The following is a 55,580-nucleotide window of genomic DNA, read 5'->3' on the forward strand; positions in this document are numbered from 1 at the left end:
GCAAAGCCGCCGTTCAGGCTCGGCGACCGGTAGCTGGAGGTGACATGCCCGAGCATCGTCACCGGCGGTTCCTGGGACGGATCGTTGACGATCTGCCCGCCCTCCGGCAGCACCGTCCCGCTGTCCAGCGGCAGCAGGCCGACCAGGTGCTTGCGGTCGGGCCGCGCCGTGTCGGGCCGGCTGTAGGAGCGTTTGCCGATGAAGTCCTTGCGCTTGCTGACGGCCCAGCCCATGCCGACATCCTGGGGCGTCACCGTGCCGTCGGTTTCCTGCCCGACGATAATGAAGCCCTTTTCCGCGCGCAGGACGTGCATGGCTTCGGTGCCGTAGGGTGTTGCGCCGCCGCTGATCAGCGCCTGCCAGAGCGCAAGGCCGTAATGCGCCGGTACGTTGATCTCGTAAGAGGCCTCGCCGCTGAAACTGACCCGGAAGATACGGGCCGGCGCACCGAGTATGGCGCCGGTCCTGACCGCCATATGGGGAAACGCCTCGTCCGACCAGTCGATGTCGCTGTCCAGGCCCGTCACCAGGTTGCGCGCTTCCGGCCCCGCGACGGTCGCGGTCGCCCAGGCTTCCGTTACCGAGGTCGCAAACACCCGAAGATCCGGCCATTCGGTCTGCAGCCACAATTCGAGCCAGTTCAGCACTGTGGCGGCGTTGCCGGTCGTCGTGGTCATCACATAATGGTCGTCGGCGAGCCGCGCGGTCACGCCGTCGTCGAAGATCATGCCGTCTTCGTGGCACATCAGGCCGTAGCGGGCGCGGCCGACCTTCAGCGTCTCCCAGTCGTTGGTGTAGACGCGGTTCAGCAGCGTAACCACGTCCGGCCCCTTGAGGTCGATCTTGCCGAGCGTCGAAGCGTCCATGACGCCGACCGCGTTACGCACGGCCGAGACCTCGCGGTCGATCGCCTGTTCCAGCGATTCTCCGGCCCGCCGGTAGGCGTATGGCCGCTTCCACTGGCCGACATCCTCGAAGACCGCGCCGTTGGCTTCGTGCCAGTCGAACATCGGCGTCTCGCGCACCGGGTCGAACAGCGCGCCGCGGTCCCGCCCGGCGAGCGCGCCGAACGGGATCGGCGTGTAGGGCGGGCGGAAGGTCGTGGTGCCGACAGCGTCCGGCGACCGGCCGGTCTCCATGCCCATAAGCGCCAGGCCGGTCACGTTGGCGGTCTTGCCCTGGTCGGTGCCCATGCCGAGCGTGGTGTAGCGCTTGAGATGCTCGACCGAGCGGTAGTTCTCGCGCGCCGCAAGAGCGACGTCCTTTACCGTCACGTCGTTCTGCAAATCGACGAACGCCTTGCCCCTCCGGTCGCCGGGCTGGCGGGCGGTGACGGCCCAGAGGGGTTGGATCGGCGCGCCGGCCGCGCCGTCGTCGGTTTTCAGCACCGGCTTGCGGATGCGTTTCGTCCGGCCGGCTGCCCGGGCCGCATCCCGGCCTGCGGCATAGCCCTGTTCCAGGCACTCCGCGAGCGCGCCCGCGCCGGTTACCGCGCCAGCAGCCCGAACGCCGAGCGCACTCAGGTCGTCCGGTACGAAACAGGCGTGCGCCTCGTTCCAGACCGGCCGTGCCCCGCGATGAGAAGCCAGATGGAGGGCCGGATTCCAGCCGCCGGATACGCCGACCAGATCGGCGTCGACCGGACTTGGAGAGCCTGCGATTTCACCGTCCGCCCGAACCGGAGCGATCTTCGCGCCGCGAATGCGCCTGTCGCCCGCGACCGCCGCAATTGCGCATCCCGTTTCGAGGTCGATCCCGGCGCTGCGGACCGCCTCCGCCAGCGCGGCCGGAGGCGATTCGCGGGCGTCGGCCAGGGTCACGGCAATGCCGGCCTGCGCCAGCAAGAGGGCGGTGCGATACGCTGAATCGTTGTTGGTTCCCAGCAGGACCTGCCGCCCCGGGACCACGGCGTAGCGCCCGGCATAGTGCCGGACCGCGTTGCCCAGCATCACGCCCGGCGTGTCGATGTTGGCGAAGGCGTAGGGCCGTTCGTGGGCACCGGTCGCCAGCACGATCTGCCGGGCCCGGATGCGCCACAAGCGCAGCCGCGGCAGATGCGCCGGCGCGTCCGGCCCGAAATGGTCGCCGACGCTTTCGACGGCAGTCGCGAAATTGTCGTCATACAATCCGGCAACCGTTGTGCGCGTGAGAACCGTCACGTCCGGCGCCGCGCCGAGCGTCTCCATTGCGGTCGCGGTCCAGTCCATCGCCGGCGCACCGTCAATGCCGCGGTCGCCGGCCAACAGGTCACCGCCCGGCTCGGCCTGTTCGTCGGCGAGGATGACCCGGCTCCCCCGGCTCGCCGCCGCCAGCGCTGCCGAGAGGCCGGCCGGGCCGCCGCCGACGACAAGCACGTCGCAATGGGCGTTCATGCGCTCGTAGCGGTCCGGGTCCGGCCCCGCCGGGGCCCGGCCGAAACCGGCGGCGCGCCGGATGAAAGGCTCGAACAGTTTCCACCAGCGCCCGGCGCCGATGCCGGCGCCCATGAAGGTCTTGTAGTAGAAGCCCGACGGAAAGAGGGGCGAGAGCCAGTCGTTGACCCGCATCAGGTCGAAATCGACCGACGGCCAGGCGTTGACGCTCGAAGCGGTCAGGCCGCCGTAGAGCTCGATCTGGGTCGCGCGCAGGTTGGGCTGACTGCGCGCGCCGGACTCGAGTTGGACCAGCGCATTAGGCTCCTCCGCGCCCGCGGCGTGGATCCCCCGCGGACGATGGTATTTGAAGCTGCGGGCGAGTGGAAAGGCGCCATAGGCCAGCAGGGCCGAAGCCAGAGTATCGCCAGCGTAGCCGGTGAAACTTTCGCCGTTGAACGAAAAGCCGAGCGCCGCGGCCCGGTCGATCCGGCCGCCGGCGGACAAGCGGAATTGCGGCCCGCTCACCCGTCCGCCTCCGGCGCGACGCCGCCGAACACGCCGGTCTCGCCATGCTCATGACTCACCGTATGGCGCACCAGAGTGAACCAGCGGCCGCAGCCGTGGGTGTGCACCCACTGTTCCTTGAACCGGCCCTTCGTGTTGGTGCGCATGAAAACGTAGTCGGCCCATTCGGCGTCGCTCAGCTTTTCCGGCTCCGGCGGCCGGGCGATGTCCGCTTCGCCGCCGCAACTGAACTCGCTCTCGTCGCGCAGTCCGCAATAGGGACACCGGATCAGCAGCATGCGTCCCCTCTCCCTGCCTCTAATGCGCCACGGCCGCCGCGCCGTGCTCGTCGATCAGCGCGCCGGTGGTGAAGCGGTCGAGCGAGAAAGGCGCGGCGAGCGGATGCGGTTCGTCGCGCGCGATCGTGTGGGCGAAGGCCCAGCCGGAGCCGGGCGTCGCCTTGAAGCCGCCGGTGCCCCAGCCGCAGTTGAAGTAGAGCCCTTCAACCGGGGTTTTCGACAGGATCGGGCTGGCGTCGGGGCAGGTGTCGACGATGCCGCCCCAGCTGCGCATCAGGCGCAGCCGCGAGAAGACCGGGAACAGTTCGACCAGCGCGCCCATCTGGCCCTCGATGATCTGCCAGCTGCCGCGCTGGGCGTAGCTGTTGAAGCTGTCGATGCCGGCGCCGATCACCAGTTCGCCCTTGTCCGACTGGCTGACATAGACGTGCACGGCGTTCGACATCACGACGCAGTCCAGCACCGGCTTGATCGGCTCGCTGACCATCGCCTGGAGCGGATGGCTGTCGATCGGCAGGCGGAAACCGGCCATGTCTGCGAGTACGCTGGCGTGGCCGGCCACGACGACGCCGACCTTGCCGGCCTTGACGGGGCCGAGCGTGGTCTGGACGCCGGTCACCCGGCCGCCGTCCCGGTCGATGCCGGTGACTTCGCAATTCTGGATTATATCGACGCCGCGGTCGTCGGCCGCGCGCGCGAAGCCCCAGGCGACCGCGTCGTGGCGCGCGATGCCGCCGCGGCGCTGCAGGGAGGCGCCGAGGATCGGATAGCGGACGTCCTTCGATATGTTGATTGCCGGCACCAGCTTCTTGATCTCAGCCGGCGTCAGGATTTCCGAATCGACGCCGTTGCCGCGGATGGCGCGGACCCGGCGCGACATTTCCTTCAGGTCGTGCTCGTTATGCGCCAGGTTAAGGACGCCGCGTTGGCTGAGCATGATGTTGAAGTTCAGTTCGCGGCTCAGGCCCTCATAAAGCTGCAGCGCCTTTTCGTAGATCGCTGCGCTCTCGTCCCACAGATAGTTGGAGCGGATGATCGTGGTGTTGCGGCCGGTGTTGCCGCCACCGAGCCAGCCCTTTTCCAGCACCGCGACATTGGTGACGCCGTGCTCCGCCGCAAGATAGTAGGCGGTCGCCAGCCCGTGGCCGCCGCCGCCGACGATGACGACGTCGTACTCCGGCTTCGGCGCCGGGCTGCGCCAGGCCTGCGGCCAGTTGCGGTGGCCGGTCAGCGCATTCCGGGCCAGCGAAAAGATCGAATACCGCTGCATCGCTGCCCCTTATGGCAGGGTCCGAGAGGTCGTCAAGCGCGGGATGCGGCGGGATTGGCGCGGCTCGCAGTACGAAGCTGCCGAACCCAGTGATCTTCACGGCCTCGCCCCCGAGAATGTCTGCAAGACGCCGCCCGATTCCCGGGCCGACGCCGTGTTCAAGGCGTCCATCGGCGCCCTCGGGCTGCTGGAAAACCTCGTCGTCTGCGCCGACGAGCCGGGTGAGATTGGCGGTGAGCGCTATGCCGTGGTCGCCTGCGGAACCAAAGTAATCCACGACCCGTCTAGACGCTCTAAGGACCGAGCCTTCCGTCGGGCTATTGCGATCCGCCCCGAGACCGCAGACGACCACCGCTTCGGCTTTGCGGCCGGGAAACGGTCACATCCATGTCGGGGAAATTGAACGAACTGCCCGGAAAATTGATCCGTGTTGCTGCGTAAAGGTCTTCGATGAAGACCTTCATCGCCGGGGACACAAACCGCCTCGGATCCCACAGCACCGACATGTTGAAGCCGAGCAGGCGATCACCGTGGCAGATCGGGATCGCCCTGTCCTCAAGCGGACCGAGCAGAACCGTCGAAGGTACCACGGCGATCCCCTGGTCCGACTCGACCAGCGCCAGCAGGCAATGCGGGCTGTCACTCTCTATGAGAATCTGCGGGTTGATGTTGGCGACCTGACAAACGCCATCGAAAATACGCCGCGTCATGAATTGTGGTTTCAAAAGCAGTATCGTCTCCGACGCCAGTTCCCCGATGTCGACTCTCGAGCGTCCGGCGAAGCGACTCCCGGCCGGAACCACCGCCAGGAGACTTAGGGGCAGCAACGGCCTTCCTGCGAGCGCGGAGTTCGAAGGCAGTCCGGCGATCGCCAGTTCCAGATCGCCACTCTCCAGGCGCTGGCTCAGCCGCGCAGAGCCGTCTTCCACCAGCTTGATTTCGATGTCGGGCGACCGCCGGCGGAACGTCGCCAGAAACCGCGCGACCACGCTTTCCATCGTTTGCGGCGTCGCGCCGATCCGGAGCACTCCCCTGGAACCCTTCGCCAGCGCCTTCGCCCGCAGACTCAGAGCATCGACATCATTGAGGATTGCCTTGCTGCGGTCGAGGAGGTCCCGCCCCGCCGCCGTCAGTTCGATATGCCGCCCGATGCGATCGAACAGGCGCACCCCGAGTTCTTCTTCCATCAGAAGAACCTGCCTCGAGAGGGCGGACTGGCTGATACGCAGCCTATCTCCAGCGCGGGAGAAACTCATCTCCTCCGCGACCGCCGCAAAATAACGAAAGTGGGTGAGCTTCATGCCTCAATTTATATCGAAATTAGCTAGGTTTTGGAACTAAATTGCATTGGACAAATACATGAGCAGCTTCCCATAATCGACTGTCTGCCGTTGCGGCATCGATTCAAACAGGTGGGCAGCAGAGACATGGTTCCGGAACTTCACGAACAATGGAGGCCACTCGACTTTCCCGGCCTGCTAACCTCCAACGTCGCTTTCCTCAATACCGATTCCCAAAACAGCATATTGAATCCCGAAGGTTGTCTGACCCACGAACGGATCTGGGTTGACGCCAACGAGCAAGGCGGCCCGCTGTACAACACGCTGCGCCTGGCCGAAGCTGCCCGCAGCGTCGGCATGCCGTTCCTGTGGCTGCGATACGACCGTTTCATCGGCGAAATTGAGCCCGTGAACGAAATGGATCGCGTGCAATACCATTTCTGGAACAAGGATTATGTCGGCGACCGCGAGAAGAAGGACTGGGAAGCCGATCTCGTCCCCGAGGTGAAGGCGATCATGGAGCCTGGCGACATCACCCTGGTCTATCCGGGATGGAGTGTCTTCACGGGGACACCGGTGAACCGGTGGCTCAATCAATGGCACACGCGGACATTGTTGATCTCCGGCTACCACACCGACTGGTGCATCGAGATGGCCACCCGGCACGCCCGCGAACTGGGCTACATGCCGGTCGTCGTCGGCGATGCCTGCGGCAGCACCCGGCCGCTGCACGACCAGACCTTGGAGCAGATCAATAACTGTTACGCACCAGTGATGGCGACGGAGGCGGCGGTCGGTTTCATCGCTGAAGGATTGTCCAGGCGCGACCGCCACGCCGCGGAATAGGATGCGGCCCGGAGCCACCCCCGTAAGCCGTCCGCGGCCGCACGGGTGCCGGCTCCCCTAGGCGCACGCCGCGCAGTTTTCTCAGGGGGGTACGGCGATTTTCGCAGCAACCGGTAATCAACGCAAACCCTTCGCCTGCGCCGTGGAATTTGCGAACGAAGCGGTCTCGTTCCAGGCGGCTCGAGCGTGAACAGGGAAGCGGACAGCGATGCTGACCGGCGGTTCGACAGCGCACATGCCGAGGATGTCGTCGCCGACGAAGTCCGGGACACGAACCCTGTTCGCTACCGGTCGGAAGCGCCGATATTGCGGACCGAGTGCATCTCTCTTTCGTTCGGCGGGGTGCGGGCTCTGATCGATGTGGGATTCGACGTGCTGACAGGGGAGATCCTTTCGATCATCGGTCCCAATGGCGCCGGAAAGACGTCGATGGCCAACGTAATCAGCGGCCTGTACCGGCCGACATCCGGGCGCATTTTCTTCAAAGGTCAGGACCGAACTGCCTCCTCGCCGCAGGCGGTCGCGGCGTTGGGCATCGCACGTACATTTCAGAATCTCGCGCTCTTCCGCGGCCTGACGGTGATCGAGAACATCCTCGTCGGTCGCCATCTGCACATGCGCACCGGCCTGTTCGCCGGCGGGATCCACTGGGGCCCGGCGCGGCGCGAAGAGCTCGAAAATCGCCGCAGGGTCGAAGAGATTGTCGAGTTTCTGAACCTCACGGAATACCGGACTCGGACCGCCGATACGCTGCCCTACGGCCTTCAGAAGCGGGTCGAACTGGGGCGTTCGCTGGCCGCCGAGCCCGCAATGCTTATCCTGGACGAGCCCATGGCCGGCATGAACCGGCAGGAGAAGGAGGACATGGTGCGCGTCGTCGTCGACGCCAACGTGGACCTGAAGACGACCATCATCCTGATCGAGCACGACATGAGCGTGGTCATGGACATCTCCGATCGCGTGGTCGTGCTCGATCACGGCGAAAAGATCGCCGAGGGCGACGCGGAAACGGTCCGACAGGACGAGGCCGTGATCAGGGCGTATCTCGGACAGGACGCCTGATGAACGACCTTATCTACGGCATCGAACTCACGATCACCGGGCTGCTCATCGGCTCCATGTACTCGATGGTAGCCCTCGGATTCGTCCTCATCTTCAAGGCGTCCTCCGTGTTCAACTTTGCGCAGGGCGCGATGACGCTGTTCGCTGCGCTGACCCTTGTCGGCCTCATTCCCCTTTTCGGTTTCTGGATCGCCCTGCTGCTCACCGTCGCCGTGATGGGCGGCGTCGCGGTCTTCGCCGAGCGGGCAATTTTCCGCCCACTGGTCGGCGCCGAACCGCTGGTCATTTTCGTGGCGACGCTGGGGCTCGCCTTCATCCTGGAGGGATCGGCCCAGATATTCTGGGGCACCCAGCCCCATGGACTGAAGCTCGGCCTGCCCGTCGAGCCCCTGATGATCGGCGGCGTCTTCGTATCGATGCCGGATTTCATTTCCGCGCTGGCCGCCGCCTTCTTCGTGGTGCTGCTGGTCCTGTTCTTCCACAAGACCCGGATCGGGCTCGGACTGCGGGCGATCGCCGACGATCATGTGGCGGCCCAGTCGATGGGCATCCAGCTGCGCAAGGTCTGGACCATCGTCTGGGTCCTGGCCGGCATTGTGGCGCTGGCCGCCGGAATGCTCTGGGGCGCGCGGATCGGCGTCCACTTTGCGATGTCGCTGATCGCGCTGAAGGCGCTGCCGGTGCTCATCATCGGAGGGATCGAAAGCATTCCCGGCGCCATTGTCGCTGGCCTGATCGTCGGCGTAGCCGAGGCGCTGGGCGAAGGATTCATCGGCCCGCTCGTCGGCGGCGGCGTTCAGGACATCATGGCCTATCTCGTGGCGCTCTTGTTCCTGATGTTCCGGCCTTACGGCCTGTTCGGCGAAGAGATGATCGAGAGGGTGTGAATGGCCCTTTCGGATGCCCGAACGCCGTCGCCGCACGGCCTCGAAAGAGACATGCGCTACCTGCCGCGGTCCGCGGACCGGCTCGCCTTGTTCCTGCTTGTTGTCCTTTTCCTGTTTGTGCCGCCGTTTCTGGGCGATTACTGGCTCAAGGGAATCCTCGTTCCCATGCTGATTCTCTCGATCTCCGCCCTCGGCCTGAACGTCCTGACGGGGTATGCCGGGCTCATTTCGCTGGGTCAGGCGGCGTTCATGGCCATCGGCGCCTTCGCCGGCGTCATCGCTTACGGACGATACGGGATTCCCATCCCCCTCACATTGCTCATCGCCGGATTGACGGCGGCCATCGTCGGCGCCGTCGTCGGGACGCCGTCATTGCGCATCAAGGGCCTGTACCTGCTGGTCGCCACGCTGGCCGCCCAGTTCATCATCGTCTGGACGATCCAGCGCGTACCCTGGATCGGTGCGGGGTCGATGGTGACCATCGACACGCCGCCGGTCTTCATCGGCGCCTGGGAGATCGATACCGCCCTCGAACAATATTACTTCGCGCTCGCGGTCGCCGCGGTGCTGACGATCTTCGCCTGGAATCTGACCCGCAGCCGGATCGGAAGAGCCTGGATGGCCATCCGGGATCACGACGTGGCGGCGAAGGTGATGGGCATTTCCATGCTTCGCTACAAGCTGCTCGCTTTCATGGTGTCGGCGTTCTACGGCGGGATTGCGGGCGCCCTTGTCGTTTTTGCCTGGGTCGGAGCGGCAAATGTCCAGGAGTACGAGCTCGAGCTCTCGATCCAGATCCTGGGAATGATCATCATCGGCGGCCTGGGAAGCATCCTCGGATCCTACCTTGGCGCCGCCTTCATCGCGCTGCTGCCCATCGCGATCAGCATCGGGATGCACAACCTGTACGGAATTGTCGGCGGCGAGATCGTATCCGCTGCCGTGCTCGCGAACGCCGAGCATGTCGTATTCGGCGTTCTGATCGTCCTCTTCCTGATCTTCGAACCGTTGGGGCTGGCCCATATCTGGCGCCGGTTTTCGGCGCGATTCGAGATTCGGCTCGGGCCGGCGGTGCGCACATGAAGCGGCGAGACGTTCGCGAGCAAACTGAAGGATCGGCCGATCGGGCCGGTTCGACATTGTCCATCGCGCAACGGCATGGAAACAGGAGGTAGATATGTTTATGAAACGTGCATCCATACGCCTTTCCCCGGCACTCGCACCCGGAGTCCTGGCCGCGAGCATGCTGGCGACGGTATCGGCTTTACCGGCGCAGACCAGCATCGCCGCGGAGGGAGAGATCTATCATCCGATGCTGGTCACCCGGACCGGACCGTTCGCTTCCGCCGCAAGCGGCGTCAGTTCCGGCCAGCAGGACTATTTCGCCCTGGTCAACGCCAACGGCGGCATCGACGGCGTCAAGATCAAGTGGGAGGAGTGTGAGTTCGGCTACAAGACGCCCCGCGCGCTCGAATGCTACGAGCGGTTCCGTGGCAAATGGAAGATCGTCTACCCGAACAGCACCCCGGTGATATTCGCACTATCCAAGCGGCTCACGGAAGACAAGGTCCTCGGCATCAATCTTGCCGGCGGACGATCGGAATCGACGGACGGGAAGACATTTCCCTATCTCTCCCCCGTCATCCTGAACTTCTGGTCCCAGGCCGCATCGACCATCCGCTATATCGCGCAACAGGAGGGCGGCGAGGCCAAGCTCAAGGGCAAGAAGATTGCCTTCGTGCACTTGGATAACTCGTACGGCCGCCAGCCGTTCCCGATCTTCGACGCGCTCGCCAAGAAGTACGGGTTCGAATGGAAGTCGTGGCCACTGGCCTGGCCGGCCCTGGAGCAGAGCGCTGCCTGGGTCGACATCGCGCGCCGGTTCCGGGCCGACTGGGCCATTCAATGGAATTACGGCCAGTCCTGCAACGTGCCGATGACCGAGATGAAGAAGGTCGGATTTCCGATCGAAAAATTCGTCGGGACTCTCTGGTGCGGCTCCGAGGAGGACGTCACGCCCGCGGGCGATCTTGCCAAGGGCTACGTCTCGGCCAACTATCACGGTGTCGGCCTCGATTTCCCGGTGATCCAGGAAATCATCAAGAAGGTCCACGACAAGGGCAAGGGCAACATCGAACGGAAGCGTGTCGGTACCGTTGCCTATAATCGTGGGGTCCTGACCGGGATCATCATCGTCGAGGCCTTCCGCAACGCGATCAAGAGCGCCGGCATGCCGCTCGACGGCAAGAAGGTACGCGACGGTTTTCGCATGATCAAACTGGACGGGAAGAGGCTGAAGGAGCTCGGCGCCGAAGGATTGCTGCCGGAACTGGTGTTCTCCGCGACCTATCACGGCGGAATCGAGCCGCAGCTCTTCCAGCGCTGGGACGGCAAGAAATGGACCACGATTTCCGGGTGGGTCCCGCCCTACGAGGACGTGGTCCGGGCCGAAATCAAGCGGGCCGCCACCGAGTACAGGAAACAGACGAAGCAGTGATACCGTGGCGCCCGTACTGAGGATCGAGGACGTCGAGGTCTACTACGACGGCGTCATCCACGTCCTCAAGGGCGTGTCGCTCGAAATCCCCGAGAAGGGCATCGTCGCCCTTCTCGGGGCCAACGGCGCCGGCAAATCGACCACGTTGAAGGCGGTGTCGAACCTGTTGCGGGCGGAACGCGGAGAAGTCGCCCGCGGCGCGATCGAGTTTCTCGGCCGTTCCATCGTGAAGCTCGATCCGGCCGACATCGTGCGGCTCGGCATCGTCCAGGTCCTCGAGGGCCGGCGGCTGTTCGAGCATTTGACCGTCGAGGAGAACCTGCGCGCCGGAGCCTATGCGCAGGCCTGGGGCGAGAGCGTCAGGAACGGTCTCGAGCGGGTCTACGAGTATTTCCCGAATCTCGCGGAACGGCGCGAGCTGAAGGCCGGCTACCTGTCCGGCGGAGAACAGCAGATGACGGCGATCGGCCGGGCCCTGATGGGGCGTCCGAAGCTCATTCTCCTCGACGAGCCCTCGATGGGCCTGGCGCCGCTGCTGGTGAAGGAGATCTTCCAGATCGTTCATCGCCTCAACCGGGAGGAAGACGTCGCCATCCTCCTGGCCGAGCAGAATGCCCTCATGGCGCTCTCCATCGTGCAATACGCCTATGTGATGGAGGGCGGCCGGATCGTCTCCCAGGGTCCTGCCGAAGAGCTGGCACGCGACGACAGCGTTCGGCGGTTCTATCTCGGGATGGCCGATCACGAGGAATACCAGAGCTATCGAAAAATTCTCGAGGAGAAACGCGCCGCCGCAGGCGTGCGCAGTCCCCATGAACATCATTCCAGAGGAGGAAGCGATGATTCCTGAACAGAAGACCGGTTGGCGTTCGAAAATCCCGGAACCGCATCCGCAATGGGCAGATGTCGATTTCGCGGAAATCCTGGCCCTGCCGACGGCGTATCTGGCGATCGGATACTCCAACAGCATACTGAGCAGTTTCGGCGCGCAGGCCCACGAGCGGCTGTGGGAGCGAACCCGCCTGCCTGGCGGCGCGCTCGGCAACACCGTCAAGCTGATTCACGCCTGCCGCGACGCCGGGATGGATCTGTTCTTCACCCGCTACGAGATCTTCCGGCAGGGCTTCCCGCAATCGCCGATGGACAGGTCGCAGTACGACTACTGGGCCTCCGGAAAGGAGGACTGGACCGACCAACAGAGGGAACGGGACTGCGACGCGGTCGCGGAAATCAAGGAGCTGATGCGGCCGGAAGACGAGATCATCCACTACACGTCGCTCGGCAACGTGTTTCTCGGCACCATGCTGTCAAGCTACCTGAACATGCGGGGCGTCCGGACCGTCCTGCTGTCCGGCTTCCACCTGGACTGGTGCATCGAGCAGGCGGCCCGCAGCTGCCGCGACATGGGCTACATGCCCATCGTCATCGGCGACGCCTGCGGCTGCGGCCGGGAACAGGACGAGGCGCCGACTCTCGAGCGGCTCGACATGTTCTTCGCCCCGGTCATTTCGACGGACACGGCGGTCGATCTCATCCGCCAGGCCACTGAGCGGCGGCGAACGGCCTGACTGGAAATTCGGCGGGCTCCCGGATCGGGGAAGGACAAAGCTTCGGGGCCTGCCTTTCCGGAATGCGCCGGCGATTGCCGACGACTGCAGAACCCGAGATGGCAGCAAACGATCAATGACCAAGCCTCCTCTTTCCGGTCTCAAAGTTCTCGAACTTGGAGAACTCGTCGCCGGCCCCTTCATCGGCACGCTGCTGGGCGAGTTCGGCGCCGAGGTGATCAAGGTCGAGAGGCCCGGCCGCGGCGACATTCTCCGCCAGTTCGGGCCGACGGTCGATGGCGAGAGCCTGTATTGGAAGGCCAATGGCCGGAACAAGAAGTCCGTCGTGCTCGACCTCGAGAAGGCCTCGGCCCGGACCGTGCTCGGAGAGTTGATCGCGCGCTGCGATGTGCTCATCAACAGCCTCCGACCCGGTACCATGGAAAAATGGGGATTCACCGAGGAAATACTGAAGGAATCCTTCCCAAGCCTGGTGGTCGTCTACGTCAGCGCGTTCGGTCGTACAGGCCCCAAGGCGTCGGAAGGCGGCTACGATCCCATTGCTCAGGGATTCAGCGGCCTGAGCGAACTGACCGGCGACGCCGATGGACCGCCCATGCGGGCAGGCGGCTGCATTCCCGTCTGCGATTTCATGACAGGTGTCGCCGGAGCGCTCGGCGCCATTCTTTCGCTCTACGGCCGGGACAGGGCCCCCGACCGGCGCGGCCAGTCCGTGGATATCGCGCTCTACGACGTCGCATTCAGAATGACCGCGCCGCTCTTGAGCTACTTCGACCTTTCGCAGGAGGTCTGGAGCCGTAGCGGAAATCACAGTCTGGGCGGCGCGCCGACCGGACATTTTCTGACCGGCGACAATCGGTGGGTCTGCGTCTCGGTACAGAATGACGAGCAATTTCGGCGTCTGGCGCGGCTTGTGAATCGTTCCGACTGGCTCACCGATCTTCGGTACGCCGACAATGCATCGCGAACGAAACACCGGGAACTGATCTGCCGCGAGTTCGCCGACTGGGCCCGGTCGCAGACGCGCCAGGATCTCATTCAAGGCTTCGAGAGCCAGGGCCTGGTTGCCGGCCCCATCAATAATGTTGCCGATCTGGCGGCAGACCCCCATCTGGCTGCCCGCGGCTGCAGCTGGGAGCGGAATGACGAGCTCGGCGAATACAGGACGCCCGATGTCGTGCCGCGTCTTTCAGGTACGCCGGGCATCGTACGACGTCGAGCTCCGGCACTCGGCGCAGACACACTCGACGTCCTGAAGCAGGAACTTTCTTATTCGGATTCCGCCTGCGCCCGATTGTTGGGCGAAGGGGCGCTCGGAGAATAGCGCCGTGTCACGCGATGGAAGGACCTGACACAGGACCGTGGCACCGCTCAAACTGCTTCAAACCAACTGTCCGACTTCAGGGGGCCAATCCCATGGCCTGTAGATAGTGGGGAGAGGTACTCCGGACCCGACCCGTTATTAGATACGGCGCCGCGAAGCCGGGCGAGCGGCGGATTGCGGCTTGTCCGGCGAGCCGATTTATGTGACAATACATCTAAATTTCACATTTTTTCGTCCGGCGCGACGATGAGGGCCGGGCGCCGGAGATGGCGATGAAGTTCAGCTACTTTTCGAACGCCGACAACACCTACAGAAACAACACCCGGACAGTCGAAGAGCTGCTGCTTCAGATCGTCGACCAGGCGGTCTACGCCGAGGAGTTGGGCATGCATTCCGCCTGGATCGGCGAGCATCATTTCAACGAATTCGGCACCAACGCCTCGCCGGAAATCATGCTCGGCGTCGTCGCCGCCCGGACCGAACGGATCCGGCTGATGCCGGCGGTGACCGTGCTGCCGCTGCATCATCCGCTGCGCGTCGCCGAGAACTGGGCGACCGTGGACGTGATCAGCGGCGGGCGGGTCGATTTTGCCTGCGGCCGCGGCTTCGACAAGCACGAATACGACCGCTTCGGCATCGAATTCGAGCGCAATGCAGAGTTGCTGGCCGAAGGGCTCGACATCGTCCACCGGGCCTGGACCGAAGAAGGGCGCTGGTCCCATGACGGCGCGTTCTTCAGCTTCGAGGACGTCGAGATCGTCCCCAAGCCGGTCCAGAATCCGCTGCCGGTTTACGTCGCCTGCTTCTCCCGGCCGACGGTCGACATGACCTGCCGGCGCGGCTTCAACATGTCGATCGCGCCCTTCGCCGCCGGCATGTCGTTCGGCGGCGTCGACAAGATGATCGACTACTACCGGGAGAACTGCGCGGCCAACGGGCACGAACCGGGTGTCGTCAACTCGTCGATCTTCCTGCATTTCGGCGACACGCCGGAGGAGGAACGGGCGGCGCGGGAACGGCAGATCCGCTTCTTCCTGGAAAACGCCCTGCCGACGATGCGGACGGCCTCCAAGGCCAAGACCAAGTCCTACGATTACTGGCACGACATGGCCGACCGGGTCAGCCGGATGAAGCCGGAGGACCTCGTTTCGGGCATGGTCCTGCTCGGCAGCACCCAGGCGATCGCCGACTCGGTTGGCCGCTTCGCCGAGATGGGGATCGACGAGCTCGGCCTCTACGTCAACATCGGCCTCAAGGACCCGCAGCAGACCCGGGAGGAGATGCAGCGCTTCATGGAGGAGGTCGCGCCGCTGTTCCCGGAGGTCGGCGCGGGCGGGCGGATCGCCGCCGAATAGCCGTAGCGCGGGCGGCCGGAGCGCGACGGGTCCGGGGTCTCTTGCCATGACAACGGCGCGCCGTGCCAATCCGATGTTCGGGCCCAACGCCTTCAAGCTGGGCGTGTTCCGGATGAATGCCGAAGGCGGGCTGGCGATCACGCGCAAGGAAGGTCGCTGGCCGGCGGTCTGGGCCGACATCGCCGAGGCGAGCCGAGTGGCCGACGAGGCAGGCCTCGAATTCAACCTGCCGCTGGCGCGCTGGAAGGGTTACGGCGGGACCCACGACAACGCCGCCCGGTCCTACGAAACGCTAACCCAGGCGGCGGCGCTTGCGGCGATCACCGAACACGCCTGCATCTTTTGCACCGTCCATGTCGCCCTGGTTCATCCGGTCTTCGCGGCCAAGGCGGTCTCCACCATCGACCATGTCAGCGGCGGCCGCGCCGGTCTCAACATCGTCTGCGGCTGGAACCGGGACGAGTTCGACATGTTCGGCGTGCCCCTGCCGGAGCACGGTGCGCGCTACGAGCAGGGGCTGGAATGGTTCGAGGTTTTCGGGCGGCTGGTGCGCGGCGACCGCTTCGACCATGCCGGCGCCCACTACCGGTTACAGGACGCCTATTCCGATCCGCCGACCGTGCAGCAGCCGGGCCCTGTCATCATGTCGGCCGGAGGGTCGCCGGCAGGCCGGGCCTTCGCCGCCCATGCCGCGGATTTCCTGTTCGCGGTCGTGCGCGACGCCGATCACGCAGCCGCGGTCGTGGAAGAAATCGCCGCCGACGCCACGACCCGCGGCCGGTTCGCGGGCATCTGCGCCATAACCCATGTCGTGTGCCGGGAAACCGAGGCCGAGGCCCGCAATTTCTACGACGACTATGCACTCCGCCAGGCTGACGACGAGGCGGTCGACCGCTGGACCGGCGCCAAGGCGGCAACCTCACAGTCCGCCCCGGCGGATGTCATGGCCGCCCGGCAGCGGGTCGCCGGCGGTCACGGCTCCTTCCCGCTGGTCGGGACGCCGGAGCAGGTTGCCGAGGGGCTGATCGCCCTGCACGGCGCCGGCGTCTCGGGCGCCTCGCTGAGCTTCTTCGATTTCCGGAAGGAATTGCCGTTCTTTATCGAGCGGGTGCTGCCCCTGCTGGAGCGGGCCGGCCTGCGCGAGCCGTTCCGGCCAGGCTAGCCGTTCGGCGGCTCGACCAGGATCATGTTGAAATCGGCGATGTCCCGGCGATGGCGCCGGGCTTCACGGTATTCCGGGGAATCGTAGAAGCGCCGCGCCGCCTCCGCCGACTCGAATTCGACGATCGCCATGCGTTTGGGCAGCCAGTCGCCCTCGATCGGTTCGGGTTTGCCGCCCTCGACCAGGAACCGGCCGCCATATTGCGCGACCGCGGCGGCACCGCGCGAACTGTATTCCGCCTTGAAGGTCGGCAGGTCGAAGACTTCGACGCTGGTCACGAGATAGGCCGGCATGCAATGTCCCTCCGCTGGCGAGCCGTATCGGAACTTTCTGGCCGAACCGCTGGCCGAAGTCCAGCGGAGCAACGGAAGGGAGAGCGCCATGACGCCGAACCGGGTTGCCCTCGTCACTGGCGCGGCCGGCGGGCTCGGAACCGCCATTGCGGCCGGGCTGGCAAAGGCCGGGTTCCGGCTGGCCCTGCTCGACCGGGCGGCGCTCCCGCCGGCGCATCCGGCATTTGACATCCCCGAGAGCGACCGGATGGCGGTGACCGTCGATATCGCGGATTTCCGCGCGGTCGAAGACGCCGTCGGCCGGCTCGCCGCCGGACTCGGCGAACCGGCCGTCCTGGTCAACGCGGCGGGCCTGGGTCCGCCCTTCGTCGATCCCGGCATCTTCGAACGCCCGGTCGATCTCACGACGGTCGAGGCGGACCGATGGCGCCGCCTGTTCGATGTCAACGTCGCCGGTGCCTTCCATGCGGCGCGCGCCGTCGCCGGCCCGATGATCGCACGCGGCTGGGGCCGGATCGTCAACGTCACGACCAACCTGGATTCGATGCTGCGCCCCGGCGTGGCATCCTACGGCGCATCGAAGGCCGCGCTCGAAGCCCTGTCCGCCGCCTGGGCTGCCGAGCTGGCCGGCACCGGCGTCACGGTGAACGTCGTCATTCCAGGCGGCCCGGCCGATACGCCGATGGTGCCCGACCTGCCGGGGCTCGACCGGGCCTCCCTGGTGCCTGCCGCCGCAATGGCGCCGCCGGTCGCCTGGCTTTGCTCAGCCGCGGCGGACGCCGTCACCGGCCGGCGTCTTGTCGCTTCCGGCTGGGTCGATCCGCCCGCCGGCGCTGTGGCCGAAACCGTCGGCAGCCCAATCGGCTGGCCGCAGCTGGCCGGTACGGACCGCACCGTGCCGATGGCGGGCGCCTTCGACCGGCCGGTGCGCGCTTCGGGCTCCTGAATCGGAAACGGGCGCCCCGGGGCGCCCGTTTCGATTACGCGTTCGGCCGGCGCCCTATTCGACCAGCGCCTTCTCCGTCCTCAGCTTGTCGATCAGCGACTTGTAGACGGCTTCCGGGTCGAAGCCGCGCTTGGCGACATCCTTCTTCCAGGCGTCCAGCGCCGGCGCGGAAAATTTGCGCCAGGCGGCTTTGTCGGCGTCCGAGATCGGCACGAAGGTCTTGCCCATCGCGCGGAGCTTTTTCTCTCCGGCCCAGTCGGACTGCGCCACCGGATCGGCGATCCGGACCGCCCACTCCGGCGAGCAGTGCGCGTCGACGACCGCCTTCTGCTTCGCGTCCAGCTTGGTGTAGGCCGCCTTGTTCAGCACGATGTTCCAGACCGCGCCGAACAGCGGCACATCCATGATGTACTTGGTCGCCTTGTGGCCGCCGAACGCGATCAGCGCGCCGTGGACGCCGGTCGAGGCCGTGGCGATGCCGCGCTCGAAAGTGTCGCGGATCTTCGGGAACGGCGAGAACACGGTCACCGCGCCGGCCTGCTTGAAGATGCGCGCCTGAGTGGCGTTCGAAGGCCGCATCTTGACGCCCTTCAGGTCCGCCGGCGTCTTGATCGCCTTGCGGGTCGAAAAGATCGTCAGCGGCACCATGGTGTGCATCAGGCAGTTCTTGGCGTCGGTCATTTCCCGGTCGGCGAATTCGGCATACCAGGCCGTCAGAGCCCGCGAGGCGCCGAGCGGCTCTTTCAACATCAGCGGCTGTTCCGGCAGCGACGTGACCGGCCAGCGACCCGGGTTGAAACCGGGATTGATCCAGACCGCATCGGCGATGCCTGTCTTCGCCATGTCGTAATGATCGCTCGCCTTGCCGAGTTGGCTTGCGGGAAAATACTGGAACTTGATGCTGCCGCCCGATTTTTCGGTAATCGATGTGCCCCAGGCAACGAATGCCTTGTGCAGTGGATGCACCGGCGGCACCCAGTGGGCGAATTTCAGGGTGACCGTTTTCGACTGGGCCGGTCCGGCCAGCAGGCCCAGGCCCAGTACCGCGGCGGCCGCGATGCGGATCGTGCGAATAACCATCTGTTTTCCTCCCTCGATACCGGCAAAGGTGCGTCCGCACCCGGCCGGAAACCGGACCGGGGGCCGTCCGTTGCAGGCGGTTCTCACCATACCCAAAAACATGTAAAATACAATAATATTCTCATATGTCGGGGATGCGCGAACGCGCCCGAAATGCGAAAAAGGGCGAGCGGCGCCGGCGCCGCGCCGACCGATACCGGGCCAGGAATGGAATCGAAACTTCTCGACAGCGCAATCCGGACCCTGTCCGTCCTTGCCGCCCTGCTCCTGCTCGGCGTGACCCTGCTGGTCTTCGTCTCGGTGCTGTTGCGCTTTTTCTTCAACGCGCCGATTCCCGACACCAACGATCTTGGCCGGCTCGTCATGGGTATCGCCCTGATGAACGGCATCGCGCTGGCGTCCTATTACGGCCAGCAGATCACCATGGACACCGTATGGCTTGCCGTCGGCGCGCGCGCGAAGCGAATCATCGACATCGTCGCATCGGCGGTGACATTCTCGGTCATCCTGGCGATCGCCTGGATAATGTTCGGCCGGGTCGGGTCCGTCATCGCATCGGAGGAGGTGACCTTCGATCTCGCCCTCCCGCTGTGGATCTTCTACGGGCTTGTGGCGCTCTCGGCCTGCGCCGCGACTTTCCTGAGCGCCGTGCGCCTCTGGGCGGTCCTGCGCGGCAGAGAGATCGCCGCGCCGACGGCCAGGCCGGCGGTCGACTAGCAAGCGGACTGCTGCAAGATGGACGGATTGAGCCTCGCGATCGGCGCTTTCGCCGTCCTGTTCACGCTCATGCTGCTGCGCGTGCCGGTCGGCATCGCTATGGTGCTGGTCGGCGTCGGCGGCTTCGCCGTTCTGACGGATATCGGCCCGGCCCTGTCGCTGCTGGAGTTGACGCCGATCCGTACACTGACCGATTTCACCTTCGGGCTGGTCCCCCTGTTCGTCCTCATGGGCGCGCTGGCCAACGCGTCCGGCATGAGCCGCGACCTGTTCCGCGCCTCCAACGCCTGGCTCGGCCACCGGCGCGGCGGCCTGGCGTTGTCCACCGTCGCGGCGTGCGGCGGATTTGCCGCCATCTGCGGTTCGTCGGTTGCGACCGCGGCGACCATGTCCAAGGTCGCGCTGCCGGAAATGCGCCGCTACGGCTATGCCGACAGCCTGGCGACCGGCACCATCGCGGCCGGCGGCACGCTCGGCATCCTGATCCCGCCTTCGATCGTCCTCGCCGTCTACGGCATCATAACGGAAACCGATATCGGCCGGCTCTTCGTCGCCGGCCTGCTCCCCGGCCTGCTCGCCGTGCTGATGTATATGGCGGCGGTGCAGGGCGTCGCCGTGGTGCGGCCGGAATGGGTGCCTGCGGGCGAACGGTCGGACTGGCGCACCCGCATCGTTTCGCTGCGCACCGTCTGGCCGATCCTGGCCGTGTTCGCCTTCGTCATCGGCGGCATTTACGGCGGCGTCTTCACCCCGACCGAGGCCGCCGCTATGGGCGCCGCCGCCGTCGGCATCCTGGCGTTTGCCATCGGCCGCATGTCGCTCGCCCGGCTGCTCGACTGCCTGCGCGAAGCGCTGATCACGACAGGTGCGCTGTTCATCGTTCTGATCGGGGCGATCCTGTTCGCCCGATTCCTGACGATCACACAGTTTCCCCAGCAGGTCGCCGAAACGCTGCTCTCCCTCGATCTCGGGCGCTACGGCACGTTGGCGCTCATCATCCTGTTTTATGTCATCCTCGGCTGTTTCATGGAGGCAATGGCGATTATCCTGCTGACAGTGCCGGTGTTCTTTCCCAGTATCGTCGGCCTGGGCTTCGATCCGATCTGGTTCGGCGTCATCGTGGTGATGGTGACCGAGCTCGGCCTGATCACGCCACCGTTCGGCCTCAATGTCTTCGTCATCAAGGGCGAGGCGCCGAACGTGCCGCTCAAGTCGATCTATGCCGGCGTGACACCCTATATTGCCTCGGACCTCGTGCGCCTGGTCGTGCTGATCGCCTTCCCCATTATCGTGCTTTGGCTGCCGAACCAGATGTAGCGGTCGGGCCGGAGACCGGCCTCATTCCTCCGGGACCGGCTCTATTCCCAACTGTTCGAGGACATGGTCGGCGAGCGACAGGGCCGCGGTGATGCCGGGGGTTTCGATGCCCAGCAGGTTGACCAGGCCCGGCACGCCGTGGTGGGCCGACCCGGAGACCGTCCAGTCGCCGTTGCCGTTGTTCGGCCCCCAGGTGCGCGGCCGGATGCCGGCATAGTCCGGCGACAGGCGGCTCTCGTCGACTTCGGGCCAGTAGCCGCGGATTGCGGTTACGAACTTGGCTGCGAGAGCGGCGGGCACGCGGTAGTCGATCTCGTCGACCCAGACCAGGTCGCCGCCAAACTTGCCCCGTCCGGCCGCGTCGAGAGTGAACGCGCCGCCGTTGGCGAGTCGGTCGCCCAGCGGCACGACGATGCGCCCGAACGGCGGCCGGCCGCTCCATGACAGGAACCGGCCCAGGGCATAATGCACCGTCGGCACGAACTGCGGCGGCAGGCCGGTAAGAGAAAGCGCGATCCGGCGGGCTCCGAGCCCGGCGGCATTGACGAAGACGCGGCAGCCGACCGCCGTTTCGCAGCCGTCGGCGCCGGCGACGTTGAGCCGGATGCCGTCGCGCACGTCGCCGCCTGTCACTGCGCTCGAAAGGGCGATCATCACGCCGCAGTCCTCCGCGTCGCCGCGATAGGCAAGCATCAGCGCGTGCGTATCGACCACGCCGGTAAACGGCGAATGGAGCGCGCCCGCGCAGCGCAGCCCAGGTTCCAGCCGCGCGACCCCGGCGGCGTCCAGCAGTTCCAGTTCGGGAGCACCGACTTTCCGACCGCCCTCGACCAGTCCGGCGAGGATCCCAAGCTCGGCTTCGTCCGCCGCCGGCATCAGCTTGCCGATGCGCCGACAGGGAATGCCCCGGCTCTCGCAATAGCGCCAGGTGCGCTCGGCGCCCGGACGGCACAAGCGGGCGCGCAAAGAGTCCGGCGCGTAGAGAAATCCGGCGTGGATCACCTCGTTGTTGCGCGAGCTGGTCTCGTTGCCGATCCAGGCGTTGCGTTCGACGACGACGACCTCGCGCCCGGCCCGCGCCAGCGCTCTCGCGATCGCAAGACCGACGATGCCGGCGCCGGCAACGATGCACTCGACGGTTTCGGTCATGGCGGTTTGCCGGCCCGTTCGGGGAGAATACGGAACATGCCGGGCGTCCGGCCCGCATGCCGCGCCATCATAGGCAAACCGGCGCTAAGTTGACATAATCGCGGCAGGCCGTGCCACCCGATGCGGGGAGGAACCGCGCCATGACCGGCGGCGACACGAGAAAGGTCCCCGTCTACTGCAACCAGTGCGCTGCAGGCCCGGACCTGATGAAGGTCGAGGTGCGCGACGGCGTGGCGCTGCGGGTCGAGCCGAATTTCGACATTGCCGAGCATCCGGCCGGCGGGCGGGTCTGCGTCAAGGCCTACGGGCTGATCCAGAAGACCTACAACCCGCACCGCATCGCCCGGCCGATGAAGCGGACCAACCCGCGCAAGGGCCGGAGCGAGGATCCCGGCTTCGTGCCGATCTCGTGGGATGAGGCGTTCGACATCGTCGCCGAAAAGCTCAACGCCATCCGGGCGGCCGGCCTGCGCGACGAGTCGGGCTATCCGCGCCTCGCCTTCACCCTCGGCGGCGACGACTCGCCGCCGAAATATATCGGCACGCTGCCCGCCTTCCTGGCCGCCTTGGGCCCGGTCGATATGGGATACGGCGCGGGCTCCGGTGCCAAATGCTACCATTCGGAACATTTCTACGGCGAACTGTGGCATCGGGCCTTCGTCTGCGCGCCCGACACGCCGCGCTGCGATTACATCGTCAACTGCGGCAAGAATATCGAGAATTCGTCCGGCGTGACCGGCGCCTGGCGTCAGGCCGACGCGCGCGCCGCCGGGCTCAAGCGGGTCCAGGTCGAGCCGCATCTGTCGGTCACGGCGGCCTGTTCGTCGGAATGGCTGCCGGTCAAACCGAAGACCGACGCCGCCTTCCTCTATGCCCTGATTCACCGCATCCTGCACGAGCGCGACTGGCGCGCTGTCTGCGACCTGCCGTTCCTGGGCGCGGACACGAGCGCGCCCTACCTGGTCGGGCCGAACGGTTACTATCTGCGCGATCCGGAAACCGACAAGCCGCTGATTCGCGACCTGGCGGACGGCGCCGACAAGCCGTTCGACGCCGAAATCGGCGAACCGGCGCTCGCCGGCAGCTATCGCGCGGCGGGCGTCGAGCGCGGCGCGGACGGCGCCCTGTGGCGGCACGAGGACGCCGAGGCGAAGCCTGCGTTCCAGCTCCTCCTCGACCACATGGCGCCCTGTTCGCCCGACTGGGCGGAAGGCGAATGCGATATCCCGGCCGAGCGCATCCGGCGCGTCGCCGACGAATTCCTCGCCCATGCCCGGGTCGGCGACACGGTCGAGATCGACGGCGAGACGCTGCCGCTGCGGCCGGTGTCCATCCTGCTGGGCAAAAGCGTCAACAACGGCTGGGGCGGCTATCAGGCCTGCTGGGCGCGCGTCGTGCTGGCGACGCTGGTCGGGGCGCTGGAGGTGCCGGGCGGCACGGTCGGGCCTGCGGTGCTCAAGCTCAACGAGCCGCCCGACGACCGTTTCGCCAGCATTACGCCGACCAACGACGGCTTCATGGATTTCCCGTTCAACGATACGTCGCGCCAGGGCTGGCAGGCGCAGCCGAAGATCCGCAACGCCTACAACACGCTGGTGCCGCTGGCCGGCGATTCGCCGCGCTCCCAGGCCCTCGGCCCGACGACCCTGCCGTGGATCTTCCACAATGCGAAACCGAAAGGAATGCCGCGCCAGACCCTCCCGGACGTCTGGATCACCTTCCGCACCAACCCGGCAATCTCGATGTGGGACGGGCCGCGCGTCGCCGACATGATCGCGGATTTCCCCTATCTCATCAGCTTCGCCTACACGCTCGACGAAACCAACTGGATGGCCGACCTGCTGCTGCCCGAGGCGACCGATCTCGAAAGCCTGCAGTTGATCAAGATCGGCGGCAGCCAGTTCATGGAGCAGTTCTGGCATCACCGCGGCTGGGCGATCCGCCAGCCCGCCGTCGCGCCCGCCGTCGACTGCCGCGACATGACCGACATCGCGAGCGAGCTGGCGGCGCGGACCGGAATTCTGGACGCCTATCACGGCGTCATCAACGACGGCAGGCTCGGCGTGCCGCTGGCGTCGGGGGCTTACGATTACAGCCTCGCCCGCGACCGGCGCCATACCGCCGACGAAATCTGGGACCGGGTGGCGCGCGCCGGCAGCCATGCGCTGACCGGCGGCGCGGAGGTCCGCAGCCTGGACTGGTTCCGGGAGCACGGCTACCTGCTGCGTGAGACGGCTGAGCGCGACTGGTATCTCTATCCGTTCTTTAAGCAGCACGGGCTGCGCTTCGAGATGCCCTATCAGGAGCGGCTCAAGCGCCACGGCGAACAGCTCGCCAACCGCCTGCGCGAGGCCGGGATTGACTGGTGGGAGAAACAGCTCGAGGAATACGAGCCGCTGCCGTCCTACCGCAGTTTCCCCGACTACTGGACCGGCCATGTCCGCGAGGTCGGCGCCGATCCGGACGACTATCCGCTGTGGGCGCTGACCGCGCGCAGTATGCAATATTCCTGGGGCGCCAACGTTACGATCCCGATGATCCGCGAGGTGGCGGACAACGTCGCCGGCCACCGCGGCGTCGTGATGAACCGCACGGCGGCGCAGGCGCTCGGCATCGGGGACGGCGATCCCGTACGGATCGAGTCGGCGACCGGCGCGACTGCGGGGGTCGCCGAACTGCGCGAAGGCATCCGGCCGGACACGATCCTGATGATCGGCCAGTTCGACCACTGGGCAACGCCCTACGCGAAGGACATGAACCTGCCCAACCTAAATGCTGTCGCCGCCATGTCGGTCTCGCTGACCGACAACACCGGCAGCGGCGCCGACCTGGTGCGTGTCCGGGTCGTGCCGGAGCGGGGGCCGGCGAAGGCCAGCGGTGGAAGAACGAATCGCTAAAGCGGCACCGCGAGCGGGCGCTCGATGTTGAAGGTGTCGGGCACGACGATCTTCTCCCTGAACCGGGCGTCGTCGTTGTTCAGCACGACCCTGTCGCGGTATTCGCCGGCGCTGAACACTTCGCTGCGGCCCTCGACATCGGTCTGGATGACGCAATAGCTGGTCCGCACGTCGTAGATGCCGTCCTCGACGCCGACGACCTGGCTGCCGCCGACGATGTGCCGGTCGTAGTGGATGTTGTAGATGTTCGCCTTGCGCAACGCGACGATGCGGTCGCGCATCATCGGCTTGTTCCCGCAATAGATCCAGTAGCCTTCGAGGCCGGCGTCGGCATTCTCGCGCGGGTGGATCATGTAGCGCGCATCCTCGCCGTCGAAGAAGTCGACCCAGCTTTCCAGCCGGTCCTCGTCGATGCAGCGGGCGTATTCCTGGTTCAGGCGGCCGATGCGCAGTTCGGTTTCCAGAAAGTCCATTGCCGCGATCCTCACGCTGCCGCCGATTCGTCGGACACGGGGATACCCATGATATCGCAATAGCCCTTCCAGAACGCCCGGATCGCGCCCTCGCTCAGCATGTGGTCGATCCGGTCCTCGGTGCCGCGCCCTCCGAATTCGAGCACCGAGCAGCCATCCAGCGCCGCATCGGAAATGCGCTGCTGGATCAGCTCCAGCGCTTCGGCGTCTTCCATCGCGACATAGCCGGCCGGTCCGAACAGGTTGTTCTGCATCCGGCGGCGCTGGAGCATCTCTTGGTCGTCGTCCTCGAACGCGTACCAGGTGTAGAGGGTCTCGACCAGGTCCGGCTTCTTCGGCCGGATCTGACGCACGCTGAAGGTATTGCCCGGCAGGGTGAACAGGCAGGATGGGAAGATCGAGATGATCGCAAGCGCGAGGCCGTCCTGGAATTCCGGGACGCCAACAGCGACGCCGGGCTCTTCGAGCACCAGGCCCTTGGTCGGCCGCGGCCGCGCCGGCTCGTCGCCGCCGGGCGGCGGCCTGTAGCCGGCCAGCACCGAATTCAGCCCGCCGCGCTCGTTCATCTCCATCGTCGCCCGCATGTTCATGTCGGCGATGCCGAACACCGGGAGGAAGGGATGCAGCATCGGCGCGTGGTACATGTCGCGCGTGTTCTCGACGAACAGCTTCCAGTTCGCGCGCATCGTGTGGCGGTGATAGCCGGTAACCTTGATCGGCCGGCCGCAGACCAGCTTGAGCCGCGCGCAGATCGCCGGGCCGAGATAATCCTCGAGCGGCGGCGTCTCGTCGCTGAACGTGCCGAAGACGATGCCGGAGAAGGATTCGACCCTGAGCTTCTTGAGCCCGTGGCCGTCGACGGAAAAATCGTCCGGATAGCCGCCGACGCCGCGCATGCCCTTCATCATCGGCACGCCGATCAGATCGCCGTTCAGCGCGTAGCACCACTGGTGGTAGATGCAGGTGAAGTTGCGGGCATTGCCGCGCAGGTCGCGGACCACCGCGACGCCGCGATGGGCGCAGCGATTGACGAAGGCGTGGAGCGCGCCGTCCTTGTCCCGAGTCAGGACATAGGGCGTCGTCCCGACATAGCCGGTGATGTAGTCGCCCGGCTCTTTCACCTCGGTCTCAAAGCCGAGATAGCTCCAGGTCGGCCCCCGGAAAATCCGCTCCTGCTCCAGGTCGAACACCGTCTGGTCGGTGTACAGATGATAGGGGATGCGGGAAAAATCGCTGCTCGGCCCGGTTATTCGGGCGGCAGCATCAACAGTTTCCATCCCATCCATCGTCCGTCCTTCCGGGAAAGAGCGTCAAACTATCTGCATGTGCAGATATATATCAGGTCGCCGGATCAGCAAAGATAATTCTCTAACCAAATCAGGCCGTTCGATCGTCTGCGTTTGAGTCAATGCAGCGGCGTTCGATTTCGTCAGCGGAATTTGAAATCCGGGCGAGCCAGGCATTCAGGGTCTGCACGTCCTCAGCGCTGAAACCATCGAGCAGCCGGTTGAGTTCGGCGGCGACGACGGCCCTGAGTTCCTCCATCCTGAGTCGCCCTTCGGGCGACAGGCTGACCCGCGTGATGCGCCGGTCGTCCCGGTCGCGTTCCCTCCTGACCAGGCCGTCTCGCTCCATCCGGCCGACTGCCCGGCCGACCGCGGAGCTTTCGACGAAGATGGCTGTTGCAAGGTCGCCGATCGAGAGAGCGCCGTGTTCGGAAAGTGTGATCAGCACGCGCCACTGGGTCTGGGAGAAGCGGGTTGCGCCGAGCGCGGCGTCTATACCGCGCGTCGCCTTCGAAATGGCCCGCGCCATCAGGTAGAACGGGCTGTTCTCCAGCCGGAACGGCAGGCCGCGGATAGTCTCCTCGCCCGGATCGCTTCGGGTCATAGGCCTGCGGCTCCGATGACGGCCCACGGCCTTCGGCCAGCGACTGCAGGCGGGAGTTTCCTTGCTTGGCGGATTATCTGCATCGGCATATGTTCGCTCGGAACCGGCGGAAAATTTGGGGAAGCGGCATGGCAACCGTATTGGGAGAAACCGTAGCGATAGACGGGCCGGACGGCAAATTCGAGGCCTACCTCGCCCGTCCGGCGCAGCGTCCGGCGCCTGGCCTGGTGCTGATGCAGTATATCTGCGGCGTCAACGCCGTGATGCGGCGCCTGGCCGACGGCTTCGCCGACCGGGGCTATCTCGTCGCCTGCCCGGACTTGTTCTGGCGCCAGGAACCGGGCGTCCAGCTGATCCAGGATCCGTCGAAGCCGGACCCGGCCGAACAGCAGCGCGCGCTGGAACTCAACGCCGGCTTCGACGATGCGGCGGCTACGGCAGACCTGAATGCAACTATCGATTGGCTGCGCGGAAGCCCGGATTGCACCGGACAGGTCGGGGCCTTGGGCTACTGCCTGGGTGGGCGGCTCGCCTTTCTGACGGCGGCGCGCAGCACCGCCGACTGTTCGGTCGGATATTACGGCGTCAATATCGATCGCTACCTCGGCGAGGCGGGCGCCATCGCCGGCCCGCTGATGCTCCATATCGCCGGGGCCGACGAACTCTGCTCTCAGGAGGCGCACGACGCGATTGTCGGTACCCTGGACTCGCTTGACGCCGTAACCCTCCACGAATACGAGGGCGCAGGCCACGCCTTTGCCCTGGAAGGCGGGCACAATTATCGCGCGAATGCGGCTGCCCTTGCCAACGCCCGTTCGCTCGCCTTCCTGCAGCAGCATCTGAACGGCGCCTGATGGTGCAACGCCCGTTCGACGAACTGGTCGGCAACCCGCCGGAAACCGGGATCGCCGGGCGCGTCGTCGCCATTACCGGCGCCGGCCGGGGGCTGGGCCGCGCCTATGCCCATCTGCTGAGCCGCGGCGGCGCGAAGATCGTCGTCGCGGATGTCGACGGGGAGGCGGGCCGGCGCGTTGCCGGGGAAATCGCCGAATTCAACGGGCCGCACCTCGCCGTTGCGACCGACGTGACCGATCCGGACGCCACGCAGGCTATGGCCGACCGCACGGAGGAGACTTTCGGCCGGATCGACGGCCTGATCGCCAATGCCGGCCTGAACGCGGCGTTGGCCCGCCGGCCGTTCTGGGAGATTCCGGCCGAGGAATGGGACCAGGTGATGCGCGTTAATGCCGGTGGCGCCTTCAATGCCGCCAAGGCGGTGCTGCCGACGATGCGCGCAGCCGGCTGGGGCCGCATCGTCAACATCTCTTCGGCCGCCTGGCATCTCGGCCTGCCGAACTACCTCCACTATGTCGCCTCGAAGGCGGCGCTGGCCGGCATGACCCGCTCGATGGCGCGCGAACTCGGCGGTACAGGCATTACCGTCAACGCTATCAGCCCGGGGCAGATCCTCACCGAAGTCGAAAATCCCGGCCAGACCGAGGAGAGCATTGCCGCCGTGGTCGCCCGACAGGTCGTGCCCCGCTCCGGCGTGCCGCGCGATCTCGCCGGGCTGCTGATCTATATGTTGTCGCCGGCCAGCGACTTCGTGACCGGCCAGTCCTTCACGGTCGACGGCGGTCTCTCCCACCAATAGCCCACAAGACCGGGAGTCAGGCCGTCAGCGGTCCCGGCATGCGCTGCGAGAGCGCCGGAACGGCAGCGGCGTAGGCCGGGCGCGCCTGTAGCCGTTCCACCCAGGCTTCGGTACTCGACCGCGCCTCCCACAAGCGGCCGAGGCCGCAATAGTGCAGCCGGTCGATCACACCCGTCATCGCCACATCGGCGAGCGAGAAGGCGTCGCCGGCGAGCCACGGTCGGCCATCCGCCAGGCCGCTCTCCAGCCGGTCGAGCGCCCGGCCGAGGGCCGCTTCGGCCCGGTCCAGCACGGCTGGCGGCGCCGGAGTGCGGCCCATCTGCCGGAACATGGCGAGCCGGTTCGGGTCGGGATGCCTCGTCAGCCGGCGTTCCATTTCCGCGTCGGACAGGCGCGCCATCGGGCTCTGGGGATGGAGCAGGATCAGGCTGAAAGTGTGCGGCCGGGTCGCCGGATGGAGCACATCGTCCTGGAACTTCACCCACATGCGCATTGTGGCCCGTTCGCCGGCGTCGGCCGGCTTGAGCGGCGGCCCGGGGCCGATGTCGTCGAGATACTCATTGACCACCGACGATTCGAAGATGACCGTGTTCCCGTCGACCAACGTCGGCACCGTGCCGTTCGGATTGAGCGCCAGATAGTCCGGCGCGAGATGCTCGAAGGCTGCGATCGAATAGGCGACCGATTGCCAGGCCAGCCCCTTCTCTGCCAGGCACATCCGCACCTTGATCGGGCATACCGCATCCCAGGCATGGTGCAGGACCAGGGTCATGGTTTCACCTTTGTTTCCCCGGTCTGTACGAGGCAATCGGCAGCCCGCACACCGGCGCTACTGATAGTAGACCGGAAGACCGAGCGCTTACAGAGCGCCGGTATTGGCGGAAATCGGAATCCTGTCCCGTTTGAGGGCCCTGTCGCCACAACGTGTCGCGCCGCGCCCGCAACCAAGCCTTTCCGTAGTCGAAGGATCGATCGGCCGACGGTACGCCGCCCCTTATGGCAGCGTTCGAGAGGCCGTCAAGCGCGGGATGCGGCGGGATTGGCGCGGCTCGCGCCGGCGTGAACGGTCGCCCAGAAATCGCCGGCTCCGGCAGGTCCGGCCGCCCCGATTTCATCCCGCGGTAGCGGGCGCCGAAGCGCACCGGATTTTCGGCGGCATGCCTTGAAATTTCTGTAATATTCCCTATTTTCGGTATTCGTCCCCATTTACCCGGCGGCGACACGCCGGCTGCCTGCATGACGAATCATGACATTTCATGACACGCGCAAAGCCCTCCCTTCCGTCATTTCGACCGAAGCCCCTGATTCGATCCGGGACGAGGCGAAGAAATTCTTCCCGCTCGGCGATTCGGTCCAGGTTCAGCGCTGGAAAGATATCTCCGCTCCGAATCCCTGCGGGACACTCCGGTCGATATGACTGGTGAAGGCGGCAGGAGCGCCGCGGCCGATCATGACATTTCCTGACAAATCTCCGTTTTCTTCTCGCGCCATCCCGGACGGCGCGCAGCGACGATCCTCAGCCGCAAGGAGACCGGACATACAGGATCATGACATTTCATGACGCATCCACACCCCACGAAGCTGCGCCATTCCCGCCGGTGTCCGTTGACCGACCGGCCGGGACGGTCTAGCCGGATGCCATGAATTTCTCGATCCATCCGCCGCCGGCGCTGGTTCCGCCCGAGCCGCGCGAAATCCATACCCTCGCCCTGACGGACGGCGCCACGATGATCCTGCGGCGCCACGGCAACCCGGACGGACCGCGGGTCGCGCTCAGCCACGGCAACGGAATGGCGATCGAGGCCTACTACCCGTTCTGGCGGCTGATGCTGGCCGACTACGACGTCATCCTGTTCGACACCAGAAACCACGGGCACAATCCGCCGGACGGTGTGGAGAACCATAACTGGCGCCAGTTCCGCGACGATTTCGAAACCGTGCGATGCGCCATCGACCGGCTGTTCGGCGCCGGGCCGGTCGCGGCCGTCTTCCATTCCATGTCGGGCATTTCCGCCCTGCTCCAGACCCGGGCATTCGGCGAGCGCTGGTCGCCGCTGATCCTGGTCGACCCACCGATCTTTCCGCCGCCCGGCCATGCCCTGCAACGAACCCAGACCTTTCACATGGAAGATATGGAGGCAATCGCCCTGCGCCGGCCCGACCGGTTCGGCGACCCCGAAGAGCTGGCTGCCGTGCTGCGCAAGCGGCCGGCCTTCCGCCGCTGGCTGCCAGGCACGTATGAACTGTTCGCGCTGGCGACAACGCGCAAGACGGACGACGGCTGGGTGCTGGCCTGCCCGAAGAGGCTCGAGGCGAAAATCTTTGCGGGCAATCTCGACCCGACGATCTGGCCCGAAGTCGGTACGATGCCCGGCGACATCGCAGTGGTCGGCGCGGATGTGACGCTGCCGAAGGTTCAGCCTCCCGCCCTCCTCGGCCGGGCCCTCGCGGAAGGACATGGCCTGCCCTACACCATGATTTCGGATTGCACCCATTTCCTGCAGGTCGAGCGGCCCGAGGCCGTCTGGCAGGCTGTCGAGGCCTTCTTCCGCCGCTTCGGCCATGCGGCCTGAGCCGATGCGGCAACGGCGCGAATTGCCGGCGAGCCGGCGGCCGGCCTATGTGACCTGCAAGCGTTCATCCGGCGCCCCGAAACCTGCCGACGAGGGGCCGCCGCGCGATGGCTTTCTCCTATGCCCCTGCTCTCTCCACCCGAACCGAAATCGCTGAACGATCTCGCCGAAACGCTCGGTGCTGACGTCATCGGCGACGGCAGCTTCACGGTGACCGCGGTCGCCCATCCGGTCTTCGCCCTGCACCGGGAAACCCTTGCGCTGGCCATGGACGAAGGCGCCCACGCCCTGCTCCAGCGCACCCACGCCGGCGCGGCGATCGTTGCGCGCGGCATGGAGATCGACACCGAACGGTTCGCCGGCGGCTTGGCAATCGGCGGGCGGCACAAGGTTGCGCTGGCCCGCCTCACCCGGCTCTTCTCGCCGCCGCTGCACCACGTTCCCGGAATCCATCCCAGCGCAGTCGTCGATCCCGCTGCGAACATCCGCGACGGCGCCTCCGTCGGCCCGCTCTGCGTTATCGGTCCGGGCGCGCGCATCGGGCCGGGCGCGGTCCTGCTTTCCCAGGTCACGGTCGCGGCTGGCGCGGAGGTCGGCGCCGGCAGCATCCTGCATCCGGGTGTGCGGATCGGCGAGAACTGCGTCATCGGCCATGGCTGCATCCTTCAGCCGAATGCCTGCATCGGCGCAGACGGGTTCGGCTTCGTCACGGCTGAGGAAGGCAGCGTCGAGCGGGCGCAGAAGACCGGCGAGGTAACCGCGTTCAACTTCGATATCCAGCGTATCGATTCGCTGGGCAACGTGATCGTCGGCGACAATGTCGAGATCGGCGCCGGCACCTGCATCGACCGCGGCACCCTCGGCCCGACCCGGATCGGCGACGGCACGAAAATCGACAACTTGGTCCAGATCGGCCACAACGTCACGGTCGGCGAGAATGTCATGATCGCCGGAAGCTCCGGAATAGCCGGCAGCGCCACCATCGGCGACCGTGTGGTCATCGGCGGCATGGTCGGCATCGCGGACCACAAGAAAGTCGGCGACGACGCTATCGTTGCCGGCAAGGCGGGGGTCGGCCGCGACGTTGAGCCTCGGTCGGTCTACACCGGATATCCCGCCCGGCGGATCAAGGAGCAGCGGTCGCTGGAAATGGACCAGATGCGCGTCGGCCGCGCCCTGCGCAGACTTCGGGCCGTCACCGAGCGTGTCGACCGGCTGGAAGCGGCGGCCGACGGGAACGAAGAAGCGGAAGGCGGAGAATAGGGCTCAGCCGCCGCGGCGCCGGGCCAGTTCCTCGAGCCGCCCCGCCAGATCGGTGAGCCCTGCCTGCTCGAAAGCCAGATCCCGCCCGGTGGACGGATCGGCGCCTTTCCGCGCCGTTGCCAGCGCGCCGGCGACTTCCCGCGCCAGCCGGGCGACCGTCCGCGCCGTCGCGGCATCGACCGGATCGAAAGCCACCTCCTCGTCCATCATGGCTTCGGCGAAGCGCCCGAAGTCTGCAGTGCGCAGGGTTTCCAGTTCTTCGTCCATGCGGCGCCAGTCCGCCGACCAGGCCGCCCACAGGACCCGGCGGGCGGCGTCCCGGTCCCGCGTTTCTTCGAGGCGCACCATCACGCGAACGTACTGCCAGGTGTCGAAGACGATCCGCACAGGCGATCGGCCCCTAAAGCAGAAATACGGTCGCCAGACCGAGGAATGTCAGGAAGCCGATAACGTCGGTGACCGTAGTGAGTATGACGGGCGACGCGATTGCAGGGTCGACGCCCCGGCGGTCGAGCAGGAAGGGCACCATCGCGCCGGACAGGCCGGCAACCAGCAGGTTCAGCACCATGGCGACCGCGATGACCAGTCCAAGCCCCCGATCGGCGAACCAGAGGCCAGCGATCACGCCCATGATCGCGGCGAACAGGATGCCGTTCGCCAGGCCGACCGAGAGCTCCTTGAGGATGAAGCGGGACGCCTTGCCCGGGCCGAAATCGCGCATGGCGATGGCCCGGACCGCCACCGTCAGGGTCTGGGTGCCGGCGATACCGCCCATCGAGGCGACAATCGGCATGAGCACGGCGAGGGCCACGACCTGTTCGATGGTCCGGGCGAAGATCGCGATGACGATCGATGCGGCGATCGCCGTGACCAGGTTGATGCCGAGCCAGCTGAACCGGCGCCGGGTCGTCTGGATCATGTCCTGATAGAAGTCCGTCTCGCTGACGCCGGACAGTTTCAGCAGGTCTTCCTCGGCCTCCTCGTCGATCACGTCGACCACGTCGTCGACGGTGATCATGCCGACGAGGCGGTTATCGTCGTCGACCACCGGGGCCGATACCAGATCGCGGTCGCGAAACAGGATGGCCACGTCTTCCTGGTCCATCGTCGCCGGAATGATCGTGATGTCCCGGTCCATCATCGCGGCGATGCGCACGGCCCGGCGGGTGCGCAGCAGCTTGTTGAGCGGCAGGCTCCCGACCAGCGCACGCGACCCGCTGTCGACCACGAATATGTCGTAGAAATCGTCCGGCAGATCGGCGCTTTCACGCATATGGTCGATCACTTCGCCGACCGTCCAGCTTTGCGCGACGGCGACCGAATCCCGCTGCATCAGCCGGCCGGCGCTGTCGTCGGGATAGGACAGGCTGTCCTCGATCAGCAGCCGGTCTTCGGGCTCGACTGCGGTGAGGATTTTCTGCCGGGTCGCGTGGTCCAGGTCTTCGAGGATTTCGACCGCGTCGTCCGTGCTCAGATCGCTGACGGCTGCCGCGACCTGCCTGGGCTCGAGGATGTCCAGAACCTCGTCGCGCACCGCGTCGTCGAGCTCGGGCAGGACTTCGGACGGCAACGTGCGGCGCGAAAAGTCGACGACCCGGAACCGGACGTCCGACGGCAGCCGCTCGAGCAGGTCGGCAATGTCGGAATGATGCAGGGGATGGATCAGGCGGCGCACCCGCTTCGCCTGTCCGGCCCGCGCCGCTTCCACAATGGCATGGACCACCGCCGGCTTCAGGCCATAGAGCGGCGCCGTGGCGTGTTTCTTCTTTTTCTTTTCCGGCTTGTCGATTGTGTCGGCCATGTCCGGAACCCCCCGGCTCGGCGACAAATCAATCGCCGGCCACCCATGTCACAAGGGGGCCCGCCAGTGTCTCAAGGGGGCCGGCTTGCCGACCCTCGGATGGTCTGGTGCGGTCGAGAAGACTCGAACTTCCACGGGCTTTCGCCCACAGCGACCTCAACGCTGCGCGTCTACCAATTCCGCCACGACCGCATGCGACGCCCCGTTCGACCGAAACTGTCTGATCGAAAGGCCGACCGATGTAAAGCGCCGATATGGAAACCAGGGACCGGCGACCGAAGACAGCTTATATAGGCGGCAGCGCCGGCGGCCAAAGCGGCCAAATCGGCGCAAGACGAGGCGCGGTGAGGGGAATGCGCAAGTGAATTCTCCCGGCGAAAGGACCGGGGCGGAAACGGCAGCTGCCGCGGAACCGGAATGGTCGACGGCGTCGGCGCCGCGCCCCTACGGACCGGCGCTCCGCGATATGGAGCGTCGGGTCGAGGCCATCCTCGCAGGCCGTACGGGCGAAACAATCTGGCTGCTCGAGCACGAGCCTGTGCTGACCGCCGGAACCAGCGCCGCGCCATCCGAACTGCGCAATCCCGGCGACTTGCCGGTTTTCAGGGTCGGGCGCGGTGGGCGCTACACCTGGCATGGCCCCGGCCAGCGTATCGTCTATCCCATGCTGGACCTGAACCGCCGACGCCGGGATGTGCGCCAGCTCGTCTACGCGCTGGAGGCTTGGATCGCAGCGGCGCTCGGCGAGCTGGGCGTGGACGCCGTTGCCCGGAAAGGCCGGGTCGGCCTGTGGGTCGACCGGTCGGCCGACAAGGGACCCGGCTGCGAGGACAAGATCGCCGCCCTCGGCATCCGGCTTCGCCGCTGGGTGAGCTATCACGGTATCTCGATCAACGTCGCGCCGGACCTGGCGGAATTCGGGCGTATCCTGCCGTGTGGCATAGACGATCCGCGCTATGGCGTAACCTCGCTGGCCGACCTCGGGACCGGAGCGTCGATGGCCGATCTAGATGCCGCGCTGACAACGACCTTCAGCCAAACGGTCGGCCGTCTTCTCCCGCGCGCGCCGCACTGACGAACAGCACCAGCCAGACCGCGCTCAGCGCTGTCTTTCCGGTTTTTTCCGTGACGATCGAACAGCGCAGCTTGTACTGCCACTTGCCCTCGCTGCGCGGTTTGATCTCCATCAGGGTCAAACGCAGCTTGATGCGGTCGCCGACGGTCACCGGCGCGAGGAATCTTATCCGTTCGAAGCCGAGATTGATGCCGTAGTCGACGCCATCGGGCTGCAGGTCGCCGCTTCTGGAGAGAAAACTCAGCAGGGAAAGGGTGAGAAACCCGTGGGCGATCGTGCTGCCGAACGGGCCGTTGGCGGCAGCCCACGCCGGATCGACATGCAGCGGGTTTCGGTCTTCCGTCGCCTCGCTGAACAGGTCGATCCGCGTCTGGTCGATCGACAACCAATCGCTCTCACCGATCGGCTTGCCGACATATCCCCCCATGCTGTCGACATGAAAGGGGATTCCTTCGATCAACAATCGGCCCATGTGCGAACTCGTTTCCCATGCCGGCCACGTCCCCCGGTCACAAAGAGGAACGCAGCCGGAAGCCGGGCGATCCGTCATCGCTCGACGGCGTGGCCCGGACGCTGCCGACAACAGCGGCCGGCGGACCAGACCGGCAATGGCCGGCCACCTCCTGCACGAGGCTATTCGGACCGATCAACAACGCTTCGACAGATCCGTCCGACCGGTTGCGGACCCAGCCTCTGAGCCCCGCGCCATCCGCCTGCTCAACCAGCCAGCCGCGGAACCAGACATTCTGGACTTTGCCGAAAATGCGCAGATGCACGGCTGTTTCCGGCATCCCTTTTCCCATCTGCCGGACCCGGATTGCAAGGGATAGACCAAAGCGGCCGGCCGGCGGCGTTTCAGGCGAACTCGACGATCTTCTGGTCCACCGTCAGCGAATCTCCTGGGTTGGCATGGATCGCCTTCACTTCGCCATCCTGTTCGGCGCGCAGGACATTTTCCATCTTCATGGCTTCGACGACCGCCAGTTCTTCGCCGGCCTTCACGCGCTGTCCGCCTGTCACAGCCACTGAAACCAGCAGGCCCGGCATCGGCGAGAGCAGGAATTTCGACATATCCGGCGCTTCCTTGACCGGCATCGTGGCTGCCAGCCGCGCAATCCCCGGCCGCAGGACACGCGCCGTCACCACCACACCGCCGTGCCCGATCTGCCATCCGCTGCCTGAGGAGTCGATCTGCGCGGTCACCTGCGCGCCACCGACCTGCCCCGTGAACAACGGCTCGCCGGGGCGCCACCCGGTCAGCACCGGAACGATCATGCGGTCGTCCGCGCCATCGGCCGGCGGATGTCCGATCGTCACTTCGACATCGCCGGGTTCACCCTCGATGAAAGTGTCGACATAGTCCGCACCGAGCTGGACGACCCAATGGGCCGACGCTGCCGATGCCGGTTCATCGAGACCGATCGACCTTTCGCGTTTGCGCACGATCTGCGCCAATGCAGCGGCGATGGCGGCGAGAGTTTCGGTTTCCGTCGATCCCGGCGTCACGCCCTTGAACCCGTCGGGAAATTCCTCGTCAATGAAGCCGGTCGTCAGGTTGCCGGCGACGAAACGCGGATGCTGCATGACGGCCGACAGGAACTGCATGTTGTGGTTCACGCCGCGGACATAGTAGCCGTCGAGCGCCTGGCGCATTTCGGCAATCGCCTCGTCCCGGGTCGTGCCGTAACTGACCAGCTTGGCGATCATCGGGTCGTAATACATCGAGATTTCAGACCCCTCGCCGACTCCGGTGTCGACGCGGACGGTTTCGCTTTGTTCGGGCGCGATGTAGCGCACCAGCCGGCCGATTGACGGCAGAAATCCGCGCAGAGGATCTTCGGCGTAGACCCGGCTTTCCATCGCCCATCCGCTCAGCGTCACCTCGTCCTGACCGAAGGACAGTTTCTCGCCGGCAGCGACACGGATCATCTGCTCCACCAGATCGAGGCCGGTGATGAATTCGGTTATCGGATGCTCGACCTGGAGGCGTGTATTCATCTCCAGGAAATAGAAATTTCGCTTCGTGTCGACGATGAACTCGACGGTCCCGGCCGAGCAATAACCGACATTCTTCGCCAGGGCGACCGCCTGTTCGCCCATCGCGCGCCGCGTCGCTTCGTCGATGAACGGTGACGGCGCTTCCTCGATCACCTTCTGGTGGCGGCGCTGGATCGAGCATTCGCGTTCGTTCAGATACACGACGTTGCCGTGGGTATCGGCGAGCACCTGGATTTCGATATGGCGGGGGTCTTCGATAAATTTCTCTATGAAGACCCGGTCGTCGGCGAAAGAGCTGCGGGCCTCGCTGGTCGCCAGTCGGAAGCCCTCGGCCAGTTCCGACGCTGCGCGGGCGATGCGCATGCCCTTGCCGCCACCACCGGCCGACGCCTTGATCATGACGGGAAAGCCGATGTCTTCGGCAATCTTCAGTGCCTCGGCATAGTCCCGGATGACGCCTACATGGCCCGGAATCGTGTTGACGCCCGCCTTCATCGCAATGCGCTTGGATTCGATCTTGTCGCCCATGGCGGCGATGGCGGCAGGCGGCGGGCCGATGAATGCAATACCGGCCAAGGCCAACGCTTCGGCAAAGCCGGTGTTCTCCGAAAGAAAGCCGTAGCCGGGATGGACCGCATCCGCCCCGGTTTCCTTGCAGGCGGCAATTATCCTGTCGGAAACCAGATAGGATTCTGCGGAAGGCGCCGGTCCGATGGCGACCGCCTCGTCGGCCCTGGCAACATGCAGGGCGTCGCGGTCTGCCTCAGAATAGACGGCGACGGTGGCGATCCCCAGCCGCTTTGCCGTCTTCATCACCCGGCAGGCGATCTCGCCGCGGTTGGCGACCAGAATTTTCTCGAACATGGCGGGCTTCCGGGAACGAACGCTCTGCAATCTGTTTATCGCGGGGCGCCGATCAGGTACAGACCGAGCGTCGCCACGGCGGTGCAGAAAACCTATATTGGCGGCGCACGGCCGGTTTAAAGTCAGCAGTCATGTTCATCGATTCAGCCGATCCCGCTTCCATCGAGGGCTACCACGCCCATGTCTACTACACGGCGGAATCGAAGCCGGCCGCTGCGGTGCTGCGCGAAGCGGTCGAAGCGCGATTCGACATTGTCATGGGGCGATGGCGGGATTTCCCGGTCGGTCCGCATCCGCAGTGGAGCTACCAGATCGCTTTCAAGGTCGAACAACTCGGTGAACTCTTGCCTTTTCTGATTCTCAATCGTGGCGAACTCGATGTCTTTCTCCACCCGCTGACCGGCGACGACCTGGCCAATCACAGGGACTATGCGGCGTGGCTCGGCAATCAGCACGAACTGAAGCTGTCCGCCCTGAGCAAATCCTGAACCGGCGCCTGCCGAACGACGGAATCCCGCTGCCGCCTACGACGCGCAGGATACGTTTCGCTCCGGGTCGTTCCGGGCCGTCGGGTGCAGGACGGCTGCGTCGCAGACAAATTTAGCTGATAATTGTAACGCTGCTTTCGTTATTGGCGGTGGTATTGCAATTACTTGGCGAACTCTTGTTTCGCGCTGGCAGGGACAATTCCGTTTTTTCTTTCAGTAATTTCCGTTACTGAAGAAAAATTGCTTGATGCCCTGTCCGCCGTATAAATGGAATTGCAACCTGCCTGCCTCTTTCCGGTTGACCGGACTCATCCGAACGGAGACTCGAACCATGAAAGCACGCACACTCGCAGCCATCCTTGCCGCCGCCATCGTGTTCTCGGCAACGGCGAGCCGGGCCGCTGAATACCGGATCGATCCGGCCCACAGCTTCGTCCAGTTCAGGATCAGCCATCTCGGCTTTTCCTGGATGGTCGGCGTCTTCGACAAGATTTCGGGCAGCTTCGCATTCGATCCAGCGGCCGGACCGGGCGGCCAGAAGATTTCGGTCGAGATCGACACGGCCAGCATCGATTCGGGCCATGCCGAACGCGACAAGCATCTGCGTTCGCCCGACTTCCTGAACGTGCGGAAGTTTTCCAGAGCGACCTTCGTCAGCACCGGCTATGAGGGCGATGCCAAAGGCGGCACGATGAAGGGGAACCTGACGCTGATGGGCGTCACCAAGCCGATCGCCATCGCGGTGAAGAAAACCGGCGAAGGCAACGATCCGTGGGGCGGCTACCGCACCGGATTCGAGGGCTCGGTCACCCTGTCGCGCAAGGCTTTCGGCGCCGGCAGGAGCCTGGGCCCGGCGTCCGACACGGTGCATTTCTTCCTTTCGATCGAGGGAATTCGCAAGTAGGGATGGTTGGAATCCGGCGTTCCGCCACCCTTGGGGAACACGCCATGTGGAAGAACGGCCGGAACCGCTACGGCCTGGTTTCGATTTCCTTTCACTGGGCCCTCGCCCTGACCTTCGTCGGGCTCGTCGGGCTCGGCGTTTGGATGGTCGGACTGAGTTACTACGATCCTTGGTACAACGATTCCCTCGCCCTTCATAAGGCGATCGGGATCGTCGCCCTGGCGCTCGCCCTTGCGAAATTCGGCTGGCGTCCGGCCGATCCGAAGCCTGCCCTGGCCGCGGATCTGAAGCGGCACGAGCGCATTGGCGCGACCGCCATGCACTGGCTCCTGAACGGGCTCATCATCCTTGTGCCGGCGACCGGCTACGTCATCTCGACGTCCGAGGGCGCCGGCATCGACATGTTCGGCCTGTTTGATGTTCCCGCATTGCTCGGAAAATCCGAGCAGCTGCGGGATCTTGCCATCGAGCTGCACTACTATCTGGCTTATGGCGGCGTCGCTCTGGCCGCCGTTCACGCCGGCGCGGCGCTCAAGCACCATTTCATCGACCGGGGCTCGACCTTGCGCCGGATGCTCAACCCGCGTGCTCCGTTCGGGCGGGGCAGCTGAAACGGCGAAGCCGATGGCGCGGGACGGCTAATCTCGTTCGGCTCGGTGCATCGGACCGATCGATTCCGCGGCCGAACCCTCTAAATCGGCCACTTTGCATTTGATACGGACCCGCGGCGGATCGAATCGATATCGGCCAATCCCGGCATCGACAAAGCGTCCGGCAAGCTGCGGCGCTTCTCTTTCGGCCGCTTTACAGCGGGATGTTCGCGTGCTTCTTCCACGGGTTCTCCAGCTTCTTGTTGCGCAGCAGGTCGAGGGAACGGCAGATGCGGCGGCGCGTGCTGCGCGGCATGATCACGTCGTCGATGAAGCCGCGGCGCCCGGCGATGAAGGGGTTGGCGAACTTGCGGCGGTATTCCTCAGTCCGCGCCTCGATCTTGTCCGCGTCGTCCCGGTCTTCGCGGAAAATGATCTCGACCGCGCCTTTCGGCCCCATCACGGCGATCTCGGCCTGCGGCCAGGCATAGTTGACGTCGCCGCGCAGATGCTTCGAGGCCATGACGTCGTAGGCGCCGCCATAGGCCTTGCGGGTGATGACCGTCACTTTCGGCACGGTTGCTTCGGCATAGGCAAACAGCAGCTTCGCGCCGTGTTTGATGATGCCGCCATACTCCTGCGCCGTGCCGGGCAGAAAACCGGGCACGTCGACAAAGGTCACAATCGGGATGTTGAAACAGTCGCAGAAGCGCACGAAACGCGCCGCCTTGCGCGACGAGTTGATATCGAGGCAACCGGCCAGCACCATCGGCTGGTTGGCGACGAAGCCGACCGTGCGCCCCGCCATCCGGCCGAAACCGATGACGATATTCGCGGCGTGGTCTGGCTGAAGTTCGAAGAAATCGCCGTCGTCGGCAACCTTCAGGATCAGTTCCTTGATATCGTAGGGCTTGTTCGGATTGTCCGGGACCAACGAATCCAGCGAAGGCTCCGGCCGGTCGACCGGATCTTCCCAATCGCGCTGTGGCGTCGCCTCCCGGTTCGACGTCGGTAGGAAATCGACAAACCGGCGCAGCTGCAGCAGGGCCTCGATATCGTTCTCGAAGGCCATGTCGGAGACGCCGGATTTCGAGGAATGGGTGATCGCGCCGCCCAGTTCCTCGGCCGTGACCTCCTCGTGGGTGACGGTCTTCACAACCTCCGGCCCGGTCACGAACATGTAGGAACTGTCTTCGACCATGAAGATGAAGTCGGTCATGGCCGGGGAATAGACCGCGCCGCCCGCGCACGGCCCCATGACGCAGGAAATCTGCGGGATGACGCCCGACGCCATGACGTTGCGCTGGAACACCTCGGCATAGCCCGCGAGCGAGGCGACGCCTTCCTGGATGCGTGCGCCGCCGGAATCGTTCAGGCCGATGACCGGCGCACCAACCTTCATCGCTTGGTCCATGATCTTGCAGATTTTCTCGGCATGGGCTTCGGAGAGCGACCCGCCAAAGACGGTAAAGTCCTGGCTGAACACGAAGACGACCCGGCCGTTGATCCGGCCCCAGCCGGTCACCACGCCGTCGCTCGGCACCCGCTGTTCTTCCATGCCGAAATCGGCGCAGCGATGCTCGACGAACATGTCGTATTCTTCGAAACTGTCCAAATCGAGCAGCACGTCGAGCCGCTCGCGCGCCGTCAATTTGCCCTTGGCGTGCTGGGCGTCGACCCGCCTCTGGCCGCCGCCGAGTCGCGCTGCTTCGCGCCGTTTGCCAAGTTCTGCAAGAATTTCCTGCATGACTGAATTCCCGCCCCGATCGGTGAGCGCCGGATCGGGATTAGAGCATCCTGCCCGGATCGTGACCAGTCCGTTGCGGTTTCGCCCGGCCGGCCGGGTCAGACACGAAGCAAATGGCCCAACCGTGATGCCAGGGCGAGATCGGCGCTCGCGTGCGCCAGACGCGCTTCGGCCTCCTCGTCGGTGCCCCATTGCTCGATTTGGTGCCGCTCGTCCAGAAAGGCCGCCGCGGCGGCCTCATCGGCGGAAATTTCGCCTTCCATGATGGCCAGACCGATCACGATGGATCCGGCGCCGGTCGCCCCCATTTGCAGCGCGGTGAGCGCGAAGTTGTCCTGCGCGACGATCACCCGTTCCAACCGTGCAATCGCATGCGGGTCCTGGGGCTGCGGGAGCATGCCGACGACTGCGCGCAACGCGATTCCGTGACGGCGCTCCAGCCAGTCCAGCAGCGGCTGCCACAGCGCCGCCTGCCGGGCAACCAGGGCTTCGGGCCGCTCGGCGCGGTAGCACAGGAGATCGGTTTCACCGTATCGCATCAACTCGGCGACCGTTTCCCGCCGTGCGTCCGGCATCCGGTCGACCGCCGTGTTCGCAAGCTGCGAGAGCGGCATGGACAAAGGATCGACCCGATCTCCTTGCGCGGCCCACTCTTCGCACAAAGCCCTGGCGAGCGCCTTAGTCGGGACGCGCAGCGCCGCGCGGGCCGGCGTCCGAACCGGCCGGCCATCGAGCGAAATTCCGCAGCCGCCGTCAAACTCCTCGACGGCTGCCTCCCTGTAAAATCGTTTCATTCCCGAAACGGGTTGAGCTTCTTGAGGTCGTCCAGCAAACGCCCGGCTCCCGATTTGCTTTTCTTGGCGCGGGGTTTCTCCGCCCGGCCGGATGTTTCGGCCGCCTCCCGTGCCCCGCATCTCCGGCGGGCATCGTTCTTGCCCTTCGTTGCCCTGAATGGTCGCGTGACAAAGCCGAGCAATTCGGTTGCCGCGCGTTTCGGGATAGCCGTCGCTTCGACCGATATGTCCGGATCGGTGAGGGAACCGGTGACCGAAATCGGAAGAATGCTTGCCAGCCGGGTCAGGCTAACCCCCTTGCCGGCCGGAACGAAGCGGAAATCCAGCGATTCGCGCCCTAGGTTCACGGCGCCCTGCCCGTAAAAGGTCACCCTGTTCGTATCGAGCACGAGCTGTCTGCCCCGCCCGACGCCGCGGCCATCGAACTGCAATGCGAATTCGCCGCAAACGACCCGGAGCCCGCCGGGCTTCCGGGCCAGAAATTTCAGCAAATCGGTCGTTGCGACGTCGAACAGGCGGTTGGCGACGGGCCCCCGTCCGATCGTCACCGTGACCGGCCCCTTGAGCGTCGAGGCAATGGCGTGTGCCGAACGTCCGGCGCCGGTGACCCGGGCGCGCGCAGCGACCGGAGCGTCGATCAGAGGTTCACCAAGCGCCTGCCGGAGCACCGCACCGGAGGAAATCCGCGACGCCCACAAATCCGCGGAAAATTTCGGCGTCCGACTGCCGATGTCAAGCCGCAGAGTGCCGGCAATCCGGCCCTTGGCCAGCCGGCTGCTGAATTTGCGCACGGCCACCCGGCCGTCCCGGAGCGCAACTTCAGCCCGCACCTTGTCGAATGCGTTGCGCGCCACGACCAGCCGTTTCATTCCGATCGTGATTTTCCCGTTGACCAAGCCGAGAATGCCGAGCAGCAGTTCGTCTTCCGGGAACAGGACAGGCGCTCCGCCCGGGTTCCGCGTTGCGGTCCCGCCCGACGCCCCGCTCTTCGCTGGCTCAGGCTTGCCATCGCCCCGGCCGGTTGCAGCCGCGATCTGGTCGAGGTCCAGCAACTCGGCATCGACGCTGCCTGAAATTTCCGGCAGGGGGCCGGAGAGATCGGCAGCGCCTGAAGCCCGCAACCGGCTCCGCCCGACAGTCAGCGCTACTGCCACCGGGTAATTCCGGACCCGCCCGAACAGGGCGTCGAGCTGACCGAGGGTCCCTTCCGCGGCAACAGCGAGGCCATTGTAGGCGCCGCGGGCGTTGAAGGCGATGGCGCTCTCGAAGGTCGGCGCCCGCGCAGCGACCTTGTCGATCCGCAGCCTGCTGATCAGCCCGCTGCGGCCGTCGCGGAAGGTGACGACGGACTCCTCGATCCGGACATGCTTCAACAACGGTACGACGGGCACCGCGGAAGACACGGTATTGTCGGGCGCCTCGGACGGTGTTCCGGTATCTTCGCCGACCCTTTCGGCAAACAGCCAGTTCGCTGCGCCTTCGGCATTCGTCTCAAGCAGCAGGTCTGCGCCGATCAATCGGAAGCGCGTCACCTTGATTACGCCGCCAATCAGCGGCAGCAGGGCGATTTCGATTTCGGCGCGTTTTGCCGTCAACATCTGCGGCCGCGAACCCCAATCCGCGTTGGCGACGGCCAGGTCGGTCAACCCAATCGAAGGCGATGAGGCCAGAATAATCTGCTCGATCCGGCCGCCGATCGTGACCGTCCGACCGGTGGCGTCCTCCACAGCGGCGGCGATGTCGTCGCGGTAGGCCGTGAAATCGGTTGTACCGACAGTAATGACCGCGACCACGACGACGAGGATCGCGACAACCGCCAAACCGATTGCACCGCGCAGAAACCAGCGCATCGTGTCCCTCCGCCCTACTCTCCGACCGCGCCGAGGCCGAAAGGATCGGTGTCTGCGCGTGCGTCGAAGCCCATCGTATCGAACGTCTCTGACATATGGGGCGGCAACGCGGCTTCTACATCGATCCATCCGCCTGCCGGATGCGGCGCGACCAGTCGCTGCGCATGCAGATGGACCTGGCGCGACAGGCCGGCGACGAACGCGGCGCTACCGCCATACTTGCCATCTCCGAGGATGGGTGTCCCGATCGCCGAGCAATGCGCACGCAACTGGTGGGTCCGGCCGGTCAGCGGCATGAGGGCGAGCCAGGTCAACTGGTTTGCCGCGTGGTCGATGACCGCATAACGGGTTCGTGCGGAGCGGGTGTCATCGGCTTTCCTGCCGGTTCCGGTGTCTTCCCCGACGACTGTCCGCTCGCCGGCCGGGCCCGCGCGCTTGGCAAGCGCGAGGTCGATGAATCCGCGCCGCCGCTCCGGCGTCCCGACCACGACCGCCCAATACAGCTTGTGCACCGCCCGGCCGCGAAATGCCGCGGCCAGCGCCGAGGTCGCCTGCCGCGTCAGGCCGACGACGATGACGCCGCTGGTATCCTTGTCGAGCCGATGCACCAAGCGCGGCGGTTCGGCGGAGCGTCTCAGGCTTTGCAGCATGCCATCGAGGTGTCGAATCTGTCCGGAGCCGCCCTGGACCGGCAGCCCCGCCGGCTTGTTCAGGACGAGAATGGCGTCATCCCGATACAGTGCGATCGACTCGAGGAATTTCCGGTCTTCCCGCGTCGATCCGGCCGGCCGTTCTGTCTGGCGTCTCGCCGGGACCGCGTCCTGCAACCCAAGCTCCAGTGGCGGGATACGGATCACCTGGCCGGGAGAGAGTCTGTGCCCGGCCTTCACCCGTTTGCCGTCGACCCGTACCTGGCCGGTGCGCAGAAGTTTCTCCAGCCGGCCGTGACCCAACTCCGGGAATTTCTGCCTGAACCAGCGGTCGAGCCGCTGGTCGGCGTCGGTTTCCGCAACGGTGTGCCGGGTTACAGGCATCGTTACTCAGCGTGACGCGGCACGATCCGCCAGCCGCCCGGCCCAACGATCCAGCGCCGATTCGGCGGCTGAGGCTGCAAGCAGGACCTTCATTCTTCCGTGTCGTCGGGCGCCGGGTTGCCGGCTTGTGCCCGGCGCGCACGCAGGCGCGACCAATAGTCGAGCCGCTTGCGGATATCGCGCTCGAAGCCGCGCTCGACCGGGCGGTAATAGGCCTCCCGCGGCATACCGTCCGGAAAATAGTTCTGTCCCGAAAAGCTGTCTTCCTCGTCGTGGTCGTAGGCATAGCCGGCGCCGTAGCCCAGATCCTTCATCAGCCTGGTCGGCGCGTTTAGAATATGCTTCGGCGGGGCGAGCGATCCGGTCTTGCGGGCTCTCTGCGTGGCTGCGCCGAGAGCCTTGTAGGCCGCGTTCGACTTCGGCGCCGACGCGAGATAGATGACGAGCTGGGCGAGAACCAGTTCGCCCTCGGGCGAACCGATTCGCTCGAAGGCCTGCCAGGCCGCAATCGCCTGCGTAAGCGCGTTCGGGTCGGCAAGGCCGACATCCTCCACGGCAAACCGGGTCAGCCGCCGGGCGATATAGTGCGGGTCTTCACCGCCGCTGAGCATCCGGGCCAGCCAGTACAGACCGGCGTCGCAGTCCGAGCCGCGCAGACTCTTGTGCAGAGCGCTGATCAGATTGTAGTGGCTTTCCTGCCCCTTGTCGTAGAGCGGCGCCCGGCGCTGGACCAGCGACGCCAAGGCCGCAGTATCGACATCGCCCGCGGTATCCGCAGCCCAGACGGTTTCCGCCAAATTCAGAAGATAGCGCCCGTCGCCGTCAGCCATCGCCTTGAGAGCACTGCGGGCCTCGGCGGTGAGGTTCAGCGGCTTCCGTTCCACGGATTCGGCGTGCACCAACAATGATTCGAGGGCTGCGTCGTCAAGCCGGTTCAGCACCAGCACCCGGCAGCGGGAAAGCAGCGCGGGATTGAGCTCGAAAGACGGATTTTCAGTCGTCGCGCCGACCAGGATGACCGTGCCGTCCTCGACAACCGGCAGGAAGGCATCCTGCTGGGCCCGGTTGAAGCGGTGGATTTCGTCGACGAACAGGAGCGTGCCCTGCCCGCCGGTCCGCCGCTGTCGAGCCGCCTCGAATATCTTGCGCAGTTCGGCGACGCCGGAGAATACGGCAGAAACCGGCTCGAAATGAAGCGCCGTCCGATCGGCCGCCAGGCGCGCGATGGTCGTCTTTCCGGTGCCTGGCGGACCCCACAGGATGTGCGATACGAGGGAATCGGCCGCCAGCATCCGGCCGATCGGCGCTTCGGGGCCGATCAGGTGGTCCTGTCCGACGATACCTTCCAGGGTTTCCGGCCGCAGCCGGTCGGCCAGTGGCCGGGGCGCATGACCTTCGAACAAACCAGGGGGATTCTGCGGCGTCGCGCTAAGCGCCATCGGCATTCACCCGGTCAAGGCGCCGACCCGAGCGTCACGCAGCGGCGGAACGGACATTCCGGAGCGGTTCCGCGCCGTGGCGCCTAGCTCTCTTCCGCCTCGGCCACCTCGGCGTCCTGGGTCGGCCCACTGTCCTGCCCCCTCGCATCGGGGTCGCGGTCGACCAGTTCGATAACCGCCATTGGCGCCGAATCGCCATAGCGGAAGCCGGCGCGCAGCACCCTAGTATATCCGCCCCGGCGCAAGGCGTAGCGCTCGGCCAGCGTACCGAACAGCTTTTCGGTGAGCGCCCGGTCCTTCAACACCGCCAGAGCCTGCCGGCGCGCATGCAGGTCGCCGCGCTTGCCCAGCGTGATAAGGCGGTCGGTAACGCCGCGCAGATCCTTCGCCTTGGGCAGGGTCGTCCTGATCTGCTCGTGCTTGATAAGCGCCGCCGCCATATTGGCGAACATGGCCTTGCGGTGGCTGCTCGTCCGGTTCAGCTTCCGGCCGCTTAGTCTGTGGCGCATGGCTCCAACTCCCCGGCGGCCTCGGTCGGCCGATCTGTTCCTGCTGCCCCAGCCGGAAAACCGAAGGCAAGCGCGACGTGTTCTGGCGCGACCCGCTCTAGTACGGTTCTTCCAGCTTGCGGGCGAGGTCTTCGATATTCTCCGGCGGCCAGTCCAGTATTTCCATTCCCAGAGCCAGCCCCATCTGCGACAGCACTTCCTTGATTTCGTTCAAGGACTTGCGGCCGAAGTTCGGCGTGCGCAGCATTTCCGTTTCCGTCTTCTGCACAAGGTCGCCGATATAGATGATGTTATCGTTCTTCAGGCAGTTTGCCGACCGGACCGACAGTTCCAGTTCGTCCACCTTGCGCAGCAGGTTCCGGTTGAACGGCAGGTCGCCTTCCTGTTCCTCCCTGACGATCTGCTTCGGCTCTTCGAAATTGATAAAGAGCTGCAGCTGATCCTGCAGGATGCGCGCTGCCAGGGCGACGGAATCTTCCGGCGAAACCGCGCCGTTCGTCTCGACGGTAAGGGACAGCTTGTCGAGGTCGGTCACCTGTCCGACTCGCGCATTTTCGACCTTGTAGGACACTTTCTTGACAGGGCTGAAAATGGCATCCACCGGAATGAGGCCGATCGGAGAGTCTTCGGCGCGGTTCTGGACCGCGGGTACATAGCCCTTGCCGCTCTCCACGGTCATTTCCATGACGACCTCGATATCCTCGTCGAGATGCATCAGCACATGATCGGGGTTGAGAATTTCGACGTCGTGGACCCCCTCGATCTGGCTTGCGGTCACTGCGCCGGGCCCTTGCGCGCGCAGCGAGAGGCGGCGTGCCGACACGCCATGCATGCGCAGTGCCAGCGCCTTTACGTTGAGCACAATGTCAGTGACATCCTCGAGCACGCCGGAAATTGAGGAAAATTCGTGGAGCACACCCTCGATCTGGATCGACGTCACCGCCGCGCCTTGCAGGGAGGACAGCAACACCCGGCGCAGCGCGTTACCGAGGGTCAGGCCGAACCCGCGCTCCAGCGGTTGAACGATGATGGTCGCTCGCCGGTCGGGATCGCTGCCGAATTCGGTCGCCAAACCGTTCGGCTTGATAATATCGGTCCAGTTCTTCTGTTGTACGTTCATACCAAGAGCCCATAGCTGCCGGTCGCCCGGCGCGTCATTCGTTCAGATCTGCGGCGGCACTTCCCTTCGGCGGGAGATGCTAGACCCGGCGGCGCTTGCGCGGCCGGCAGCCGTTGTGTGGTATCGGCGTCACATCGCGAATCGCGGTAATGTTGAACCCGATCGACTGCAGGGCGCGCAGCGCGGATTCGCGGCCGCCGCCCGGCCCCTTGACCTCGACTTCCAAGGTCTTCATGCCGTGTTCCTGCGCCTTGCGGCCGGCGTCCTCGGCGGCGATCTGCGCGGCGTAGGGCGTCGACTTCCGCGATCCCTTGAAACCTTGGGAGCCAGCCGACGACCAGGAAATTGCGTTACCCTGGGCATCGGTGATCGTGATCATCGTGTTGTTGAACGATGCGTTCACATGGGCGACGCCGGACGTGATGTTCTTCCGTTCGCGGCGACGAACCCGCCCTGTCGTTGGACTTGCCATCCACTGCTCCTGCGTGCGGTTTCCGGTATGCCCCGGCCTTTCGCATCGGTCGGGGCTGAGCCGGATCGGGCAAACGCGCCATTGCCGGCGCGTTTGACGGTCGTTACTTTTTCTTACCGGCGATCGGCCGCGCCTTGCCCTTGCGGGTGCGCGCGTTGGTATGTGTGCGCTGGCCCCTGACCGGCAAACCCTTGCGGTGCCGCAGGCCGCGATAGCAGCCGAGGTCCATCAACCGCTTGATGTTCATCGCCGTCTCGCGGCGCAGGTCGCCCTCGACCTGGAAGGTCCGGTCGATGGTCTCGCGGATCCGCACCACCTCATCGTCGGAAAGCTGATTCACGCGCTTTTCCATCGGTACGCCCACGGTCTCGACGATGCGCCGGGCATGGGCCGGGCCGATGCCATGGATATAGGTCAAGGCGATGACGACCCGTTTACCGGTCGGGATATTGACACCAGCAATTCGCGCCAAAGTGCGCTCTCCTTCTCCTACCAGGCCGCAGCCGCTTCAAGGCCGTACCGGCTTCGATTCGGAGTTGAAAAGAATCCGGTGTGCGCAAGCACAAATGGGCCCCGAAAGGGCAAATTCCCCGGAGCCATGGCGAATATAGGCTACTGCCTTCGCCTGTCAATCAGCAGGCCTTTGCGTTCGGGTGCTGTTTTCCACTATCGCCGCCAGTTGCGTCGTTACGTCATCGATCGCAGCCATACCGTCGACCGTCTCCAGACGGCCGGATTTCGCGTAATATGGCAGAATCGGTGCGGTCTGCTGCCGATAGACGACGATCCTCTTTTTCAGGGTTTCGGCGTTGTCGTCCGCCCGGGCTCCGGCGCTTTCCTGCGCCCGCCTCTCGATTCGGGCGAACAGGGCGGCCTCGTCCACGCGCATCTCGATAATGTGATGGATATCGATCCGCTTGTCGGCAAGGACATCGTCCAGTTTCTCGGCCTGGGCGACGGTGCGCGGAAACCCGTCCAGAATGAAGCCCTTATCACGGATTTCGGTATCTTCGATACGCTCGACGATGATGCCGACGACCATGTCGTCGGGCACAAGGTCGCCGCGGTCGAGAATCGCCTTGGCCCTGAGACCCGCTTCGGTGCCCGCTGCCGCCGCCGCGCGCAGCATGTCGCCGGTCGACAGGTGAACCATCCCGAATCTTTCCTGGAGGCGCTGGGCCTGGGTGCCCTTTCCGCACCCGGGCGGGCCCATCAGAACGATATTCAAGATTTTCTGCCTCGCAGACGGGATTTTCGGATCAGCCCTTCATACTGATGCGCCAGCATATGGCCCTGGATTTGCGCCACCGTATCCATGGTCACCGAGACCACGATCAGCAGCGAGGTGCCGCCGAAATAGAACGGGATCGCATATTGCGTGATCAGCACTTCGGGAAGTGCGCAAACTGCACACAGATAAAGCGCGCCGACGACGGTAATTCGCGTAAGCACATGGTCGAGATAGTCGGCTGTCGGCTTACCCGGGCGGATTCCGGGTATGAAGCCGCCATATTTGCGCAGATTGTCCGCGGTGTCCTGCGGATTGAAGACGATCGCCGTGTAGAAGAATGTGAAGAAGGCAATCATGCCGATATAGATCAGCAGGAACAACGGCTGGCCGCGTCCCATCAGTGCATTCACCACGTTCAGCCATTCCGGCCCGCCCTGCCCGGAAAAGCCGGTGATCGTTGCCGGGAGAAGCAACAGAGAACTCGCAAAGATCGGCGGAATCACACCGGCGGTGTTGAGCTTGAGCGGGATGTGCGATTGCTCGCCGCCGATCTGCCGGTTGCCCTGCTGCCGTTTGGGATACTGGACGACAATTCTTCGTTGCGCCCGCTCCATAAACACCACAAAGGCGACAACCAGGACCGCCATGGCGACGAAAGCGATGATCGCGAAAGCGGACAGCGAGCCCCGGCGGCCCATCTCAAACAATTGCGCCATGGCGGCAGGACCGCTGGCGACGATGCCGGCGAAGATGATAAGCGAAATTCCGTTGCCGACACCGCGCGCCGTGATCTGCTCGCCCAGCCACATCAGGAAAATCGTGCCGCCGACCAGCGTGATAACGACGGTCGCACGGAAGAACATGCCGGGGTTGGCGACCGCGTTGCCGGCGCTCGAACTGGCGCCTTCGAGGCTGACGGCAACGCCGTAGGCCTGGACAGCCGCCAGGAGCACTGTGAGATAGCGGGTATACTGGTTGATTTTTTTCCGGCCGGATTCGCCTTCTTTCTTGAGTTGATCCAGCTTCGGCGACACGGCGGTCAGGAGCTGGATGATAATCGCCGCGGAGATATAGGGCATGATGTTGAGCGCAAAGATGGTCATGCGCTCCAGCGCCCCGCCGGAAAAGGTGCTGAGCACCGTCAGCAGGCCGCCGCCCTGATTGATCTGGGCGAAAATGTCGGCAAAAATCTGTTGATCGATGCCGGGGATCGGGATGTAGGTCCCCAATCGGTAAACGATCAGTGCGCCCAGCGTGAACCACAGGCGCTTTTTCAGGTCGGTCGCCTTCGAAAACGCGCTCCAGCCCATGCTCGGCGCAATTCTGTCGGTCACTGCCATCCGGTTGCCTGTCGCGTCTGCGTGACGAGCTTCGGGCTCACGACTCCGCCGGTGCGGCGGCCTTGCCGCCTCTGGCGCGCTCTGCCCGCTTCGCTGCCTTCTTCTCGTTCTTCGGCAACTTGCCTTCCGGCTTCGGCGCCGCAGCTTCGATATTGACCTTGCCGCCAGCCCTTTCAACCGCCGCGACCGCCGCACCCGTTGCACCCGAGATCGATATCTCGATGGCAGCGGAAATTTCGCCATGGCCGAGCAGGCGCACGCCGTCGAGCGGCCGTCGGATCACACCGGCTTTCAGGAGTGCGCCGGCATCGATAGGCGCGCCGGCGTCCAGTTTTCCGGCGTCGATCGCCTGCTGCAAGCGGCCGACATTCACCGCCGCATAGGACTTCCGGAATATGTTGTTGAAGCCGCGCTTGGGCAGGCGCATGTACAGCGGCATCTGCCCGCCTTCAAAGCCACTGATCGAGACGCCGGAGCGGGAGTTCTGGCCCTTGTGGCCGCGGCCGGCCGTCTTGCCCTTGCCGGAGCCGATGCCCCGCCCGATCCGCGTCCGCGTCTTTCGCGCGCCCTTGTTGTCGGCCAGTTCGTTGAGTTTCATCGTTCCAAACCCGCTGTTGCCGGCCGGGCCAACTGCCCTGCCGGTCGCCGCTCGCGCTTCAGTCCTCGACGCGCACCAGATGGTGCACCTTGCGGATCATGCCGCGCACAGCCGGCGTGTCTTCCAGCTCGCGCGTCCGGTGCATCTTGTTGAGACCCAGGCCGACCAGCGTCGCGCGCTGATCCTTCGGGCGGCCGATCGGGCTGCCGGTCTGGGTTACTCGCAAAGTCTTCTTCTTCTCTGCCATCGCGCCTGCTCCGGCGCCCCGAACTTCGGCTCCGGGGCGTTGTTGTTCTATTCGCGGGCTTCGCCGCCGTCCTGGCGGCGCCCGACGATATCGCCGACCTTCTTGCTCCGGCGCGACGCGACATCGCGCGGAGACTGGATCTGCGTCAGCGCATCGAAGGTCGCTTTGACCATATTGTGCGGGTTCGAGGTGCCGACCGACTTGGCGACGATATCGTGGATTCCGATGCTCTCGAAAATCGCCCGCATCGGGCCGCCCGCAATAATACCCGTTCCCGCCGGCGCCGCCCGGAGCACGACCTTGCCGGCGCCGTAACGGCCCTTGACGTCGTGATGCAACGTGCGCGCCTCGCGCAGCGGCACCCGGATCATCTGGCGCTTGGCCTGCTCCGTCGCCTTGCGGATCGCTTCCGGCACCTCGCGCGCCTTGCCGGCGCCGTGCCCGACCCGGCCCTTGCCGTCGCCGACCACAACGAGTGCGGCGAAGCCGAACCGCCGGCCGCCCTTCACAACCTTGGCGACCCGGTTGATGCTGACGAGTTTCTCGACAAACTCGTTCTCTTCCCGGTCGTCCCCGCCGCCACGGCGGCGGTCATCCCGCCTGTTCTCTCGAGCCATTCGACTACCGTCCCCTAGAATCTGAGACCGGCCTCGCGCGCGGCTTCCGCCAGCGCCTTGACCCGGCCGTGATAGATGTAGCCGCCGCGATCGAAGACCACGGAGTCGACTTTGGCCTTCAATGCGCGCTCCGCCACCAGCCGACCGATGGCTTCGGCCGCCGCTATGTTGGCGCCGTTCCCGATCGTGCTCCTGACATCCTTCTCGACGGTCGAGGCCGAGGCCCTGGTCTCTCCCGTCAGATCGTCGATGACTTGGGCATAGATGTGCTTGCCGGAGCGGAAGACTGACAGGCGCGGACGTCCATTCGCCTTCTTCCGGATTGCATGCCGGTTGCGGCGCCTGCGGCGCGCAAACAGTTTTTTCTCTCTGCTTGCCATCGTGTGTCGCTTCTCGCCAAAAATCGGGAAACAGACGGCCCGGAATCCGCCGACCGGAAACCGGCGCCTATTTCTTTTTGCCTTCCTTGCGCATGACATATTCGCCGCGGTAGCGCACGCCCTTGCCCTTGTAAGGTTCGGGCGGCCGGAACGCGCGCACTTCGCTGCAGAACTGCCCGATCACGGCCTTGTTCGTACCCTTGGCCTCGATCGCCACATTGCGCTCGACCGAAACACTGACGCCGTCCGGGATCGGATAGTCGATATCGTGGCTGTAGCCGAGTTGCAGATTGAGGGTCCTGCCCTGTACGGCGGCGCGATAGCCGACGCCCTGGATGTCCAGATTGTAGGTAAAACCTTCCGACACGCCGGTGACGATGTTCTGCAGCTGGCTGCGCGTCGTGCCCCACATGGTGCGCGCCCGTTTGCCGTCGTTGGCCGGCGACACGGACAGCGCGCCGTCCTGCTGGCTGACGATCACGTCGTCGGTCAGCCGGAAGCTCTCTTCACCCAGCTTGCCCCTGGCGGTCACCAGCAGGCCGTCGATCTTGACGTCGACGCCGCTCGGAATCTTCACCGGTTCCTTGCCGATCCGCGACATGGCTTGTTCCGTTCCGTCCTTCTCGTTCCGCTCCTGCCGCGATCAGAAGACCCGGCAGAGCACCTCTCCGCCCACATTGGCCTCGCGGGCGGCATTGTCCGACAAGACGCCCCGTCCGGTGGACAGGATCTTTGTGCCCAATCCGCCGCGATCCCGGTTCAAATCCTTGATTGCCGAGTAGACCCGCCGGCCGGGCGTGGAGATCCGTGCGATCTCGCGGATCACCGGAGTTCCCTCGTGATACTTCAACTCAATGACGATTTCCCTGATGCCCTTGCGGACCTCGCGTTCGCTGTAGCCGCGGATATAGCCTTCGTCCTTCAGCACGCGCAGGACATTCATCTTCAGCGTCGAGTGGGGACACACGACGCTGGCTTTGGAGGCGCGCTGACCGTTGCGGATACGGGTCAGCAGATCGCCGAGAGGATCGCTCATCGCCATGGTCCGGCCCCTACCAGCTCGATTTGACGACGCCCGGAAGCTGGCCCTTCGAGCCGAGCTCCCTGAGCGCGATGCGCGAGATGCCGAACTTGCGGTAGTAGCCGCGCGGACGGCCGCTTACGGCGCAACGATTGCGCACGCGGGTCGCCGCGCCGTTCTTCGGCAATTCGTTCAGCTTCAGCCGCGCCTTGAAGCGTTCTTCCGGGGGCAGCGAGGCATCCTTGGCCATCGCCCTGAGCGCGGCGCGTTTGCCCGCGAACTTCGCCACCAGCCGGCGCCGTTTGTCGTTTTTTTCGATTGCGCTTTTTTTCGCCATCGTCGGATCTCGTTCCTGCGTTGCCTAGCTGGCGCGGAAGGGCAGGTTGAAGCCCTTTAGCAGTACCAGCGCCTCTTCGTCGGTCTGCGCCGTCGTGACCAGCACAATGTCCATGCCGCGGATCGTGTCGGTCTTGTCGTAGTCGATTTCCGGAAACACAAGCTGTTCGCGGATGCCCATCGCGAAATTGCCCCGGCCGTCGAAACTTCTCGGGCTGAGACCGCGGAAGTCGCGCACCCGCGGCAGGGCGATGGTCACAAGCCGGTCAAGGAATTCGTACATCCGTATCCGGCGCAGCGTCACTTTCGCGCCGATCGTCATGCCCTCGCGCAACTTGAAGCCAGCCTCGGATCGCGTTGCGCGGGTCACCAGCGGCTTCTGGCCGGAGATCCGGGTCATGTCGTCCACGGCGCCGTCGATCTTTTTCCGGTCCTGGGTCGCCTCGCCGACGCCCATATTCAGAA

General features: G+C 65.2%; 56 protein-coding genes, 1 tRNA gene and 1 pseudogene (2 of these 58 running past the window's edge). 22 read left to right on the forward strand and 36 right to left on the reverse strand.

Annotation, left to right across the window (positions count from 1 at the left end):
* The 4 genes from OXM58_02000 to OXM58_02015 all read right to left on the reverse strand — a co-directional run.
* Positions 1-2,879, reverse strand: the 5' portion of a protein-coding gene (locus tag OXM58_02000; protein MDE0147120.1) for a sarcosine oxidase subunit alpha family protein. 136 nt of this gene lie to the left of the window's left edge; the window shows 2,879 of its 3,015 coding nt (coding positions 1-2,879); the start codon lies at positions 2,877-2,879; its stop codon lies beyond the left edge, outside the window.
* Positions 2,876-3,157 (reverse strand): sarcosine oxidase subunit delta, encoded by a 282-nt coding sequence (locus OXM58_02005; protein MDE0147121.1) that lies wholly within the window; start codon positions 3,155-3,157, stop codon positions 2,876-2,878. Before OXM58_02005 ends, OXM58_02000 begins: the two co-directional genes overlap by 4 nt.
* A gap of 19 nt (positions 3,158-3,176) precedes the next feature.
* On the reverse strand, positions 3,177-4,427 hold the full coding sequence (locus OXM58_02010; protein ID MDE0147122.1) for a sarcosine oxidase subunit beta family protein: 1,251 nt from the start codon (positions 4,425-4,427) through the stop codon (positions 3,177-3,179).
* Between the two features lie 317 nt (positions 4,428-4,744).
* Positions 4,745-5,728 carry a LysR family transcriptional regulator gene (locus tag OXM58_02015; GenBank protein MDE0147123.1) on the reverse strand — a complete coding sequence of 328 codons (984 nt, stop codon included), beginning with the start codon at positions 5,726-5,728 and terminating at the stop codon, positions 4,745-4,747.
* A 126-nt stretch (positions 5,729-5,854) separates the two neighbouring features.
* On the opposite strand from OXM58_02015, the gene OXM58_02020 reads away from it, so the two are divergent.
* The 10 genes from OXM58_02020 to OXM58_02065 all read left to right on the forward strand — a co-directional run bounded on the left by OXM58_02020 (position 5,855) and on the right by OXM58_02065 (position 16,408).
* Positions 5,855-6,553 (forward strand): cysteine hydrolase, encoded by a 699-nt coding sequence (locus OXM58_02020; GenBank protein MDE0147124.1) that lies wholly within the window; start codon positions 5,855-5,857, stop codon positions 6,551-6,553.
* A gap of 186 nt (positions 6,554-6,739) precedes the next feature.
* Positions 6,740-7,615, forward strand: coding sequence for an ABC transporter ATP-binding protein (locus OXM58_02025; GenBank protein MDE0147125.1), 876 nt, complete (start codon positions 6,740-6,742; stop codon positions 7,613-7,615).
* Positions 7,615-8,502, forward strand: a complete 888-nt coding sequence (locus OXM58_02030; protein MDE0147126.1) for a branched-chain amino acid ABC transporter permease — start codon at positions 7,615-7,617, stop codon at positions 8,500-8,502. The genes OXM58_02025 and OXM58_02030 overlap by 1 nt, the downstream gene beginning before the upstream one ends.
* The gene (locus OXM58_02035; GenBank protein MDE0147127.1) at positions 8,503-9,585 is read left to right on the forward strand and encodes a branched-chain amino acid ABC transporter permease; all 1,083 of its coding nucleotides are present in this window, start codon (positions 8,503-8,505) and stop codon (positions 9,583-9,585) included. It begins immediately after the preceding gene.
* A 160-nt stretch (positions 9,586-9,745) separates the two neighbouring features.
* Positions 9,746-10,999, forward strand: coding sequence for an ABC transporter substrate-binding protein (locus OXM58_02040; GenBank protein ID MDE0147128.1), 1,254 nt, complete (start codon positions 9,746-9,748; stop codon positions 10,997-10,999).
* Between the two features lie 4 nt (positions 11,000-11,003).
* Positions 11,004-11,849, forward strand: coding sequence for an ABC transporter ATP-binding protein (locus OXM58_02045; GenBank protein ID MDE0147129.1), 846 nt, complete (start codon positions 11,004-11,006; stop codon positions 11,847-11,849).
* Positions 11,839-12,567, forward strand: coding sequence for an isochorismatase family protein (locus OXM58_02050; GenBank protein ID MDE0147130.1), 729 nt, complete (start codon positions 11,839-11,841; stop codon positions 12,565-12,567). The genes OXM58_02045 and OXM58_02050 overlap by 11 nt, the downstream gene beginning before the upstream one ends.
* Before the next feature lie 115 nt (positions 12,568-12,682).
* Positions 12,683-13,891 carry a CoA transferase gene (locus OXM58_02055; protein MDE0147131.1) on the forward strand — a complete coding sequence of 403 codons (1,209 nt, stop codon included), beginning with the start codon at positions 12,683-12,685 and terminating at the stop codon, positions 13,889-13,891.
* A gap of 272 nt (positions 13,892-14,163) precedes the next feature.
* Entirely contained in the window at positions 14,164-15,246 is a 1,083-nt protein-coding gene (locus tag OXM58_02060) for an LLM class flavin-dependent oxidoreductase (GenBank protein MDE0147132.1), read from the forward strand.
* 73 nt (positions 15,247-15,319) lie between these two features.
* Positions 15,320-16,408, forward strand: coding sequence for an LLM class flavin-dependent oxidoreductase (locus OXM58_02065; GenBank protein ID MDE0147133.1), 1,089 nt, complete (start codon positions 15,320-15,322; stop codon positions 16,406-16,408).
* Here OXM58_02065 and OXM58_02070 read toward each other — a convergent pair.
* Entirely contained in the window at positions 16,405-16,701 is a 297-nt protein-coding gene (locus OXM58_02070) for a DUF1330 domain-containing protein (GenBank protein MDE0147134.1), read from the reverse strand. The genes OXM58_02065 and OXM58_02070 overlap by 4 nt on opposite strands.
* A gap of 88 nt (positions 16,702-16,789) precedes the next feature.
* Here OXM58_02070 and OXM58_02075 point away from each other — a divergent pair, with 88 nt between their 5' ends.
* Positions 16,790-17,647 (forward strand): SDR family NAD(P)-dependent oxidoreductase, encoded by an 858-nt coding sequence (locus OXM58_02075; GenBank protein ID MDE0147135.1) that lies wholly within the window; start codon positions 16,790-16,792, stop codon positions 17,645-17,647.
* 54 nt (positions 17,648-17,701) lie between these two features.
* Here OXM58_02075 and OXM58_02080 read toward each other — a convergent pair whose 3' ends face one another.
* Positions 17,702-18,727 carry a TRAP transporter substrate-binding protein gene (locus OXM58_02080; GenBank protein MDE0147136.1) on the reverse strand — a complete coding sequence of 342 codons (1,026 nt, stop codon included), beginning with the start codon at positions 18,725-18,727 and terminating at the stop codon, positions 17,702-17,704.
* Positions 18,728-18,934: 207 nt separating this feature from the next.
* Here OXM58_02080 and OXM58_02085 point away from each other — a divergent pair, with 207 nt between their 5' ends.
* Together OXM58_02085 and OXM58_02090 are read left to right on the forward strand one after the other, a co-directional pair.
* Positions 18,935-19,444 (forward strand): TRAP transporter small permease, encoded by a 510-nt coding sequence (locus OXM58_02085; protein MDE0147137.1) that lies wholly within the window; start codon positions 18,935-18,937, stop codon positions 19,442-19,444.
* An 18-nt stretch (positions 19,445-19,462) separates the two neighbouring features.
* On the forward strand, positions 19,463-20,761 hold the full coding sequence (locus OXM58_02090; protein MDE0147138.1) for a TRAP transporter large permease: 1,299 nt from the start codon (positions 19,463-19,465) through the stop codon (positions 20,759-20,761).
* Positions 20,762-20,782: 21 nt separating this feature from the next.
* Here OXM58_02090 and OXM58_02095 read toward each other — a convergent pair whose 3' ends face one another.
* Positions 20,783-21,910 (reverse strand): FAD-dependent oxidoreductase, encoded by a 1,128-nt coding sequence (locus OXM58_02095; protein MDE0147139.1) that lies wholly within the window; start codon positions 21,908-21,910, stop codon positions 20,783-20,785.
* A 140-nt stretch (positions 21,911-22,050) separates the two neighbouring features.
* Here OXM58_02095 and OXM58_02100 point away from each other — a divergent pair, with 140 nt between their 5' ends.
* Positions 22,051-24,807: a molybdopterin-dependent oxidoreductase gene (locus tag OXM58_02100; GenBank protein MDE0147140.1), complete on the forward strand. Its 2,757-nt coding sequence runs from the start codon at positions 22,051-22,053 to the stop codon at positions 24,805-24,807.
* Here the strand turns inward: OXM58_02100 and OXM58_02105 are convergent.
* The 3 genes from OXM58_02105 to OXM58_02115 form a co-directional block, all read right to left on the reverse strand.
* Positions 24,804-25,280 carry a nuclear transport factor 2 family protein gene (locus OXM58_02105; GenBank protein ID MDE0147141.1) on the reverse strand — a complete coding sequence of 159 codons (477 nt, stop codon included), beginning with the start codon at positions 25,278-25,280 and terminating at the stop codon, positions 24,804-24,806. The genes OXM58_02100 and OXM58_02105 overlap by 4 nt on opposite strands.
* Before the next feature lie 11 nt (positions 25,281-25,291).
* Positions 25,292-26,557: a Rieske 2Fe-2S domain-containing protein gene (locus tag OXM58_02110; GenBank protein ID MDE0147142.1), complete on the reverse strand. Its 1,266-nt coding sequence runs from the start codon at positions 26,555-26,557 to the stop codon at positions 25,292-25,294.
* A 100-nt stretch (positions 26,558-26,657) separates the two neighbouring features.
* Positions 26,658-27,170, reverse strand: coding sequence for a MarR family transcriptional regulator (locus tag OXM58_02115; GenBank protein MDE0147143.1), 513 nt, complete (start codon positions 27,168-27,170; stop codon positions 26,658-26,660).
* A gap of 128 nt (positions 27,171-27,298) precedes the next feature.
* Between OXM58_02115 and OXM58_02120 the strand changes: the two genes are divergently transcribed.
* Complete coding sequence (locus tag OXM58_02120) at positions 27,299-28,024, forward strand: dienelactone hydrolase family protein (GenBank protein ID MDE0147144.1); 726 nt, start codon at positions 27,299-27,301, stop codon at positions 28,022-28,024.
* Positions 28,024-28,824 (forward strand): SDR family oxidoreductase, encoded by an 801-nt coding sequence (locus OXM58_02125; protein ID MDE0147145.1) that lies wholly within the window; start codon positions 28,024-28,026, stop codon positions 28,822-28,824. Before OXM58_02120 ends, OXM58_02125 begins: the two co-directional genes overlap by 1 nt.
* 16 nt (positions 28,825-28,840) lie before the next feature.
* On the opposite strand, the gene OXM58_02130 is transcribed toward OXM58_02125, so the two are convergent.
* On the reverse strand, positions 28,841-29,596 hold the full coding sequence (locus OXM58_02130; GenBank protein ID MDE0147146.1) for a glutathione S-transferase family protein: 756 nt from the start codon (positions 29,594-29,596) through the stop codon (positions 28,841-28,843).
* An 868-nt stretch (positions 29,597-30,464) separates the two neighbouring features.
* Here OXM58_02130 and OXM58_02135 point away from each other — a divergent pair.
* The gene (locus OXM58_02135; protein ID MDE0147147.1) at positions 30,465-31,397 is read left to right on the forward strand and encodes an alpha/beta hydrolase; all 933 of its coding nucleotides are present in this window, start codon (positions 30,465-30,467) and stop codon (positions 31,395-31,397) included.
* Positions 31,398-31,517: 120 nt separating this feature from the next.
* Positions 31,518-32,660: a UDP-3-O-(3-hydroxymyristoyl)glucosamine N-acyltransferase gene (locus tag OXM58_02140; protein ID MDE0147148.1), complete on the forward strand. Its 1,143-nt coding sequence runs from the start codon at positions 31,518-31,520 to the stop codon at positions 32,658-32,660.
* A 3-nt stretch (positions 32,661-32,663) separates the two neighbouring features.
* Here the strand turns inward: OXM58_02140 and OXM58_02145 are convergent, their stop codons facing one another.
* From OXM58_02145 to OXM58_02155, 3 genes are all read right to left on the reverse strand, one after another.
* Positions 32,664-33,047 carry a hypothetical protein gene (locus OXM58_02145; GenBank protein MDE0147149.1) on the reverse strand — a complete coding sequence of 128 codons (384 nt, stop codon included), beginning with the start codon at positions 33,045-33,047 and terminating at the stop codon, positions 32,664-32,666.
* Between the two features lie 13 nt (positions 33,048-33,060).
* A complete protein-coding gene (gene mgtE / locus OXM58_02150) occupies positions 33,061-34,461 on the reverse strand; it encodes a magnesium transporter (protein ID MDE0147150.1) in 1,401 nt (466 codons plus the stop codon).
* Between the two features lie 105 nt (positions 34,462-34,566).
* Positions 34,567-34,653, reverse strand: a tRNA-Leu gene (locus OXM58_02155).
* Between the two features lie 169 nt (positions 34,654-34,822).
* Between OXM58_02155 and lipB the strand changes: the two genes are divergently transcribed.
* Positions 34,823-35,536, forward strand: a complete 714-nt coding sequence (lipB, locus tag OXM58_02160; GenBank protein ID MDE0147151.1) for a lipoyl(octanoyl) transferase LipB — start codon at positions 34,823-34,825, stop codon at positions 35,534-35,536.
* On the opposite strand, the gene OXM58_02165 is transcribed toward lipB, so the two are convergent.
* The 3 genes from OXM58_02165 to OXM58_02175 all read right to left on the reverse strand — a co-directional run bounded on the left by OXM58_02165 (position 35,493) and on the right by OXM58_02175 (position 38,398).
* Entirely contained in the window at positions 35,493-36,008 is a 516-nt protein-coding gene (locus OXM58_02165) for a MaoC/PaaZ C-terminal domain-containing protein (protein MDE0147152.1), read from the reverse strand. The two genes, lipB and OXM58_02165, sit on opposite strands and share 44 nt — an antisense overlap.
* A 37-nt stretch (positions 36,009-36,045) precedes the next feature.
* The gene (locus OXM58_02170; protein MDE0147153.1) at positions 36,046-36,327 is read right to left on the reverse strand and encodes an acylphosphatase; all 282 of its coding nucleotides are present in this window, start codon (positions 36,325-36,327) and stop codon (positions 36,046-36,048) included.
* A 64-nt stretch (positions 36,328-36,391) separates the two neighbouring features.
* Positions 36,392-38,398, reverse strand: a complete 2,007-nt coding sequence (locus tag OXM58_02175; GenBank protein ID MDE0147154.1) for an acetyl/propionyl/methylcrotonyl-CoA carboxylase subunit alpha — start codon at positions 38,396-38,398, stop codon at positions 36,392-36,394.
* A 131-nt stretch (positions 38,399-38,529) separates the two neighbouring features.
* Between OXM58_02175 and OXM58_02180 the strand changes: the two genes are divergently transcribed.
* The 3 genes from OXM58_02180 to OXM58_02190 all read left to right on the forward strand — a co-directional run bounded on the left by OXM58_02180 (position 38,530) and on the right by OXM58_02190 (position 40,401).
* Positions 38,530-38,886 carry a DOPA 4,5-dioxygenase family protein gene (locus OXM58_02180; protein ID MDE0147155.1) on the forward strand — a complete coding sequence of 119 codons (357 nt, stop codon included), beginning with the start codon at positions 38,530-38,532 and terminating at the stop codon, positions 38,884-38,886.
* 331 nt (positions 38,887-39,217) lie between these two features.
* Positions 39,218-39,790 (forward strand): YceI family protein, encoded by a 573-nt coding sequence (locus OXM58_02185; protein ID MDE0147156.1) that lies wholly within the window; start codon positions 39,218-39,220, stop codon positions 39,788-39,790.
* A gap of 44 nt (positions 39,791-39,834) precedes the next feature.
* Entirely contained in the window at positions 39,835-40,401 is a 567-nt protein-coding gene (locus OXM58_02190) for a cytochrome b (protein MDE0147157.1), read from the forward strand.
* Positions 40,402-40,594: 193 nt separating this feature from the next.
* On the opposite strand, the gene OXM58_02195 is transcribed toward OXM58_02190, so the two are convergent.
* The 19 genes and pseudogenes from OXM58_02195 to rplE all read right to left on the reverse strand — a co-directional run.
* Positions 40,595-42,127: an acyl-CoA carboxylase subunit beta gene (locus OXM58_02195; GenBank protein MDE0147158.1), complete on the reverse strand. Its 1,533-nt coding sequence runs from the start codon at positions 42,125-42,127 to the stop codon at positions 40,595-40,597.
* 98 nt (positions 42,128-42,225) lie between these two features.
* Positions 42,226-42,921 (reverse strand): ATPase, encoded by a 696-nt coding sequence (locus tag OXM58_02200; GenBank protein MDE0147159.1) that lies wholly within the window; start codon positions 42,919-42,921, stop codon positions 42,226-42,228.
* A complete protein-coding gene (locus tag OXM58_02205) occupies positions 42,918-44,771 on the reverse strand; it encodes an AsmA family protein (GenBank protein ID MDE0147160.1) in 1,854 nt (617 codons plus the stop codon). The genes OXM58_02200 and OXM58_02205 overlap by 4 nt, the downstream gene beginning before the upstream one ends.
* Positions 44,772-44,785: 14 nt before the next feature.
* A complete protein-coding gene (locus tag OXM58_02210) occupies positions 44,786-45,805 on the reverse strand; it encodes an RluA family pseudouridine synthase (GenBank protein MDE0147161.1) in 1,020 nt (339 codons plus the stop codon).
* A gap of 89 nt (positions 45,806-45,894) precedes the next feature.
* Entirely contained in the window at positions 45,895-47,244 is a 1,350-nt protein-coding gene (locus OXM58_02215) for a replication-associated recombination protein A (GenBank protein MDE0147162.1), read from the reverse strand.
* A gap of 83 nt (positions 47,245-47,327) precedes the next feature.
* Positions 47,328-47,753, reverse strand: coding sequence for a 50S ribosomal protein L17 (gene rplQ / locus OXM58_02220; GenBank protein MDE0147163.1), 426 nt, complete (start codon positions 47,751-47,753; stop codon positions 47,328-47,330).
* Positions 47,754-47,850: 97 nt separating this feature from the next.
* Entirely contained in the window at positions 47,851-48,873 is a 1,023-nt protein-coding gene (locus tag OXM58_02225; GenBank protein ID MDE0147164.1) for a DNA-directed RNA polymerase subunit alpha, read from the reverse strand.
* 79 nt (positions 48,874-48,952) lie between these two features.
* Positions 48,953-49,345, reverse strand: a complete 393-nt coding sequence (gene rpsK / locus OXM58_02230; protein ID MDE0147165.1) for a 30S ribosomal protein S11 — start codon at positions 49,343-49,345, stop codon at positions 48,953-48,955.
* A 103-nt stretch (positions 49,346-49,448) separates the two neighbouring features.
* The gene (rpsM, locus tag OXM58_02235; GenBank protein ID MDE0147166.1) at positions 49,449-49,817 is read right to left on the reverse strand and encodes a 30S ribosomal protein S13; all 369 of its coding nucleotides are present in this window, start codon (positions 49,815-49,817) and stop codon (positions 49,449-49,451) included.
* A gap of 156 nt (positions 49,818-49,973) precedes the next feature.
* Entirely contained in the window at positions 49,974-50,573 is a 600-nt protein-coding gene (locus OXM58_02240) for an adenylate kinase (GenBank protein ID MDE0147167.1), read from the reverse strand.
* Positions 50,570-51,916, reverse strand: a complete 1,347-nt coding sequence (gene secY, locus OXM58_02245) for a preprotein translocase subunit SecY (GenBank protein ID MDE0147168.1) — start codon at positions 51,914-51,916, stop codon at positions 50,570-50,572. The genes OXM58_02240 and secY overlap by 4 nt, the downstream gene beginning before the upstream one ends.
* Before the next feature lie 130 nt (positions 51,917-52,046).
* Positions 52,047-52,514: pseudogene (rplO, locus tag OXM58_02250) on the reverse strand (50S ribosomal protein L15).
* A 58-nt stretch (positions 52,515-52,572) separates the two neighbouring features.
* Complete coding sequence (gene rpmD / locus OXM58_02255; protein MDE0147169.1) at positions 52,573-52,761, reverse strand: 50S ribosomal protein L30; 189 nt, start codon at positions 52,759-52,761, stop codon at positions 52,573-52,575.
* Between the two features lie 47 nt (positions 52,762-52,808).
* Positions 52,809-53,378, reverse strand: coding sequence for a 30S ribosomal protein S5 (rpsE, locus tag OXM58_02260; GenBank protein MDE0147170.1), 570 nt, complete (start codon positions 53,376-53,378; stop codon positions 52,809-52,811).
* Between the two features lie 14 nt (positions 53,379-53,392).
* Complete coding sequence (gene rplR, locus OXM58_02265) at positions 53,393-53,758, reverse strand: 50S ribosomal protein L18 (GenBank protein ID MDE0147171.1); 366 nt, start codon at positions 53,756-53,758, stop codon at positions 53,393-53,395.
* 67 nt (positions 53,759-53,825) lie between these two features.
* The gene (gene rplF / locus OXM58_02270; GenBank protein ID MDE0147172.1) at positions 53,826-54,359 is read right to left on the reverse strand and encodes a 50S ribosomal protein L6; all 534 of its coding nucleotides are present in this window, start codon (positions 54,357-54,359) and stop codon (positions 53,826-53,828) included.
* A gap of 42 nt (positions 54,360-54,401) precedes the next feature.
* Positions 54,402-54,800 (reverse strand): 30S ribosomal protein S8, encoded by a 399-nt coding sequence (gene rpsH / locus OXM58_02275; protein ID MDE0147173.1) that lies wholly within the window; start codon positions 54,798-54,800, stop codon positions 54,402-54,404.
* Between the two features lie 10 nt (positions 54,801-54,810).
* The gene (rpsN, locus tag OXM58_02280) at positions 54,811-55,116 is read right to left on the reverse strand and encodes a 30S ribosomal protein S14 (protein ID MDE0147174.1); all 306 of its coding nucleotides are present in this window, start codon (positions 55,114-55,116) and stop codon (positions 54,811-54,813) included.
* A gap of 24 nt (positions 55,117-55,140) precedes the next feature.
* Positions 55,141-55,580, reverse strand: the 3' portion of a protein-coding gene (rplE, locus tag OXM58_02285; protein ID MDE0147175.1) for a 50S ribosomal protein L5. Its footprint extends 109 nt past the window's final position; only the last 440 of its 549 coding nucleotides appear in the window; its start codon lies beyond the right edge, outside the window; its stop codon occupies positions 55,141-55,143.

The organism is Rhodospirillaceae bacterium (assembly GCA_028819475.1).
Lineage (GTDB): Bacteria > Pseudomonadota > Alphaproteobacteria > Bin65 > Bin65 > Bin65.

Coding starts and splice junctions, on each gene's coding strand:
- OXM58_02005 (MDE0147121.1), bottom strand. CDS start 3,157: ATGCTGCTGATCCGGTGTCCCTATTGCGGACTGCGCGACGAGAGCGAG.
- OXM58_02010 (MDE0147122.1), bottom strand. CDS start 4,427: ATGCAGCGGTATTCGATCTTTTCGCTGGCCCGGAATGCGCTGACCGGC.
- OXM58_02015 (MDE0147123.1), bottom strand. CDS start 5,728: ATGAAGCTCACCCACTTTCGTTATTTTGCGGCGGTCGCGGAGGAGATG.
- OXM58_02020 (MDE0147124.1), top strand. CDS start 5,855: ATGGTTCCGGAACTTCACGAACAATGGAGGCCACTCGACTTTCCCGGC.
- OXM58_02030 (MDE0147126.1), top strand. CDS start 7,615: ATGAACGACCTTATCTACGGCATCGAACTCACGATCACCGGGCTGCTC.
- OXM58_02035 (MDE0147127.1), top strand. CDS start 8,503: ATGGCCCTTTCGGATGCCCGAACGCCGTCGCCGCACGGCCTCGAAAGA.
- OXM58_02040 (MDE0147128.1), top strand. CDS start 9,746: ATGCTGGCGACGGTATCGGCTTTACCGGCGCAGACCAGCATCGCCGCG.
- OXM58_02050 (MDE0147130.1), top strand. CDS start 11,839: ATGATTCCTGAACAGAAGACCGGTTGGCGTTCGAAAATCCCGGAACCG.
- OXM58_02055 (MDE0147131.1), top strand. CDS start 12,683: ATGACCAAGCCTCCTCTTTCCGGTCTCAAAGTTCTCGAACTTGGAGAA.
- OXM58_02060 (MDE0147132.1), top strand. CDS start 14,164: ATGAAGTTCAGCTACTTTTCGAACGCCGACAACACCTACAGAAACAAC.
- OXM58_02065 (MDE0147133.1), top strand. CDS start 15,320: ATGTTCGGGCCCAACGCCTTCAAGCTGGGCGTGTTCCGGATGAATGCC.
- OXM58_02070 (MDE0147134.1), bottom strand. CDS start 16,701: ATGCCGGCCTATCTCGTGACCAGCGTCGAAGTCTTCGACCTGCCGACC.
- OXM58_02075 (MDE0147135.1), top strand. CDS start 16,790: ATGACGCCGAACCGGGTTGCCCTCGTCACTGGCGCGGCCGGCGGGCTC.
- OXM58_02080 (MDE0147136.1), bottom strand. CDS start 18,727: ATGGTTATTCGCACGATCCGCATCGCGGCCGCCGCGGTACTGGGCCTG.
- OXM58_02085 (MDE0147137.1), top strand. CDS start 18,935: ATGGAATCGAAACTTCTCGACAGCGCAATCCGGACCCTGTCCGTCCTT.
- OXM58_02090 (MDE0147138.1), top strand. CDS start 19,463: ATGGACGGATTGAGCCTCGCGATCGGCGCTTTCGCCGTCCTGTTCACG.
- OXM58_02095 (MDE0147139.1), bottom strand. CDS start 21,910: ATGACCGAAACCGTCGAGTGCATCGTTGCCGGCGCCGGCATCGTCGGT.
- OXM58_02100 (MDE0147140.1), top strand. CDS start 22,051: ATGACCGGCGGCGACACGAGAAAGGTCCCCGTCTACTGCAACCAGTGC.
- OXM58_02105 (MDE0147141.1), bottom strand. CDS start 25,280: ATGGACTTTCTGGAAACCGAACTGCGCATCGGCCGCCTGAACCAGGAA.
- OXM58_02110 (MDE0147142.1), bottom strand. CDS start 26,557: ATGGAAACTGTTGATGCTGCCGCCCGAATAACCGGGCCGAGCAGCGAT.
- OXM58_02115 (MDE0147143.1), bottom strand. CDS start 27,170: ATGACCCGAAGCGATCCGGGCGAGGAGACTATCCGCGGCCTGCCGTTC.
- OXM58_02120 (MDE0147144.1), top strand. CDS start 27,299: ATGGCAACCGTATTGGGAGAAACCGTAGCGATAGACGGGCCGGACGGC.
- OXM58_02125 (MDE0147145.1), top strand. CDS start 28,024: ATGGTGCAACGCCCGTTCGACGAACTGGTCGGCAACCCGCCGGAAACC.
- OXM58_02130 (MDE0147146.1), bottom strand. CDS start 29,596: ATGACCCTGGTCCTGCACCATGCCTGGGATGCGGTATGCCCGATCAAG.
- OXM58_02135 (MDE0147147.1), top strand. CDS start 30,465: ATGAATTTCTCGATCCATCCGCCGCCGGCGCTGGTTCCGCCCGAGCCG.
- OXM58_02140 (MDE0147148.1), top strand. CDS start 31,518: ATGCCCCTGCTCTCTCCACCCGAACCGAAATCGCTGAACGATCTCGCC.
- mgtE (MDE0147150.1), bottom strand. CDS start 34,461: ATGGCCGACACAATCGACAAGCCGGAAAAGAAAAAGAAGAAACACGCC.
- OXM58_02165 (MDE0147152.1), bottom strand. CDS start 36,008: ATGGGCCGATTGTTGATCGAAGGAATCCCCTTTCATGTCGACAGCATG.
- OXM58_02170 (MDE0147153.1), bottom strand. CDS start 36,327: ATGCCGGAAACAGCCGTGCATCTGCGCATTTTCGGCAAAGTCCAGAAT.
- OXM58_02175 (MDE0147154.1), bottom strand. CDS start 38,398: ATGTTCGAGAAAATTCTGGTCGCCAACCGCGGCGAGATCGCCTGCCGG.
- OXM58_02180 (MDE0147155.1), top strand. CDS start 38,530: ATGTTCATCGATTCAGCCGATCCCGCTTCCATCGAGGGCTACCACGCC.
- OXM58_02185 (MDE0147156.1), top strand. CDS start 39,218: ATGAAAGCACGCACACTCGCAGCCATCCTTGCCGCCGCCATCGTGTTC.
- OXM58_02190 (MDE0147157.1), top strand. CDS start 39,835: ATGTGGAAGAACGGCCGGAACCGCTACGGCCTGGTTTCGATTTCCTTT.
- OXM58_02195 (MDE0147158.1), bottom strand. CDS start 42,127: ATGCAGGAAATTCTTGCAGAACTTGGCAAACGGCGCGAAGCAGCGCGA.
- OXM58_02200 (MDE0147159.1), bottom strand. CDS start 42,921: ATGAAACGATTTTACAGGGAGGCAGCCGTCGAGGAGTTTGACGGCGGC.
- OXM58_02205 (MDE0147160.1), bottom strand. CDS start 44,771: ATGCGCTGGTTTCTGCGCGGTGCAATCGGTTTGGCGGTTGTCGCGATC.
- OXM58_02210 (MDE0147161.1), bottom strand. CDS start 45,805: ATGCCTGTAACCCGGCACACCGTTGCGGAAACCGACGCCGACCAGCGG.
- OXM58_02215 (MDE0147162.1), bottom strand. CDS start 47,244: ATGGCGCTTAGCGCGACGCCGCAGAATCCCCCTGGTTTGTTCGAAGGT.
- rplQ (MDE0147163.1), bottom strand. CDS start 47,753: ATGCGCCACAGACTAAGCGGCCGGAAGCTGAACCGGACGAGCAGCCAC.
- OXM58_02225 (MDE0147164.1), bottom strand. CDS start 48,873: ATGAACGTACAACAGAAGAACTGGACCGATATTATCAAGCCGAACGGT.
- rpsK (MDE0147165.1), bottom strand. CDS start 49,345: ATGGCAAGTCCAACGACAGGGCGGGTTCGTCGCCGCGAACGGAAGAAC.
- secY (MDE0147168.1), bottom strand. CDS start 51,916: ATGGCAGTGACCGACAGAATTGCGCCGAGCATGGGCTGGAGCGCGTTT.
- rpmD (MDE0147169.1), bottom strand. CDS start 52,761: ATGGCAGAGAAGAAGAAGACTTTGCGAGTAACCCAGACCGGCAGCCCG.
- rpsE (MDE0147170.1), bottom strand. CDS start 53,378: ATGGCTCGAGAGAACAGGCGGGATGACCGCCGCCGTGGCGGCGGGGAC.
- rplR (MDE0147171.1), bottom strand. CDS start 53,758: ATGGCAAGCAGAGAGAAAAAACTGTTTGCGCGCCGCAGGCGCCGCAAC.
- rplF (MDE0147172.1), bottom strand. CDS start 54,359: ATGTCGCGGATCGGCAAGGAACCGGTGAAGATTCCGAGCGGCGTCGAC.
- rpsH (MDE0147173.1), bottom strand. CDS start 54,800: ATGGCGATGAGCGATCCTCTCGGCGATCTGCTGACCCGTATCCGCAAC.
- rpsN (MDE0147174.1), bottom strand. CDS start 55,116: ATGGCGAAAAAAAGCGCAATCGAAAAAAACGACAAACGGCGCCGGCTG.